Origin of the sequence: Citromicrobium sp. JLT1363 (assembly GCF_000186705.1) — a bacterium.
GTDB lineage: Bacteria > Pseudomonadota > Alphaproteobacteria > Sphingomonadales > Sphingomonadaceae > Alteriqipengyuania.
The window spans coordinates 279,459-337,129 of record NZ_AEUE01000001.1; the positions used below are offsets into that span (position 1 = coordinate 279,459).

40 protein-coding genes (2 of these 40 cut by a window edge) are annotated in these 57,671 nt (G+C 65.5%); 17 read left to right on the top strand and 23 right to left on the bottom strand.

Going from position 1 to position 57,671, the window contains the following annotated elements; all coding sequences use genetic code 11:
* A protein-coding gene (locus ADAD_RS0101370; protein ID WP_010408446.1) for an MmgE/PrpD family protein crosses the window boundary here: on the bottom strand, positions 1-125 show its beginning. It extends 1,369 nt beyond the left edge of the window; only the first 125 of its 1,494 coding nucleotides appear in the window; its start codon is at positions 123-125; its stop codon lies off the left edge, out of view.
* Between the two features lie 166 nt (positions 126-291).
* Between ADAD_RS0101370 and ADAD_RS0101375 the strand changes: the two genes are divergently transcribed.
* Positions 292-882, top strand: coding sequence for a TetR/AcrR family transcriptional regulator (locus tag ADAD_RS0101375; protein WP_010408448.1), 591 nt, complete (start codon positions 292-294; stop codon positions 880-882).
* On the opposite strand, the gene ADAD_RS0101380 is transcribed toward ADAD_RS0101375, so the two are convergent.
* Positions 879-1,730, bottom strand: coding sequence for a TetR/AcrR family transcriptional regulator (locus ADAD_RS0101380; protein WP_010408450.1), 852 nt, complete (start codon positions 1,728-1,730; stop codon positions 879-881). The genes ADAD_RS0101375 and ADAD_RS0101380 overlap by 4 nt on opposite strands.
* A 161-nt stretch (positions 1,731-1,891) precedes the next feature.
* Here ADAD_RS0101380 and ADAD_RS0101385 point away from each other — a divergent pair, with 161 nt between their 5' ends.
* The 3 genes from ADAD_RS0101385 to ADAD_RS0101395 all read left to right on the top strand — a co-directional run bounded on the left by ADAD_RS0101385 (position 1,892) and on the right by ADAD_RS0101395 (position 8,072).
* Positions 1,892-3,307 carry a carboxylesterase/lipase family protein gene (locus ADAD_RS0101385; protein WP_237700708.1) on the top strand — a complete coding sequence of 472 codons (1,416 nt, stop codon included), beginning with the start codon at positions 1,892-1,894 and terminating at the stop codon, positions 3,305-3,307.
* Positions 3,308-3,360: 53 nt separating this feature from the next.
* Positions 3,361-6,363: a TonB-dependent receptor domain-containing protein gene (locus ADAD_RS0101390; RefSeq protein WP_029139814.1), complete on the top strand. Its 3,003-nt coding sequence runs from the start codon at positions 3,361-3,363 to the stop codon at positions 6,361-6,363.
* Positions 6,364-6,455: 92 nt separating this feature from the next.
* Positions 6,456-8,072, top strand: a complete 1,617-nt coding sequence (locus tag ADAD_RS0101395) for a carboxylesterase/lipase family protein (protein ID WP_010408458.1) — start codon at positions 6,456-6,458, stop codon at positions 8,070-8,072.
* Positions 8,073-8,141: 69 nt separating this feature from the next.
* Here the strand turns inward: ADAD_RS0101395 and ADAD_RS0101400 are convergent, their stop codons facing one another.
* Both ADAD_RS0101400 and ADAD_RS0101405 read right to left on the bottom strand, forming a co-directional pair.
* Entirely contained in the window at positions 8,142-10,178 is a 2,037-nt protein-coding gene (locus ADAD_RS0101400) for a 3-hydroxyacyl-CoA dehydrogenase NAD-binding domain-containing protein (protein WP_010408462.1), read from the bottom strand.
* Positions 10,179-10,193: 15 nt separating this feature from the next.
* Positions 10,194-11,426, bottom strand: coding sequence for a serine hydrolase domain-containing protein (locus ADAD_RS0101405; protein WP_010408464.1), 1,233 nt, complete (start codon positions 11,424-11,426; stop codon positions 10,194-10,196).
* A gap of 201 nt (positions 11,427-11,627) precedes the next feature.
* Between ADAD_RS0101405 and ADAD_RS0101410 the strand changes: the two genes are divergently transcribed.
* The 3 genes from ADAD_RS0101410 (at position 11,628) to ADAD_RS0101420 (ending at position 15,854) form a co-directional block, all read left to right on the top strand.
* Positions 11,628-12,806 (top strand): acetyl-CoA C-acyltransferase, encoded by a 1,179-nt coding sequence (locus tag ADAD_RS0101410; protein ID WP_029139815.1) that lies wholly within the window; start codon positions 11,628-11,630, stop codon positions 12,804-12,806.
* Positions 12,806-14,557: a class I adenylate-forming enzyme family protein gene (locus ADAD_RS0101415; protein WP_010408469.1), complete on the top strand. Its 1,752-nt coding sequence runs from the start codon at positions 12,806-12,808 to the stop codon at positions 14,555-14,557. Before ADAD_RS0101410 ends, ADAD_RS0101415 begins: the two co-directional genes overlap by 1 nt.
* Positions 14,558-14,621: 64 nt before the next feature.
* On the top strand, positions 14,622-15,854 hold the full coding sequence (locus ADAD_RS0101420) for a TetR/AcrR family transcriptional regulator (RefSeq protein WP_029139817.1): 1,233 nt from the start codon (positions 14,622-14,624) through the stop codon (positions 15,852-15,854).
* An 18-nt stretch (positions 15,855-15,872) separates the two neighbouring features.
* Here ADAD_RS0101420 and ADAD_RS0101425 read toward each other — a convergent pair whose 3' ends face one another.
* The 12 genes from ADAD_RS0101425 to ADAD_RS0101480 all read right to left on the bottom strand — a co-directional run bounded on the left by ADAD_RS0101425 (position 15,873) and on the right by ADAD_RS0101480 (position 32,375).
* Positions 15,873-17,186: an MFS transporter gene (locus ADAD_RS0101425; RefSeq protein ID WP_010408473.1), complete on the bottom strand. Its 1,314-nt coding sequence runs from the start codon at positions 17,184-17,186 to the stop codon at positions 15,873-15,875.
* Between the two features lie 4 nt (positions 17,187-17,190).
* The gene (locus ADAD_RS0101430; protein WP_010408475.1) at positions 17,191-18,261 is read right to left on the bottom strand and encodes an acyl-CoA dehydrogenase family protein; all 1,071 of its coding nucleotides are present in this window, start codon (positions 18,259-18,261) and stop codon (positions 17,191-17,193) included.
* Positions 18,262-18,278: 17 nt separating this feature from the next.
* Positions 18,279-19,487 carry an acyl-CoA dehydrogenase family protein gene (locus tag ADAD_RS0101435; protein WP_010408477.1) on the bottom strand — a complete coding sequence of 403 codons (1,209 nt, stop codon included), beginning with the start codon at positions 19,485-19,487 and terminating at the stop codon, positions 18,279-18,281.
* A 45-nt stretch (positions 19,488-19,532) separates the two neighbouring features.
* Entirely contained in the window at positions 19,533-21,008 is a 1,476-nt protein-coding gene (locus ADAD_RS0101440) for an MFS transporter (RefSeq protein ID WP_010408479.1), read from the bottom strand.
* Positions 21,009-21,018: 10 nt separating this feature from the next.
* Positions 21,019-22,512, bottom strand: a complete 1,494-nt coding sequence (locus tag ADAD_RS0101445; RefSeq protein ID WP_010408482.1) for an MFS transporter — start codon at positions 22,510-22,512, stop codon at positions 21,019-21,021.
* Positions 22,513-22,516: 4 nt separating this feature from the next.
* Positions 22,517-23,824, bottom strand: a complete 1,308-nt coding sequence (locus ADAD_RS0101450) for an acyl-CoA dehydrogenase family protein (protein WP_010408486.1) — start codon at positions 23,822-23,824, stop codon at positions 22,517-22,519.
* A 161-nt stretch (positions 23,825-23,985) separates the two neighbouring features.
* Positions 23,986-24,798, bottom strand: coding sequence for an SDR family NAD(P)-dependent oxidoreductase (locus ADAD_RS0101455; RefSeq protein ID WP_010408489.1), 813 nt, complete (start codon positions 24,796-24,798; stop codon positions 23,986-23,988).
* Positions 24,795-26,291, bottom strand: coding sequence for a flavin-containing monooxygenase (locus tag ADAD_RS15340; RefSeq protein WP_010408491.1), 1,497 nt, complete (start codon positions 26,289-26,291; stop codon positions 24,795-24,797). Before ADAD_RS15340 ends, ADAD_RS0101455 begins: the two co-directional genes overlap by 4 nt.
* Positions 26,291-28,102 (bottom strand): carboxylesterase/lipase family protein, encoded by a 1,812-nt coding sequence (locus tag ADAD_RS0101465; protein ID WP_010408494.1) that lies wholly within the window; start codon positions 28,100-28,102, stop codon positions 26,291-26,293. Before ADAD_RS0101465 ends, ADAD_RS15340 begins: the two co-directional genes overlap by 1 nt.
* 71 nt (positions 28,103-28,173) lie before the next feature.
* A complete protein-coding gene (locus ADAD_RS16265) occupies positions 28,174-28,872 on the bottom strand; it encodes a TetR/AcrR family transcriptional regulator (RefSeq protein WP_050803656.1) in 699 nt (232 codons plus the stop codon).
* Positions 28,869-30,980, bottom strand: coding sequence for a beta-glucosidase family protein (locus ADAD_RS15350; protein WP_010408500.1), 2,112 nt, complete (start codon positions 30,978-30,980; stop codon positions 28,869-28,871). Before ADAD_RS15350 ends, ADAD_RS16265 begins: the two co-directional genes overlap by 4 nt.
* Before the next feature lie 6 nt (positions 30,981-30,986).
* Positions 30,987-32,375, bottom strand: a complete 1,389-nt coding sequence (locus ADAD_RS0101480; protein ID WP_010408504.1) for an MFS transporter — start codon at positions 32,373-32,375, stop codon at positions 30,987-30,989.
* A 237-nt stretch (positions 32,376-32,612) separates the two neighbouring features.
* Here ADAD_RS0101480 and ADAD_RS0101485 point away from each other — a divergent pair, with 237 nt between their 5' ends.
* From ADAD_RS0101485 to ADAD_RS15355, 3 genes are all read left to right on the top strand, one after another.
* Positions 32,613-35,762, top strand: a complete 3,150-nt coding sequence (locus ADAD_RS0101485) for a glycosyl hydrolase (RefSeq protein WP_139020292.1) — start codon at positions 32,613-32,615, stop codon at positions 35,760-35,762.
* A 77-nt stretch (positions 35,763-35,839) separates the two neighbouring features.
* Positions 35,840-38,482: a TonB-dependent receptor domain-containing protein gene (locus ADAD_RS0101490; protein WP_010408508.1), complete on the top strand. Its 2,643-nt coding sequence runs from the start codon at positions 35,840-35,842 to the stop codon at positions 38,480-38,482.
* Positions 38,483-38,514: 32 nt separating this feature from the next.
* Positions 38,515-39,417 (top strand): alpha/beta hydrolase, encoded by a 903-nt coding sequence (locus ADAD_RS15355; RefSeq protein WP_010408510.1) that lies wholly within the window; start codon positions 38,515-38,517, stop codon positions 39,415-39,417.
* 28 nt (positions 39,418-39,445) lie between these two features.
* Here ADAD_RS15355 and ADAD_RS0101500 read toward each other — a convergent pair whose 3' ends face one another.
* Positions 39,446-41,167, bottom strand: a complete 1,722-nt coding sequence (locus ADAD_RS0101500) for an ABC transporter ATP-binding protein (RefSeq protein ID WP_029139819.1) — start codon at positions 41,165-41,167, stop codon at positions 39,446-39,448.
* Between the two features lie 266 nt (positions 41,168-41,433).
* Here ADAD_RS0101500 and ADAD_RS0101505 point away from each other — a divergent pair, with 266 nt between their 5' ends.
* Genes ADAD_RS0101505 through ADAD_RS0101520 form a run of 4 tightly spaced genes read left to right on the top strand, consistent with a single transcriptional unit; the run spans position 41,434 to position 46,086 of the window.
* The gene (locus ADAD_RS0101505; RefSeq protein ID WP_033193123.1) at positions 41,434-42,879 is read left to right on the top strand and encodes an efflux transporter outer membrane subunit; all 1,446 of its coding nucleotides are present in this window, start codon (positions 41,434-41,436) and stop codon (positions 42,877-42,879) included.
* The gene (locus ADAD_RS0101510; RefSeq protein WP_010408515.1) at positions 42,876-44,168 is read left to right on the top strand and encodes an efflux RND transporter periplasmic adaptor subunit; all 1,293 of its coding nucleotides are present in this window, start codon (positions 42,876-42,878) and stop codon (positions 44,166-44,168) included. Before ADAD_RS0101505 ends, ADAD_RS0101510 begins: the two co-directional genes overlap by 4 nt.
* Positions 44,165-44,890, top strand: coding sequence for an ABC transporter ATP-binding protein (locus ADAD_RS0101515; protein WP_010408517.1), 726 nt, complete (start codon positions 44,165-44,167; stop codon positions 44,888-44,890). Before ADAD_RS0101510 ends, ADAD_RS0101515 begins: the two co-directional genes overlap by 4 nt.
* Positions 44,890-46,086, top strand: a complete 1,197-nt coding sequence (locus tag ADAD_RS0101520) for an ABC transporter permease (RefSeq protein ID WP_010408520.1) — start codon at positions 44,890-44,892, stop codon at positions 46,084-46,086. Before ADAD_RS0101515 ends, ADAD_RS0101520 begins: the two co-directional genes overlap by 1 nt.
* An 85-nt stretch (positions 46,087-46,171) precedes the next feature.
* Here ADAD_RS0101520 and ADAD_RS0101525 read toward each other — a convergent pair whose 3' ends face one another.
* The 6 genes from ADAD_RS0101525 to ADAD_RS0101550 form a co-directional block, all read right to left on the bottom strand.
* Positions 46,172-46,594: a hypothetical protein gene (locus tag ADAD_RS0101525; RefSeq protein ID WP_010408522.1), complete on the bottom strand. Its 423-nt coding sequence runs from the start codon at positions 46,592-46,594 to the stop codon at positions 46,172-46,174.
* Between the two features lie 111 nt (positions 46,595-46,705).
* A complete protein-coding gene (locus ADAD_RS0101530) occupies positions 46,706-50,248 on the bottom strand; it encodes an autotransporter domain-containing protein (RefSeq protein ID WP_050803663.1) in 3,543 nt (1,180 codons plus the stop codon).
* A gap of 297 nt (positions 50,249-50,545) precedes the next feature.
* A complete protein-coding gene (locus tag ADAD_RS0101535; protein ID WP_010408529.1) occupies positions 50,546-52,726 on the bottom strand; it encodes a bacteriophage N4 adsorption protein B in 2,181 nt (726 codons plus the stop codon).
* 315 nt (positions 52,727-53,041) lie between these two features.
* On the bottom strand, positions 53,042-53,881 hold the full coding sequence (gene fghA, locus ADAD_RS0101540; RefSeq protein ID WP_010408530.1) for an S-formylglutathione hydrolase: 840 nt from the start codon (positions 53,879-53,881) through the stop codon (positions 53,042-53,044).
* Between the two features lie 4 nt (positions 53,882-53,885).
* On the bottom strand, positions 53,886-54,266 hold the full coding sequence (locus ADAD_RS0101545) for a VOC family protein (RefSeq protein WP_010408532.1): 381 nt from the start codon (positions 54,264-54,266) through the stop codon (positions 53,886-53,888).
* 22 nt (positions 54,267-54,288) lie between these two features.
* Positions 54,289-55,395, bottom strand: a complete 1,107-nt coding sequence (locus ADAD_RS0101550) for an S-(hydroxymethyl)glutathione dehydrogenase/class III alcohol dehydrogenase (RefSeq protein ID WP_010408535.1) — start codon at positions 55,393-55,395, stop codon at positions 54,289-54,291.
* A 244-nt stretch (positions 55,396-55,639) separates the two neighbouring features.
* On the opposite strand from ADAD_RS0101550, the gene ADAD_RS15360 reads away from it, so the two are divergent.
* The 3 genes from ADAD_RS15360 to metF all read left to right on the top strand — a co-directional run.
* On the top strand, positions 55,640-56,248 hold the full coding sequence (locus ADAD_RS15360) for a flavin reductase family protein (protein WP_010408537.1): 609 nt from the start codon (positions 55,640-55,642) through the stop codon (positions 56,246-56,248).
* 90 nt (positions 56,249-56,338) lie between these two features.
* Positions 56,339-57,328: an ArsR/SmtB family transcription factor gene (locus ADAD_RS0101560; RefSeq protein ID WP_010408538.1), complete on the top strand. Its 990-nt coding sequence runs from the start codon at positions 56,339-56,341 to the stop codon at positions 57,326-57,328.
* Positions 57,325-57,671, top strand: the start of a protein-coding gene (gene metF / locus ADAD_RS0101565) for a methylenetetrahydrofolate reductase [NAD(P)H] (protein ID WP_010408541.1). 613 nt of this gene lie beyond the right edge of the window; only the first 347 of its 960 coding nucleotides appear in the window; it begins with the start codon at positions 57,325-57,327; its stop codon lies off the right edge, out of view. Before ADAD_RS0101560 ends, metF begins: the two co-directional genes overlap by 4 nt.

Below are 57,671 nucleotides of genomic sequence, written 5' to 3' on the forward strand. Positions count from 1 at the left end.
CGCCAGCCCGCTCCGTCTGCCGCAGATTCCGGACCCTGAGAAGCTTGTCTTGCAGCCAGCGCGGGGGCCGTGACCGCCAGCGCGCTCGCGACCGATCCCGCCTTGATAAGCCCGCGCCGTGTCATGCCTCCGCCAGAACTCCTGCCAATCCCATTGCTCACCCACACTCTCCTTCTTTTCGCGTGGAAAGGTGCCGGGCTGCCTCCTGACAGTCAAACCAATAGTTATAAAAGGGTGCGGACCCAGGCGTACCACCTTGCCAATGCACCGGGGTGGCTGCACAGCGGGAGGATGGAAGCCGTGGCGGCAGAAGGAGATCGCGAGCAGGAAGTGCTCGCAGCAGCGGAAGCGCTGATCCGGGAAGGCCGGACGCTGAATCTCTCGCTCGGAGATATTGCCGAGAGGGTCGGTGTCAGCCGAAGCCTCCTCTACGTCTATTTCGACGGCATCCCGGCGATGATCGATGCATTGTTCAACCGGCACCTGGACCGGATGGAACGGACCGTCCTTCCCGATCCGGCTGAGGGGTCATCAGACTTCCACGACCGCGCGCTGGAGGCGTTCGATGCCTATCTCGATTACCTGATCGACAATGGCCCGATCCTGCAGCTGATCCTGCGAGAGCGGCATCAGGACAGCCCGCTCGGTCCGGCAAGCCGCCAGCGGTTTCGCAGCCTGCTCCGGCGCATCGCGCGCGAAACCTGCCAGGCACTGGACCTCGCGCCGCGCGAGGCATTCGTCCTGCTGGAACTGATTGCGGGCATCCCCGAATCGCTCGCGCCCCTCGTGCGTCTCGATCAGATCGACCGGGCAACTGCCCACGCAACCTGCCGCCGCCTTGTCGCGGCCGCGCTGAATGCGTTCAAGGTGAGGGCTGGCTAGTCTGCGTTTCCTGCGGCGACGCTTTCGTCGCTGAACGCTCCGGCCATTACCACGCCAAGGCAGATTTCCTCGACCATCGGGAAGGGCGCGCGCCTGCTTGCCGCGATGCCCCCGGCCTTCAGCGCCACTGCCGTGAGCGCCGCGGTCGAGGCGCGCGCGCTCTGCAGATCCATCCTTCCCTGGTCGACCAGTCTCTGAAGGATCGGTTCGCGAGCAGCATCTCTCAACGCTGCAAGTTCGGGCTTCAGGGCATCGCGCACTTCGGGCGTACGGAGCAGCATCTGCAGCAGCGGGCCGCGCTGTGCTGCCTCGTGCAAATAGCCGATGGTCGAAAGCATCACGCGCGTCTGCCGATTGGTACCACGCGCGATCCGCCTGCGGCGCTGCGATTCCTGGGTCGCGATCTCGCGGCGGGCGAGGGCCAGCAGCAGTTCCGTGCGGCCGCCGAAGCAATTGTGGACCTGCGTTTCGCTGATGCCGGCCTGGCGCGCCACTTCGCGCATGGTCACGGCAGACAGGCCATCCGAAATCGCGATTGCGGTGGCGGTGTCCATCAGGTGCCGCCGCCTCTCCTCCGCCGACATGCGCGTGCGCGATCCGGGCGACTGGCGGGCCTGGCGCCGCCCCAGCGCGAAGGTTTCGCTCAGGCCAAGGGGGGCGGGCGGAAGCTCGGGCTGCGGTGTGCGGCTGGCCGGATTGCGCGTCCAGTGCGATCGGGACGGACGGGGAATCGCCAGCCGGTCGCAGATCTTGGCGAGGCCATTGCCCGTCAGGCCATACCGTGCCGCGACGGTGCCCATCGGTTCGGACCAGATATGGTCGAAGAGTTCTGCCCGGGTCAGCTGCATCGCGCCAAGCTATTCAAAAGCGCCCGTTCCTGTCCAGCACATTGCCAAGAGAGGCGCTGTAATTAATCCGTCTCGAAATCGTACCCGATATTCGAATGTCTATGTTGTTAGATCGTAAACGGTGCGCTATGACAGCAGGTCAGAGGGGTTGGGAGAGAGGAATGAGGCAGCTTATTCTGTCGTTGATGGCCGCATCGGCGGGTTTGATCGCCCAGCCTTGCATGGCGCAGATGCCCGATCCGATCGACGGGGTCGAGGTTCAGACGCAGGCCGGAACACTTCTGGGATCGCGTGAAGACGGCGTACTGGTTTTTCGAGGCGTTCCCTATGCCGCTCCGCCGGTGGGCGACAATCGCTGGCGCCCTCCGCAGCCGGTCGAACCGTGGAAAGGCGTCCGCGCCGCGACCGCGCACGAGGCCCCGTGCACGCAGCCGGTCGATACCGACACGATGGTGGCCAATTTCGGCGGCGTGAACGGCGCGCAATCGGAAGATTGCCTCTATCTCACGATCACCGCGCCCGATAATGCGCAGGGCGCGCCGGTGCTGGTCTGGTTTCATGGAGGCGCGTTCTTCCTGGGGGCGGGCAGCCTCGGCTCCTACGATGGCACCGCCAACGCGAAGCGGGGCGTCGTCACGGTCAGCGTCAATTACCGCCTCGGCGCATTGGCCAACTTCGTCCATCCCGCGCTCGATGCGCAAAACCCGCAGGAACCCAAGGGCAATTACGCGCTGCAGGACAGTGTCGCCGTGCTCGAATGGGTGCGCGACAATATCGCCGCCTTCGGGGGCGATCCCGAACAGGTGACCATTGCAGGACAATCGGCAGGCGGTGGCATCGTCACCAACCTGCTTGCGATCCCGTCCGCGAAGGGCCTGTTCGACAAGGCGATCGTCCAGTCCGGCAGCCTGCTGCTGCCCGATCGCCCCAGGGCACAGGCGCAGGGCATGGCGATAGAGGCGCTGGAGACCATCGGCATCGGGGCGGACGCGACGGCAGACGACCTGCGCGGCATCTCCGCGCAGACCTTCGCTGCGTCCGAGCCGCTGCGCGCCGGCTTCTTCTTCACGCCGGACGACAGCTTCAAGCCGACCTCCACGATTGCGGCACTGCGGGCAGGCGAAGAGATCGACGTGCCGCTGCTGGTCGGCTCCAATCAGGGCGAGGGCGGCTTTCGCGGCGCACGCACTTTCGCAAGTCTTGCCGGAGACGAGGGCGCCCCGGCGTTCCTCTACCGCTTCGATCACACGCCCGCCTTCCGGGAGGGCGAGTGGACCAAGGGGCCGATCCACTCGGCGGAACTGATGTTCACCTTCGATTCGATCGACCAATCGAGCTGGGGCGGCGAGCGTGCCGACGCGGCGGATCGCGCTCTGGCGAGCACGGTCAACGAATGCTGGGTCGCCTTCGTGAAGATGGCGCCCGGGGCCCGCAGTTTCGAATGCGGCGCAGGGTTCGAATGGCAGCCCTATCGAGAGGGCGGCGATGTCGCGCTGATCGAGACAGGCGGGCTGCGAATGGCACCGGCCGACGGATTGCCGGACGGCCCCGAACAGGAGGAGGCCGCAAGCCCCTAGATTTAGAGCAACGACCATAAAAAGCCGGAAAATCGGCGATGAGGGAGAGAGACATGATTGGTAAACCGCAACTGCTTGCAGGCGCTGCATGCGCCGCATTCCTTGCCCCGGCGGCGATGGCGCAAAGTGCGCCTGCCTCCGAAGAGCCGCGAGACCCCGTGCTCGCCGAGCAAATCGAGTCCGACCCGGATACGACCATCGTCGTCACCGGCTCCTACATTCGCGGCCAGCGTGAAGACGGGGCGCAGCCGGTCGATGTCTTCGGCCAGGCAGAGCTGGATGCGCGCGGCATCGACAGTCCGCTGGAATTCATCAAGAGCCTGCCGTCCGTCGGCCCTGTGCTCGGCGATTCCAACCAGTACGGCGCCGGCGGCAGCCAGGGCGTGGGTTCGATCAACCTGCGCAGCCTTGGCCGCGAGCGCACGCTGGTGCTGTTCAACGGCCGCCGTTTCGCGACCGAACCGGGCGACGGCGCGGCGGACACCAACCTGATCCCGCTTTTCGCGCTCGACCGGATCGAAGTGCTCAAGGACGGCGCGGCATCGACCTACGGGTCCGACGCCATCGCGGGGGTTGCCAACTTCGTGACGCGGCGCAATTTCGACGGGATCGAAGTGGCCGGCGACTGGGAATTCGTCGACGGGTCGGACGACAATTACCGCGTCAGCGCGCTCGCCGGGTTCGATATCGGTACCGCCAACCTCATGATCGGTGCAGGGTGGCAGCATCGTTCCGAACTGCCGACCACCGCGCGCGATTTCACGCAGGTCCCCTATGCCGAAAACCCGACCGGCTGGTCCTTCCTGTCGAACCCCGGCCTCTACGCGCCGCTCGCCGTCGTTCCGGGCGCTGGCGTCACGACTGTCGGCCTGGGCGTGGATGGCAACCAGGTTGGTGCCTGTACGGCACTGGGCGGCGTCAGCGGCGTGTTCCCGCGCCCCGGCGCCTCACCGCTGCCGGTTTGCCGCTACAGCTACATCCCCTTCGTGAACCTGATCGAGGAGGAAGATCGCTACCAGGTCTATGGCCAGTTCACCGCCGATCTTTCGGACAAGGTCAGCTTCATGGCGGAGGCGCTCTATTCCCATACGGAGCTGCTCGAACTTGGCTATTCGCCTAGCTATCCCATCACCCAGGGCCCCAACGGCCCGGGTAGCGCGAGCGCCTTCACCGTGCCGGCCAGCAACCCCGGCTACGCCGCTTACCTGCAGCAGACCTTCGCGCCGGGTACGCCGCCGCGCCTGTTTACCCCGGTGCTCTCGTCCATCGTGCTGTTCCGGCCCTTCGCGCTGGGCGGCAATCCGCTCGACCCGCGCGGGGCAGGCCAGGGGCAGGCGATCAACGATGCTTGGCGCGTTTCGGGCAGCTTCGACATCGAGCTGTCGGACGCCCTGACGCTGCAAACCTCGGGCACGTACATCAACAGTTCGCGCACGGCGTTCTCCAACGATATCGTCAGCGATCGCCTTCAGCGCGCGCTGAACGGCTTCGGTGGGGAGAACTGCACGGGCACCACCCCGGGGGCCAATGGCTGCCTGTATTTCAACCCGTTCATCAATTCCGCGCCCGGCAATCCGGCGCTGGGCCTGACGAACCCGGCCTATGTTCCGGGTAACGAGAACTCGCTGGAAGTCATCAACTACATCACCCGGCGCAGCGGGACCGAAGCGACCGAAGAACAGTACATCTTCGATGCGGTCTTCGCCGGCGAGGCAGGTCTGTTCGGGCGGACGCTGGGCTATGCCTTCGGTGCGCAATACCGCAAGACCGACTTCGCGACCGATCCGATCAACCGCTTCAGCGATCCGGCCGCGTACCCTTGCGCCATCGACGGCGACACGACGTGCCTCGACGATCCGAACGACACGAACTTCCCGGTGGGCGCGTTCACCTTCCTCGGCCAGTATCCGCGCGCGCGCCTGTCCCAGGATGTCTACGCCATCTTCGCCGAAGCCCAGATGCAAGTGTTCGACGGTTTCGAGCTGACCGGTGCGATCCGTTACGAGGATTACGGCGGGCTGGTCGGTTCCACCCTCAATCCGAAGCTGTCCGCGCGCTGGCAGGTGACCGATTTCCTCGCCCTGCGCGGTTCGGTGGGTGACACGTTCCGCGGTCCGCTGCCCGCCGACCTGGGCACTGCCGGTGTCAGCGCCGTGGCCGGGATCGACGTGCTGGGCGGCGCCTACAAGGCGACCGACACCGTCGGCAATCCGGCGTTGGCGCCCGAAACGGCCCTCACCTACAATATCGGGGCCATCGTCGAATTCGGGGGCTTCAACTTCAGCGTCGATTACTGGACCTATGAATTCGAAGGGCGCTTCACCGTGCTGCCGGTCCAGGCGATCGCGGAGAACGTGGCGCCGGGCGGGCTCGACGGCACGCAGCTGGTGGATTGCTCCAGCCCCTTCGTGGCGTATGTGGTGTTTGCGGGCGGTACCTGCACGCAGGGCACGACGATCGGCAACGATATCAGCCGTATTCGCACGCAGGCCGTCAACGGCCCGGATGTGACCACGAGCGGGCTCGACTTCAGCGTCAACTACCGCACCCATCTGGGTCCGGTGAGGGTCAGCGTGGGCGGCAACGCGACCTACACGCTGGAATACAAGTTCAGCGATTTCACCTTCAACGGCCTGCTCTTCAGCCCCGGCTACGATGCCGCCGGCTTTTCCAACTACGATCGCGCCCCAGGCACGGTTTCGGAGTGGCGGGCGAGCGGTTACGCCAACTTCCAGATCGATCCTGTCAGCCTGACCTGGTCGAGCAACTTCATCGGCGGCGTGGACGACAACCGTTGTATCGGTCAGCAGTTCTGCGCGACGACCCCGGAATTCGGCGGCACGAATTTCGGGCGCCAGGTGGACGACTTCTTCGTCCACGACATCTTCGCCACGATAGACCTGCGCCTCGCGGGCGTCACGGCGGAGCTGCAGGCGGGGGTCGAGAACGTGTTCGATACCGATCCGCCCGAGGCGCGGCTGGAATACAGCTACGATCCGTTCATCGGTACCGCCAAGGGACGCACCTTCAAGATCGGCACGAAGGTCCGCTTCTGAGCGGCTTCGGCTGAACTACCAGCGAGGGGGCGGGAGTCTGGCACGGGCTTCCGCCCCTTCGTGTCGCAGACACATCGAACGGAGAGACCTTCATGCAACGTCATTTATTCGCTCCCCTCGTCTCGCTTGCCGCGCTGGCCATCGGCGGCGCGGCGAGCGCGCAGGAGCCGACCCTTGCCGACGCTACCCCCGTCGTGGAAACCGAAGCGGGACCGGTCCAGGGGCTGGAGCAGGGGGGCATCGATGCCTTCCTCGGCGTGCGCTATGCCGCGCCGCCGCTGGGCGATCTTCGCTTCCAGCCACCCGCCAAGCCCGAAGCCTGGGAAGGGATTGCCGACGCCACCGGCTACGGCGCGCCGTGCATGCAGCTCTATTCGGCGAGCGGGCCCAACGAGTCCGAAATGACCCGCCGCATACAGGCGATCTTCCCGACCTCGACCGAGGCGAAGATGGACAATGAGGATTGCCTGTTCCTCAACGTGTGGACCCCGGAGGCGGGCGATGGTGGCAAGCGGCCGGTGATGGTCTGGTTCCACGGCGGTGGCTACGCCTACGGATCGGGCAACTGGCCTGCCTATAACGGGCGCAATCTGGCCGAAAAGGGCGATGTTGTCGTCGTCACCGTCAACCACCGGCTCAACGCCTTCGGCTATCTCAACCTGGCGGAAAAGTTCGGCGAGGATTTCGCCGCCTCGGGCAATGTCGGCAATCTGGACCTCGTCCGCTCGCTTGAATGGGTCCGCGACAATATCGCGGCCTTCGGCGGCGATCCGGAGAATGTCACGATCATGGGCGAATCCGGCGGCGGATCGAAGGTCAGCCACCTGATGGCGATGCCTGCGGCGGACGGGTTGTTCGACAAGGCGGTGATCCAGTCGGGTCCCGGCGTGTTCAGCGGCAAGCCTGCCGAGGCGGCGGACTATGCGGCGAAGATTCTGAAGGCGGCGGGCGTCGAAACGCTCGACGACCTGCGCAACGTGCGCAGCGACGAGATCGTCGAGGCGGTGCGCAAGGCCACGCCTTCGGGCGCGATGGGCAGCGGACCGCAGTTCGGCCCGATTGCCGATGGCACGATCATCCCGCGCGATCCCTTCCTGCCCGCAGCGCCCGAGCAGTCTAGCGATATCCCGGTGCTGATCGGCTACAACAAGGACGAGATGACTTTGTTCGTCGCTGCGCAGCCGTGGTTCGGTCGGCTGACCGAGGGCACGCTCAATGCGATGACCGGGGCGATGGGCGAACAGGCGGTTGCGGCCGTCGCGGCCTATCGCAAGCGCTACCCCGACTATTCGCCCACCCACCTTGCCGCCATCGCGATGGGCACCCGTTTCGTGCGCGGCACCTATCTGCTGGCGGACCAGCAGGCGAAGACCGCGAGCGCGCCGGTCTATGTCTATCGCCTGACCTGGGAGACGCCCATAGGCGGCGGAATGCTGCGCACGCCGCACACGCTCGACATCCCGCTGATGTTCGACAACGCCGTGGAAAGCGCGGCCCTCGTAGGCACGGGCGAGGACGCGCAGACAATGGCCGACATGATGAGCGATGCGTGGATCGCCTTTGCCAAGACCGGCACCCCGTCGAGCGAACTGCTGCCCGAGTGGAAGGCCTACACGCCCGCCAATCGCAACGTGATGGAACTGAACGTCGAGCCGCAGCTGGTCGACGATCCCGAGAAGGACATCCGCGAACTGCCAAGCGAACTCTGATCGTGAACACAAAAAAGGCCGGCGTCCCGCGTGGGGCGCCGGCCTTTTCGTGTCCGGGCGAGGGAGAGCCTAGTTGAAGCTCTCGCCCGCCTCGGCTTTCTTGCGCAGGTAATCGCTCACCGGCAGGCCGTGCTTTTCGAGGCCCGCAACCACGGTATCCAGGCCGATCGTGTCGGCCCAGAACATCGGGCCGCCGGTGTAGAGCGGCCAGCCGTAGCCGTTGATCCACACCACATCGATGTCGCTGGCGCGCTGCGCCATGCCTTCATCGAGGATCTTCGCGCCTTCGTTGACCATCGGGTAGAGCAGCCGTTCGCGGATCTCGTCCTTCGAGATGTCGCGCTGTTCGTTGCCTTCCTTCTCCGCGAAGTCGGCGATAATCTGCTTCACCTCGTCCGACGGGGTGCGCTGGCGCGCTTCGTCGTAGTCGTAGAAGCCCTTGCCCGCCTTCTGGCCGAAGCGGCCCACCGCGCACAGCGCCTCGCGAATGGTCGTCACCTTGCTCGGGTCGCGGTGCCAGCCGATGTCGATCCCGGCGAGGTCGCCCATCTGGAACGGCCCCATGGGGAAGCCGAAGTCGAGCAGCACATCGTCGACGTCCCAGTAGTTCGCGCCTTCGAGGATCAGCTGGTTCGCCTGTTCCTGCCGCTTGGAGAGCATGCGGTTGCCGATGAAGCCCGGGCACACGCCCGAAACCGCCGCGACCTTGCCGATCTTCTTCGACAGCTTCATCGCGGTCGCCAGCACATCGTCGCGCGTTTTCTCGCCGCGAACGACTTCGAGCAGCTTCATCACGTTGGCGGGGCTGAAGAAGTGCAGGCCCAGCACGTAGCCGGGGCGCTTGGTCGCGGTCGCGATCTCGTTGATGTCGAGATAGCTGGTGTTGGAGGCGAGGATCGCGCCGTCCTTCACCACCTCGTCGAGCTTGCCGAAGACGTCCTTCTTCACGTCCATGCTCTCGTACACCGCCTCGATCACGAGATCGCAATCGGCGAGGTCGCTGTATTCGAGCGTGGGGGTGAGAAGGCCCATTGCCTGTTCGACCTGCTCGGCGGTCATGCGGCCTTTCTTCGCGGTCGCTTCGTAGTTCTTGCGCATCGTGGCGGTGCCGCGGTCGAGCGCTTCCTGCTTCATCTCGAGGATGGTGACCGGGATGCCAGCGGACAGGAAGTTCATCGCGATCCCGCCGCCCATCGTGCCCGCGCCGATGATGCCGACTTTCTTGATATCGATCAGCGGGGTGTCGGCGGGAATGTCGTCGACCTTGTTCGCGGCGCGTTCGGCGAAGAAATAGTGCCGCATTGCCTTGGACTGGGTGCCGGTCATCAGCTTGCCGAACAGCTCGCGTTCCTTCTTCACGCCTTCGGCGTAAGACAGCTCGCCTGCGGCCTTCACCGCCTCGATGGCGGCGTTGGGCGCATCGAAACCGCGCATCTTGCGACCGTTTTTCGCGCGGAATTCGTCGAAGATATCGGGGTTCTTGATGCCGTCCTGGTTGGCGTCGCCCTCGCTGGAGCGCGGGACGGGCTGGCCGATCTTCGACTTGGCGAAGGCGATAGCATCGGCGGCAAGACTGTCCTCGCCCACCAGCTCATCCAGCAGGCCGATCTCCTTGGCCTTCTTGGCCGAAATCGGGTTGCCGATCGCGACGAGGGGCAGGGCGGCTTCGGCGCCGACCAGACGCGGCAGGCGCTGCGTGCCAGCGGCGCCGGGGATCAGGCCCAGCTTAACTTCGGGCAGGCCCATCTTCGCGCTCGGCACCGCGACGCGGTAGTGGCACGCCAGCGCGACTTCGCAGCCGCCGCCCAGCGCGGTGCCGTGGATCGCTGCCACCACCGGCTTGTCGCTCTCTTCCAGCTTGTCGAGCGCTTCGGGCAGGCTCGGCCCCTGCGGCGGCTTGCCGAACTCGGTGATGTCGGCGCCTGCAAAGAAGGTCCGCCCGTCGCAGCGGATCACCACCGCCTCGACGCTATCGTCGGACAGCGCTTCGCTGATGCCGTCGACCAGCCCGGCGCGGACCGCCTGGCCCAGTGCGTTGACGGGGGGATTGTCGGAAATGATCACCAGCACATTGTCGTGGCGTTCGGTTCTAATGGGTGAGGTCATCGGTTCGATACTCCTTCAGGCGTTCGAGTGGGTAAGGGCCGAATAGATCAGCGTCTTGAGCTGTCGGCGGATCGGGTAGGTGGAAGATGGGTAGAGCTGGGTCATGAAAACCATCGTGATCCGCTCCACCGGGTCGACGAAGAAGGCGGTCGAATAGGCGCCGCCCCAGTAATACTCGCCCCTGCTTGCGGGCATGAGCGTACGTGCCGGGTCGGTTACCACGGCGAAGCCGAGCCCGAAACCGGTGCCCGCATTGCTCGCCTCGCTGAACATGCTCTCGCTCATCTGCGTCAGGTCGGCCCCGCCCGGCAGGTGGTTGGCGGTCATCAGGTCGAGCGTCTTGGGGGCGACGATCTGCCCGCCCTCATAGGCCCCCCGGTTGACCAGCATGGTGCAGAAGCGGTCGTAATCCGCAAGGGTCGAGATCAGGCCGCCGCCGCCCGAATGGAAGGTCGCGGTCTCCATCAGGCGCGATTCGGCGGCCTTGTCGGTCAGCCGCGGGGGCTTGCCTGGCCGATAGAGATAGGCGTCGGCCAGCCGATCCTGCTTTGCCGGGTCGATATCGAACCCGGTGTCCTCCATTCCCAGCGGAGCGAAGATGTTCTCGCGGAAATAATCGCCCAGCGCCATGCCGCTGATCCGCTCCACGCACACGCCCAGCACATCGGTTGCGACCGAGTAGTTCCAGCGCGTGCCCGGCTCGAACTCGAGCGGGATCTTTGCAAGCGTGGCGACATATTCGTCCGAGGTGATCGCCGCGCGGGACAGGTCGAGCCGGGCCTTGCGGTAGGCGGCGTCGACGCTGGTGCGGCTCTGGAACCCATAGGTCAGGCCGGACATGTGGGTCATCAGGTCGACGAAGCGCATCGGGCGGCCCGGCCTGGTCGGCGCGAAGGGCAGATCGCCGCCGCCGCCCGCATAGGCGCCGAGCCCTTCGAACTCGGGCAAGACGCGCGCCACCGGATCGTCCAGCGCCACCTTGCACTGCTCCACCAGCTGCATGAACGCGATCGAGGTAATGGGCTTGGTCATGCTGGCGATGCGGAACAGCGCATCCTCGCGCATGGGCGTGCCGTCGTCGCGCAGCGTGCCGCCGTGCCAGTAATGCACCGGCTGCCCGTCGCGCGAGACTAGCAACTGCATGGTCTTGAGGCGCCCGGTGTCGAGGTAGGATTCTGTCAGGAAGCGGTCGATCCGCTGTAATCTCTCGCCGTCGAACCCCCGGTCTTCCGGGCTGGCCAGTTCCATTGCTCTCTCCATCGCTATGGGCGCTCTCTCGCAGCGTACCTTATCTTTATCCGTGCCGGGGTAACGGATTTTGCGCGGATGTGAAGGCTCATACCCCTCTTTCAGAAAAATTCACACGGCGCTTGCCTGTCGGCTCCCGCGAAGGCTAGATTGGTGGCCAAGCCGCACGAGTCGGCACGAGGGAAAGGAATGTCTGAAACCATGCGCGACGCAGTCATCGTGTCCACCGCCCGTACCCCGCTTGCGAAATCGATCCGCGGGGCGTTCAACGCAACCCATCCGGTGCAACTGGGAGCCTGGTCGGTCGAGGCTGCCGTCCAGCGCGCCGGGCTCGACGGGTCAGAGATAGAAGACGTCGTCTTCGGTGCCGCCAGCCAGGGCGGGGCGCAGGGGTTCAATATCGGCCGTCAGATCGCCTTGCGCGCAGGTCTCCCCGTGGATGTCGCAGGCATGACGATCGATCGCCAGTGCTCCAGCGGACTGATGGCCATCGCCACCGCGGCCAAGCAGATCATCGTCGACCGGATGGACATCTGCGTCGCGGGCGGGGTGGAATCGATCACCGCCATTCGCAACAATACGGGCAAGCCGCAGCGCGACGAAGAGCTGCTGAAGATGCATCCCGATATCTTCATGCCGATGATCGGCACGGCGGAGGTCGTCGCCAAGCGCTACGGCATCAGCCGGGAAGATCAGGACGCCTACTCGCTCCAGTCGCAGCAGCGCACCGCCGCCGCACAGGAGAGCGGCAAGCTGGCGGACGAGATCATCGAAGTCAGCACCGTGATGGATGTGAAGGACCGCGAGAGCGGTGAGGTCTCGAAGAAAGACGTCACCATCTCCATGGACGACTGCAACCGGCCGAACACCACGCTCGAAGGGCTGGCGAAGCTCGATCCCGTGATGGGCGAGGGTCACACGATCACCGCCGGCAATGCGAGCCAGCTGGCCGATGGGTCGGCGGCGAGCGTGCTGATGGAAGCCGAGGTCGCCAGGGCGCGCGGCCTCACGCCGATGGGCCGCTATGTCGGCATGGCAGTCGCAGGCACCAAGCCCGACGAGATGGGCATCGGGCCTGTGTTTGCGATTCCCAAGCTGCTCGAGCGGTTCGACCTCAAGATCGACGATATCGGGTTGTGGGAGCTGAACGAGGCGTTCGCGGTGCAGGTGCTCTACTGCCGCGACAGGCTGGGCATCCCGGATGACCGCCTCAACGTCAACGGCGGCTCGATTTCCATCGGGCACCCCTTCGGGATGACCGGCGCGCGCTGCGTCGGCCATGCGCTGATCGAAGGCAAGCGGCGCGGCGTCAAATATGTCGTCGTGACCATGTGCGTGGGCGGCGGCATGGGCGCCGCCGGCCTGTTCGAGGTGCTGTGATGGCGAGCACCGCGAAATCCAAAGACCTTGCCTCCGCGATCGGCTGGACCCCGCCGGAGAACTGGCCTGCGCGCAGCCGTGCCGAATGCAAGGCGATCCTGACCGCGCCGGGCATGCGGTTCGAAATGGAGGAAGTCGACATTCGCGGCGTAAAGACCCGCGTGTGGAAGAACGCGCCGCCCAACCTTCGCGCCATCGCGCTGCTCGGCCAGTCGCACGGGGATCGCGATTTCGTGATCTACCAGGGCGAGCGGATGACCTACGATGCGTGGTTCCGCGCGGTCGCGACGCTCGCGCACGAATTCCAGTCGCGCGGCATCGGCAAGGGCGACCGCGTGGCGCTCGCCATGCGCAACCTGCCCGAATGGCCGGTGGTGTTCTTCGCCACCGTCACCATCGGCGCGATCTGCGTCCCGCTCAATGCCTGGTGGACGGGGCCGGAGCTTGCCTATGGCCTCTCGGATTCGGGCACCAAGCTGGTGGTGTGCGACGAGGAGCGGTGGGAGCGCATCGCGGAGCATCGCGGCGAGATTCCCGAGCTCGAGCATGTGCTGGTGACGCGGCAGGAGGGCGAGCTGAAAGGCGCATCGCGCCTCGAAGACATTCTCGGCACGCCCGATACCTACAAGGACCTGCCTGCCCGCACGCTGCCCGAGGTGGACATCGCCCCGGAAGACGACGCGACGATCTTCTATACCAGCGGCACCACCGGCAAGCCCAAGGGCGCGCTGGGCACGCATCGCAACCTGTGCACCAACATCCTGTCGAGCGGTTTCGGCGCAGCCTGCGCGGTGCTTCGCCGGGGGGAGGAAATCCCCGCGCCGCAGCCCAAGACCACGCTCACCGTCATTCCGCTGTTCCATGTCACCGCCTGTTCGGCCGGGCTGATGGGGGCGATCGCGGCGGGCAACACGCTTGTTTTCATGTACAAGTGGGACCCGGTCGAGGCCTTCCAGATCATCGAGCGCGAGAAGGTGAATTCCACCGGCGGCGTGCCGACGATCGCCTGGCAATTGCTCGAACATCCCGAGCGCAAGAACTACGATCTCTCCAGCATAGAGGCGATTGCGTACGGAGGCGCGCCCGCCGCGCCCGAACTGGTACGCAAGATCCGCGAGGAGTTCGGCGCGCTGCCCGGCAATGGCTGGGGCATGACGGAGACGATGGCGACCGTCACCGGCCATTCGTCCGAGGATTATCTCAACCGGCCCGACAGCTGCGGTCCGCCCGTGGCGGTGGCCGACCTCAAGATCATGAGCGAGGATGGCACGCGCGAACTGCCGACCGGCGAGATCGGCGAATTGTGGGCGCGCGGCCCGATGGTGGTGAAGGGCTACTGGAACAATCCAGAAGCAACCGCCGAGACCTTCATCGACGGCTGGATCCGCACCGGCGACCTCGCCCGGCTGGACGAGGAAGGCTGGTGCTACATCGCCGACCGCGCGAAGGACATGATCATCCGCGGGGGCGAGAACATCTATTCGTCCGAGGTCGAGAACGTGCTCTACGACCATCCGGCAGTGACCGATGCGGCGCTGGTCGGCATCGGTCACCAGCAGCTGGGCGAAGAGCCTGCCGCGGTCGTCCACCTGGCGCCCGGCATGCATGCTACCGAGGCAGAGCTGCAGGAATGGGTTGCGGAGAGGCTGGCGAAGTTCAAGGTGCCTGTGAAGATTGCCTTTTCGAAGGAGACCTTGCCGCGCAATGCCAATGGCAAGATCCTGAAGAAGGAGCTTTCGAGCTTCTTCTGAAGCCTCTACCGCACGCCGGATCGATCGGGTGCGCGGATGGCGGATAACGATGCTGGGGGAGCGGATGGCGAAGAAGCCCGACGTCACGAAGAAGTTCGGCGAGAAGCGCAGCGCCATCGTCCACGCCGCGTCCGTGCTGATCAACGATACGGGCGTGCAGGCCACTACGCTAACCAAGGTCGCCCGCGCGATCGGGCTGAACGCGACCAGCGTCACCTATTACTTCCCCCGCAAGGACCAGCTGATCGTCTCGGTCTATGCCGAAACCATCGCGCTGCTGAAGTCGATGGCGCAGGAAGCGCTGGCGGAGGACACCCTCGAGAAGCGTATCGCCAAATACGTGCATCTGCATGTGACGCTGCGCGAACGCATCCGCCGGGGGGAGCGCGGGCTGATGACCGCGCTGTCCGAAATCCGCTCGCTCGACCAGGATCAGCAGGACGAACTGCTGTTTGCCTATCGCGAGATGGTGAACGAGGTGCGTGCCTTCTTCGGCGAACCCGCAGATGAAACGCAGCGCGCGCTTTTTTCCGCGCGCGCGCATATCCTGATCGAGGCGATGCTGTGGTGGCCGGTCTGGTCGCGGCGCTACTCGGTGCTCGATTTTGCCCGGGTCGAAACCAAGATCGTCGACATCCTGTGCTTCGGCATTCCCGTAACGCGCGGCGAATGGAAGCCCCTGCCGCTGGAAGATGGCGGCTGGCGCACGCACGAAGAGGTCCAGCCCCAGCAGAACGACGAGTTCCTGCGCGCGGCCACGGTCATGATCAACGAACGCGGCTATCGCGGTGCGTCGGTCAACCGGATTGCCGAAGCGCTCAATGTGACCAAGGGCAGCTTCTACCACCATCACGACGCCAAGGACGATCTGGTGCTGGAGTGCTTCCAGCGCAGTTATGATCGCCTGTCCAAGGTGCAGATGGCCGGGCGCGACGTAGAGGGATCGTACTGGACGCGCCTGTCGAGCATCCTCAACGAGCTGCTCGAGCTGCAGTTCTTCGATCCCATGCCACTGCTGCGCACCACCGCGCTGCAGGCGCTCGACAGCGAGCACAAGACGGACGTGGTCATGCGGTCCAACCGCCTTGCGCGGCGTTTCGCGGGTTTCCTCATCGACGGGTGGGGCGACGGATCGGTGCGCGCGGTCGATCCGCTGGTGGCCAGCCAGATCATCATGTCGACGCTGAACGGCGCGTACGAGGCGCGCCGCTGGGCCGCCCGGTTCGACGATCCGGAGCGGGCGGTAGAAACCTACCTGTCTGTTCTCAGCGAAGGAATGCTCGCCGAACGTAGCTGACTTGGGCTCGGCCCAGCGTCAGAACAGCGCGGCGCGGTGGCGCGGCTCGCGCACCTTCACGACCAGCAGCGCCAGCGCCGCAACCTGCGCGGCGAGCACGATGACGAACAGCGGTACGAACCCGCTGAACGCTACCAGCACGCCAGCCAGCACCGGGCCGCTCGCGGCGATGGCGCCTTCCAGCGTGGTGACGAAGGCGAGCCGCATTGGCGTATCCTGCGGCTCGCCGAATTCCAGCACCATCGTGGTCGAAGCGAGCATCCAGCCCGATCCGCCCACCCCGAGCAATACGAAAGCGGCGTAGATCGGCACCGCGGTGCTGCCGAGGATCAGCAGCGCGACGCCGCATACCGAACTGCACAGCGCAAGCACGTAGATGATCTTGAAGCCGAAGCGGTCGCCAAGGGGTCCCCACAGCACGTTGGACACCGTGTCCGAGCCGAGGAAGACGAAGCTGAGGCCTCCGATCAGCGCACCATCCAGCCCCAGCTGCGTGCCCGCGTAGATCGTCCAGAACGGCGCACCGACGCGGGCCATGGTCGAAAAGCACTGAACACCAAGGAACCACGCGAAGTCGCGGTCTTCCAGCAGCTCGGGAAACTGGCGGATGCGCTGCATGATCGGCATCTGCGGGCGGGAAATCGGCGCCGCAGGCTCCCGGATCATGGTCTTGAGCACCACCAGCCCGGCGCTGGTCAGCAGGAAGGCGAACAGGAAGGTGGTGGCGTATCCGTTGCCAAGCCACTCGTCCGCGATCAGGTAATTGCCCGCCACCCATGCAAGCACCGCGGCGATGAGCCCTCCGGCGAAATTCCGGTAGCCCTGCAGGCGGCCCCTTTTCCTGATGGGGATCAGCTTGCTCATCAGCATCTGGAACGCGACGCGCTGTGCGCCGGTGAAGAAGCCGAGCAGCAGGAAGCAGGCGAAGGTCGCGATCAGCAGGACGTTGCCGGTGAGGAAATAACCCGTCAGCGAAAGGCCGAGGATCATCAGCCGCATCAGCGATCCGACGCGGATGGCGTAGGGCAGGATATGGCTGCGATGCTCGATCCGCGATCCGCTGGCGATGGGGCTGATCGTCGCGCCCAGTTGCAGCAGCGCTGCGCCCAGCCCCACGGCGGCCGTGCTGCCGGTCAGCAGCAGCAGGTAGGCGGGGATGATGGTGGGCGCGTAGATCAGCCGGAAGCCGGTCATCCCCAGCACGCCATGGATGAAGTTGGCGGTGTAATTGCGCTTCAGGTTCGCATCGACGAAGCGCGCGTGTTCGGCCAGCGCGCGTCGCTGCGCGCCGGCCTTGTCGTCCAGTCCTTCGGGATCCTCCAGCGGATCCAAGGCCTCAATAGCCGCCCAGGGTTGCGAAGCGGTTCTTGAGGTAGCTTCTGGTGCCCCATGCGGCCTCCAGCACGCGCGCGCGCTTGAGATAGAGGCCGATGTCGTATTCGTCGGTCATCCCGATCCCGCCGTGCAGCTGGATGCCTTCGTTGCTCATGGTGTGGAGCACGCGATTGGCTTCCGCCTTGGCAACGATGGCTGCGCGCTCGGCCCCTGCGCCGCTGTCGATCGCCTGCAGGCCCGCCTCGACCGCAGAGCGCATCTGCGCGAGGTCGGCGAACAGGTCCGCCATGCGGTGCTGCAGTGCCTGGAAGGAACTGAGCACCTGATTGAACTGCACGCGTTGCTTGAGATAGGCGAGCGTCGTGTCGAACACGATCTGCGCCATGCCGAGCATCTCGGCCGCAGTCAGCACCCGCGCACGGTCCAGCACCTTGTCGAGCAGGTCGTCGCCGCCATTGGCCAGCTTGTCCGCCGCAGCGCCATCGAACGCGATGTCGGCATGGCTGCGCTGGTCGGTCAGGCGGCGGGTGGTCAGCGTGACGCCGTCCCCCTTCTCGACCAGATAGAGCCCGTCCTTCGCGGCAACCACGAACAGGTCCGCACCGTGCGCCTCGGCGACGAAGGCCTTGGTGCCGGTCAGCTTGCCGCCCGAGACGCTCGCCTCGATCGCTTGCGGATCGTGGTGCGGACCTTCGTCGATGGCGAGCGTGGCGATGGCTTCACCGCTCGCGAGCTTGGGCAGCCACTTGGCCTTCTGATCCTCGCTGCCGCCAAGGATGATCGCGCTCGCGGCGAGGGTGGTGGCGATCAGCGGGCTGGCGGTCAGCGTCTTGCCGAGTTCCTCGACCACGAGGCCGACCGACATGAAGCCGAAATCCGATCCGCCGTGGTCTTCGGGAATGATGATCCCGGCCCAGCCCATTTCCGCCATCGTGGCGTAGGCCGCCCGGTCGAACGCCTCGGGCTCGCCGCTCGCGCGGACCTTGCGGAACTCGGTCACCGGGCTTTCGTTGGTCGCCCATTCGCGCGCCATGTCGCGCAGCATTTCCTGCTCTTCGTTGAGAACTGCCATGTCGTAATTTCCGCTTCTTACTGGTGGTCGAGCATGCCGAGCACGCGCTTGGCGATGACGTTGTTCTGGATTTCGGTCGAGCCGCCGTAGATCGTGGTCGCCTTGCCGTAGAGCCAGGCGCGCACGCCCTGCAGTTCGACCGGGCTGAAGTTGTCGCCTTCCCAGCCGAGGCCCTGCAGCCCCATGATCTCGATGGTCAATTCGGCGCGTTCTTGGCCCAGCTTGGTGCCGAGCTTCTTGAGCGCGGAGCTGATTTCGGAGACGCCGCCCTGTGCCTTGCTTTCCTCCACCGCACGCCGCGCGGTGTGGAGGAAGCTGGTCCAGCGGATTTCGAAATCGGCGATCCGGTCGCGCAGGACGGGATCGGCCAGAGTGCCATCCTTGTTGGTCCGGCCGTACTTCTTCGCAATGTCCGCCAGGCTCGCGCCCGCGCGGCCGCCCGGCGCTGCACCCGAAAGATTGGTGCGCTCATGCTGCAGCAGGCGCTTGCCGATGGTCCAGCCCTGACCTTCCTCGCCCACGAGGTTTTCCTTGGGCACCTTCACATCGGTGAAGAAGGTTTCGCAGAACGGGCTGGTGCCGCTGATCATGGTGATCGGGCGCACTTCGACGCCCGGCGAATCCATGTCGATCAGCAGGAAGGAAATGCCCTTGTGCTTGTCGCTGCGGTCGGTGCGCACGATGGCGAAGCACTTGTCCGCCCACTGGCCGCCGCTGGTCCAGGTTTTCTGTCCGTTGACGAGGTAGTGGTCGCCCTTGTCCTCAGCCATGGTCTGCAGGTTGGCAAGGTCGGAGCCGGCATTGGGTTCGGAATAGCCCTGACACCAGCGGATTTCGCCGCGGCAGATCGGCGGGATATGCTCGTGCTTCTGCTCTTCGCTGCCATATTCGAGCAGGGTGGGGCCGAACATCATCACGCCCATCCCACCGATCGGGTTGTAGGCGCCCGCGCGTGACAGTTCTTCGTTCAGGATCGCCGCCTGCTTGCGGTTCAGGCCACCGCCGCCGTATTCCTTGGGCCATGTGGGCGTGCCCCAGCCGCGCTCGCCCATCGCTTCACGCCACGCTTTCTGTGCTTCGGTTTCCTTGATCGGACCTTCGGTCGCGCTGAGCGAGACGCTCTTGCCCTTGAGCTCTTCGGGAAACTTGTCGGCGATGAATTGCCGTACTTCCTCGCGGAAGACGTCGGCGCTGTCGCGCGCCTCGGGTTCTAGCTGGGTGGCCATGTCTTGCTCCTTGGTCGGTCTGTTTCTTCTGAAGGGTGGGCGCTGCTACTGCGCGGGATCGGGAATTTCGTCTGCGTTGACCGAACTCGCGCGGTCGCGCCGGGCGAGCTCTTCCACGTTCGCTTCGTGGCTGGTGCGGTCGATGCGATAGGCGAACAGGAAGCCTGCGCCGCCAATGTAGAGAACGATCAGCGTGGGCACGTAGACCAGCGCCAGCATGCGCGGGATTTCGGGGTCGATCGTGCGCGGGTCCGAACCGGGCACGATGCCGACGATCGCAACCAGCATCCCGGCGGCGAAGACGCCGAGGCCGGAGGTCGATTTCTGCATCAGCGTGTTCGCCGCGTAGAACAGCCCTTCGGACCGGCGACCGGTGCGCAGCTGGCTCTCCTCCACGATGTCGCCGATCATCGCGTGGGTCAGCACCGCCGAGGAGACACCGCACAGCTGGAACAGCATAGAGAATACGAACACGCTGGCGACAAGGCCCGGCTCGCCGTTCTCGGGCATCAGCCCGGCGAAGCGCAGAATGTAAGGCGCGCTTGCGAACATCACCGCGAAGATCGCGAGATAGAAGGCGGCATTACGCTTGCCCAGCCGCTTCGAGACGATCGGGGCGAGGAACAGCGCAAGGAACGCGCCCGCCAGCGAATCCACCGTCAAAATCGCGAGCTGCGCCGAATTGAAGCCCCAGAAATAGGTGCCGAAATAGATGTTCAGCGCCGAGGTCATCCCGACCGAGGTGTATTTGAGAACCCCGAAGGCGAGGATCGCGAGGAAGCCCTTGTTCGAGAATGTCTTGCCCATCTGGCCGAGCGTCTTGACCGGGCCGATCTTCTCACGCTCGGGCGGCATCTTGAAATACTTGACCCGGTGCAGCGTGCCGAAGCTCGACAGCAGGATCGCGCCGAACATGAGTGCGGCACCGACAATCGCGAAGGTCTCGTAACCCGCGGGGTTAAGCTGGCCGACGGGATATTCCTCGGTCGGGGCGAGGAACACGAGCAGGGTCAGGAAGGCCATGCCGACACCGCCGAGATAGGCGAAGAAATAGCGGTAGCTGGCGATCGAGGTCCGCTCGTCGTAGTCGCTCGTCATCTCGGGCGCGAGCGCGGAACTGGGAATCTCGTAGAAGGTGATGAAGGTGCGCACGCAGCAGCCGACCACCAGAATGTACCAGAAGGTCTGCGTGTCGCTCATGCCCCCGGGCGGGAAGAACAGCAGCAACAGGCTGGCGGAGGCGGGCAGGGCGGATGCGATCATCAGCGGATGGCGCCTTCCCAGGCGGGTGCGGATCGTGTCCGACCACTGGCCCACCAGCGGGTCCGATATGGCATCCGCCACCAGCGCCACCAGGATCGCGAAGGAAACCAGTTCCGCGCGCACGCCGACGACCTGGTTGTAGTAGAGCAGCAGGAAGGACCGGAAGGCGACGTCCTTGATGCCGTAGCCGATCGAGCCCGTGCCGTAGAGGAACTTGGTGAGCAGGCCGAGCTTCGGCGCGCTGGGATCCGTGACCATAGCTGGGAACCTATCTTGCCGGGGAGCCGAAGGCGCCGTCGCGGATCGTCTGTTCGCGCGCCTGTGCCTCGCGCGCCTTCAGCCGCTCCACGTTCTCGCGGTGCTGATCTTCGGTGATGGGATAGAAGAGGAGGAACAGCGCGCCGACGATCCACAGGCCGAGCGAGGCCGGAATGTAGTGCATGATGAGGCTGTCCTCCATTGCGGGAGTGATCTGCGAAACCTCTGCCTTGGTCGGGAAATCCGACAGTTCGAGCACGATGCCCGCCATCATGATCCCGAACCCGGCGGAGCATTGCTGCATGAAGCTGGAAGCCGAGAAGAAGACGCCTGCGGTGTGCTGGCCGGTGTTCACCGCGTGGTCTTCCACCACGTCCGCCAGCATGGAGGACGTGTTGATCAGCGAGATCGCGATCATCGCGCCGTAGATCGCGCCGATCACGAACAGGGTGGGCAGCAGCATGGGATCGCCCGGTTTGAAGAAGGCGTCGATCAGTGTGAGGAACAGCGGCGAGATGCCCAGCGTGATGCCGATGATCGCCATGAACATCGATGTGTTGCGCTTGCCCAGCCAGCGCGAGAAGCGCGGGGCGAGCGGCGCGGCAAGCGTGGCCGCGATCAGGCTGTCGAAGGTGAGCAGCGCCAGCTCGTCCGCGCCCAGCTTGAACACATAGGTACTGAAATAGACGGTGGTCGCCGCGTACAGGCCGATGGCGGTGTACTTGAAGACCCCGAAGCCGAAGATTGCCAGAAAGCCGCGATTGCGGAAGGCGGTGAACATCTCTTTCAGATGCGAGGCGGGGGTTGCGCCCTCGCCGGGTTCGTCGCGCTGGCGCAGGTGCGGCACGCGGCTCAGCGTGCCGAAGCCGCAGACAAGGATTGCAGCGAGGATCAGCGCACCGCCCAGCCACGCGAACTTGACGTAGCCTTCGGGGTTGAGCTGGCCGCGCTCGAATTCGGGCGTCGCGACGAAGAACACCGCGAGCGAGAAGGCGGTGAAGCCGAACGTGCCGAGATAGCCGAAGAAATAGCGCAGGCCGAACAGCCTGGTGCGCTCCGCATAATCGTCGGTCAGTTCGGGCGCCATCGCGCTGGTGGTGATCTCGAACGCGCTGATCGACATGCGGGTGAGCGAGGCGAGCGCGAAGATCCAGAACCCCATCTGCATGTCGCTGAGGCCAGCGGGTGGGAACCACGACAGGACGAAGAAGCCAGCCGTGGGCAGGGCCGAGCCGAAGATGAACGGATGGCGCCGCCCGATGCGCGAGCGCGTCACGTCGGACCAGCGGCCGATGAAAGGATCGGCGAAAGCGTCCACCAGCAAGGTCAGCGCAATCGCGCCCGAAACGATGGCGGCGGGCACGCCAAGGACCTGATTGTAGAACAGCAGCAGGTAGGTGGAGAACGCGGCGTTCTTGACGCCGTTGGCGATCGCACCGGACCCGTAGGTCAGGCGATGCATCCGCGTCATCGGCGGGGCGGGAGCGGGCGCGGTGGTGGCCATCGCGCTACTCCGCCGCCTCGACGATTTCCTCGACCGGATCGTACATCTCGTGCGCGCGGGCGCGCCGTTCGATCAGCGAATAGTCGGGGAACATCGGGTCCGCGACATCGCGGTAGGCGCGCAGGTGCTGCTTCGCCACGGTGACCTTGTGGACCTCGGTCGGCCCGTCGGCGATGCCCATCACCATCGACCCGATCAGGTTGCCGACGAAGGGCATCTCGTTCGACACGCCGAGCGATCCGTGGATGTGGATGCAGCGCTGCGCGATGTCGTGATAGACCTTCGGCATCAGCGCCTTGATCGCCGCAATGTCCTTGCGCACCTTGCGGTAATCCTGGTGCTTGTCGATCATCCAGGCGGTCTTCAGCACGAACAGCTTGAACTGCTCCAGCTCGATATAGCTGTCCGCGATCTGCATCTGGACGCTCTGGTAGTCGGCGATGGTGCCGGTGCGCGTCTTGCGGCTGACCGCGCGGCGGCTCATCGCATCGAGCAGCCGCTTGCAACTGCCCACGGTGCGCATCGCATGGTGGACGCGCCCGCCGCCCAGCCGGGTCTGCGAGATCGCGAAGGCTCCGCCGCGTTCGCCCAGCAGGTGATCGGCCGGCACCTGCACGTCGGTATAGCGGATGTAACTCTCGGAGCCGCTTTCCTGCCCGTAAACGCCCACATTGCGCACGATCTCCACCCCCGGCGTATCGACCGGCACGATGAACATGCTCATCCGCTGGTGGCGCGGTGCATCGGGATCGGTGACCGCCATCACGATCAGGAAGTCGGCCCACTTGCCGTTGGTGGAGAACCACTTCTCGCCATTGATCTTCCAGCCGCCATTCTCGCCATCGCCGTCGGGCTCGGCGCGGGTGATGAAACTGGTCGGGTCCGATCCGCCCTGCGGTTCGGTCATCGAAAAGGCCGAAACGATCTCGTTCTGCAACAGCGGTTCCAGATACCGCGTTTTCTGTTCCGGCGTGCCGTAATGGGCGATGATCTCTGCATTGCCGGTGTCGGGCGCCTGACAGCCGAACACGATCGGAGCGAAGCTGGCGCCTCCGAGAATCTCGTTCATCAGGCCCAGCTTGACCTGACCGTATCCCTGTCCGCCCAGCTCCGGCCCAAGGTGGCAGGCCCACAGGCCCTGGCGCTTCACCTCGTCCTGCAGCGGACGAACAAGCTCGTTTCTGCGTGGATTTTTGACATCGTAGGGATGGATGCCGAGCAGGCCGAGCGGTTCGACCTTTTCGCGCACGAAGCTTTCCATCCAGTCCAGCTTTTCCTGAAAGCCGGGCTCGGTCTCGAAATCCCAAGCCATCTCGAATCTCTCCCATGCGACGCACTTCGGTGCGTTCGCAGGAGAGCATACCTAGTTTTCGAAAAGGAACAAGGGATCGTCTGGCGCAGGCGCGAGGTTTCGTGCCGCGCCATGCGCAAGGCGTGGGCGGTGCGGTGTATCGGGGAGGCCGGGGCGGGCGCTCAGCTGCGGCCGATAATGCTCCAGTAGCGTGTCGGCAGCAGGCGCTGGATCTTTTCCGCCAGCCGCGCATCCTTGCCCACCAGCACTCTGGAATGGCGCCCGTCGATGGCCGCGACGATGCGCTCCGCCGCATCGCGCGGTTCCATGGTCAGCTTGCGCTCCATCGCCGCGACCTGCTGTTCGCGCGCCTCGGCATTTGCGCCTTCCGGCGCGCGGGCGTTGCGCGCGATCCCGGTCTTCACCCCGCCCGGGAATACCGTGGTGACGCCGATTGTCTCCCGCCCGGCAAGCTCGTGCGTCAGCGCCTCGCTGAAGCCGCGCAGCGCGAACTTGCTGGCCGAGTATGCGGTTTGCCGGGGCGGGGCGACGATGCCGAAAATGCTGGACACGTTCACGATCCACCCGCCCGCGCCTGACTCCAGCGCGGGAAGCAAGCCACGCACCAGCTGTACCGCTGCGCCGAAGTTGATCTGCATGCAGGAATCGAAGTCGGCCGCGTCCACCGCCTCGAACCCGCCGCCCAGCGCGATGCCGGCATTGTTGACCAGCAGCGCCAGATCATCGCCGTAGGCGGAGCACAGCGAGTCCGCCAAATCGCGGACCGCCTGCGGCAGTGCGAGATCGACCACGTATGTCGCGACCGCGGACCCGTATCGTTCGCGCAGCGCATCGGCGTGGGCGTTCAGCCCGGCTGCATCGATATCCACCAGCGCCAGGCGATAGCCGCGCGCGGCGAGGATCGAGGCAAGCTCGCGGCCGATTCCGCTGGCAGCACCGGTGACGACGGCGACCGTTCCGCAGCGGGCCGTCACCGCGAGGCCTCCACCTTGGCACCGGCGCAATCGCGGAACTCGACTTCGCTCTTCTCGATCGGGCTGAAGTGATAATCCATCGTGTCGCGCGCCACATTGGTGCGCACCTGCCAGCCGCCATGCGATCCCTGCATCGGCAGAATGTCCGCTGCGCGCTTCACATAGCCCGCGTCGAGCGCGATCATCGGCTTGCGGTGTCCGTGGGGTGCGCCCTGCGGGACGAGGAAAGCGGCGTCGTTCCGCCGCGCCGATTCATTCAGCAGGCGGCAGAAATTGCGCGCGGTCAGGTCGCACTTGAGGGTCCAAGAGGCATTCACGTAGCCGAAGGCCAGCGCCATGTTCGGCAGACCGGAGATCAGCATGCCGCGATAGAGAGTGCGCTGCGTCATATCGAATGGCCGCCCGTCGACCGTCAGCCGTGCGCCGCCGAACAGTTCCATCTTCAGGCCGGTCGCGGTCACGGCAATGTCGCATTCGATCAGACGGCCCGAGCGAAGGCGGATGCCGTTCGATTCGAACCTGTCGATCTTGCCGGTGACGACTTGCGCGCTCCCTCTCTCGATCGCGTCGAAAAGATCGCCGTCGGGGACCAGGCAGATACGCTGATCCCACGGGTCGTAATCGGGGGTGAAGTGCCGCTCCACCAAGCGCGCGTCGGATATGCGTTCGCCCACGCCTTTCAGGATGGCCTGCCTGACCTTCTCGGGCCGTTTGCGCGCGAGGCCGTAGGTCGCCATGCCGTAAGCGACGTTCTTCCACCGGACCAACCGGTCGGCCACCGGGCCGGGCAGTAAACGGTGGAGCCGGTTGGCGATCCTGTCCTTTGGATCGCGCGAGACGACATAGGTCGGGCTGCGCTGCAGCATGACCACCCTGGCACCGCGCGCGGCGAGCGCGGGCACCAGCGTGATCGCGGTCGCGCCGCTGCCGATCACGACGATGGTCTTCCCCTCGACCTGCTGGTCCTCCGGCCAGAACTGCGGATGAATGATCTGCCCGGCAAAGTCCTCCACGCCCGCCAGCTGCGGCGCGTGCGCTTCGCTGTAGCTGTAGTAGCCGCTCCCCCAATAGAGATAGCGCGCGCGAATCGTACTCTCTTCGCCCGCCGCGTCGACCGTCACGATCCAGCGGCATGCCGCGCCGTCCCAGTCGGCGGAGACGACGCGCAGGCCGAAACGGATATGCCTGTCGATCCCGAATTCGCGTGCGGTGTCTTCCAGATAATCGCGGATCGCCGGGCCATCCACGATCGCGTTCTCGCCCCGCCATGGCCGGAACGGCAGGCCGAGCGTGTGCATGTCGCTGTCCGAGCGGATGCCGGGATAGCGGAACAGGTCCCACGTACCACCGATCCGCTCGCGCGCTTCCGCGATGATGAAGCTGCGGTCGGGGCACCGCTTCTTGAGATGATAGGCGACGTCGATGCCGGAAATGCCGGCGCCGACCACCAGCACGTCGACTTCCTGATCGTCCGAGGGCGTAGTGCTGCGCATCAGGAAGGCTCCTGCGATTTCTGGCAATATCTGTTTGCGAGGGCCCGCCACGGGCCGGGGCTGACCCCGGTGGAAATGGCGGTATCTGCGGCGAGTTCGGCAGACTTGCAGCGGTCGACATCGTTGCGGAAGCGGTCGTCGGCGGCGAACCTTTCGACGAGCGCCTCCATCGATCCGGTGTAGCGCATCATGCGCGTGCCGCTGGTCTCGTCGGTGTCGAACACCATCGTCCGGCGCTTTTCTGCGGTCCACGGTCGCCAGGCAAGCGAGGTTCTGGCGGGGCCTTTGGAAGGGTTGCCCGTGTGGGCGAAGTTGCCCCAGTAGGCCATCATCCGTTCGGACAGCTTGAGGCGCTGCTCTTCGTTCTTATCGGTGAAGAAGAAACCGAAGGGGTCGGTGTAAGGGCTTTCGAAGTCGCCCAGTACGAAGCCGATTTCCATCGCGTGCGAAGCGCCGATCAGCGTGGCGAGATCGCTGACGATGGCATCGCCTTCCTCGTCCCAGTCGAAGCGGTAGGCGAAGACCGGGGCCGATCCGGCTTTCGCGCGCAGGGTGGCAGGGCCTGCCACCGCGCGTTCGAACCAAGTCGCGCTGGGGTATTCGCCCTGTGCCAGATAGGCGTCTGTATCCTTGGCGAAGAACGCCACCCCGCCGATGGAGCGGGTGAAGTGATCGTCGAACATGCCCGCCGCGCGCGTCTCGTCCCGGTTGGTCCCGAAGATCACCGGAACATCGTGCAGCCCGGCCCTGCTGACGAGCAAGGCGGGCAGACCTTCCTCGGGCAGAACGATCCCGTCGGCGGTAATGTCGATGGGGTCGATACTGTCGCCTAGCCCGCCTTCGTCGGGGCGCAGATCCTGATACGCCTGGAACAGGTCCTGTGCGGGGATGGCGCGCATTGTTGCAGGCGTTTGCTCGGCGTCCGAAATGCCCAGCTGGACCAGCGCTTCACGCGAGGCGACCCCGCGTCTGGCGCCTTCTGTATCGGGCCCGAACTCCGCCTCCTGCATCGTGTGCGTGGCGAAGCCGCCGCTCTGCATGATCGCACCATCGAAGAGGTCTTCGCTCAATGGCGATGCCAGCAAGGCGCCCACGTTGAACGCGCCCGCCGATTCGCCGAAGATCGTCACCCGGTCGGGATCGCCGCCGAACGCCGCGATGTTGTCCTGCGTCCAGCGCAGTGCCGCGATCAGATCGAGCAGACCGAAATTGGCCGAGCCATCTTCGGGCTTCTCAGCGCTGTCGCGCAGCGCCGAATGCGCGAACCAGCCCATCGGGCCGAGCCGGTAATTGGGCGCCACCACGATCACGTTCTGCGACAGCGCCAGCCGCGAAGGGTCGAGCTGCCCTCCGAAACCCCAGACATTCGCGCCGCCATGAATCCAGACCATCACCGGCAGATCGTCGACAGGCCCGGGCGGTGCCCACACGTTGAGGAACAGGCAGTCTTCCGATCCCGCCAGTTCGCCCCCTTCGAAACCCGGCTCGATCTCGGATGCGTATTGCAGGCAGCGCCGCGTGCCATCCAGCGCCTCGTAACGGTCGCTCCAGCGTGCAGGTTCGCGCGGTGCCCGCCAGCGCAGGTCGCCGATCGGTGCGTCCGCGTAGGGAATGCCCAGCCAGGCGTGCGCGCCTTGCGGCGTCGTGCTGCCGATCAGCTCGCCCTGTGAAATCTCTCTGACCGTGGCCCCATCGGCCACGGGCTGGACGGGTCCTTCCTCTTTCGAACAGGCAGGCAGCGCCAGCCCGAGGGCGAGGATCAGCGCGCCCCCGGAGGTGCGAAACAGAGCGGTTCTCATGCTGTCGATCATAAAATCATCCACATGGATTGTTTTTGACAGGACGCAGGAATTTGCCGCAGCAGGATGTCGCACCGCTGCGATCAGTTTTCGGGTACGAAGATCTTCAGGACCGCGTCGATATGCTCGTCGATCACGGCCTCGTCGGTCATGTCGACGCCGTAGAGCACCTTCATCTGCTGCGAGAGCACGAAGGGCATCTGACAGACCGATACGATGATGTAGAGCAGCGCGACCGGGGAAATGTCCGGCAGCAGCCCGGCTTCCATATATTTCCTGAGATGTGCCAGCGCCATTTCATGCCGCGGACGGATGAAGGTCTCGCTCATCCATTCCAGCCGCTCGCCGCCGGTGACCGATTCCGAAATCGTGATCAGGGCGTGGTTGACGTTGGCGGCGCTGTAGCGGGCGTAGCTGCGCAGATAGCGGCGCAGAAGTTCGGTCGGAGACTTGCCGTCCGTATCCTCGACAAGCGTCAGCTCCGCCTCTTCCGCGACCTCGTCGTACATCCGGCGAACGACTTCGCGCCACAGCTCTTCCTTGGTGCCGAAGTGGTAGCGGATGGCCGCGTGCGTGGTGTCCGCCGTCGCCGCGATGGCACGCGTATTGGCGCCTTCGAAGCCCTGCTTGGCGAACGCCTCGTAGGCTGCGTCGAGGATGCGCTCGCGCGTTTCCTCGGCCCGCGTCTGGACCAGTTCGCGCTTGCCCGCCGGTTTCTTCGCACCAGGTTTCGGCAATTCTTCATCCTCATGGATGGTCGCAGGATCGATTTCGGCCATCATGCTGGAAACGACAGGTCCGGCCAGTGCGCCGGGGTGTCAAGAAAGGCTGCCCTGTCCTCGTCGGTCCGGCTGCTCCCGGCGACATAAAAGGCGTGCCGGATGTTTTCAATCCGCCAGCTTTTCGATGCCACGTCGTAGTAGGCGAAGTCACGCGGGGTCAGCGTGAACGACACTGTCGCGCTGGCGCCGGGATCGAGCGTGATCCTCTCGAACCCGCGCAGCAGCTTGACCGGGCGACCGACTTCGGAGCCGGGAAAGCCGACATAGCATTGCGCGATCTCGTCCGCGCGAAGCGATCCGGTGTTGGTGACCTGAGCGCGCACGATAATCTCGTCGTCTGCCAGTTCGGCCTCGGCCGCGCCGTATTCGAACTGCGTGTAGCTGAGCCCGAAACCGAACGGGTAGGCCGCCTCGATCCCCTCGGCATCCAGCTTGGTATAGCCATGCAGGGGGCCATACTCGATCGCCAGCGCAGCCGGATCGAAGAAGGGCAGGTGATCCGCATCCCTGGGGACGGTGAAGGGCAGTTTGCCGCTGGGCACGCGTTCGCCGAAAAGCACGCGGGCGATGGCAGTGCCGCCTTCCATGCCCGAATACCAGGTCATCGCGATGGCGCCGACTTCCATGTGCCAGGCGTTCTTCATGATTGCGCTGCCGCCGACGAGCGCGACCGCAACCTTCGGATGCCGCGCGCCGATCCTGGCGATCAGCGTTTCGTCCTGGGGCTTGAGGCGCAGGTGATGGCGGTCGCCGCCGCTGGTCGAGAGCGCGTTGGGATCGTCATCCTCAAGCGCCTCGTCGCCGGGGATGAACTCCCCTTCCTCTCGCCAGGTGAAACCTTTTACGCACAACACCGCATCGGCATTTTCGGCGACTGCCACGGCGCGGTCGTGGTCCGACCCATCGTCGAACAGGATGTCGACATGCTCGCCCACCAGCCTGCGCAGACCTTCGAGGATCGTCACCGAATAGGGCGGCGTCACCCGGCTCGATCCCTTGTCGCCCAGGTTTTCGACATCGGCGAGCTGGCCGATGACCGCGAGCGATGAAAGGCTCTCCCTATCGAAAGGCAGGACGCCTTCGTTCTTGAGCAGGACGATGCTCTTCTCCGCCGCTTCGAGCGCGAGCGCGACGTGCTCTTCGCAGGCCAGGTGGTCGACCGAGTATTCCTGCGGATCGGGCTCGCGGGCGAAGCGCAACTGCGTGCGCAGGATGCGGCGCACTGAGTCGTCCACGCTCGCTTCGGACACTTCGCCCTCGTTGACCGCCGCGACCAGCCGCTTGCCGAACTTCACGCCCTCCGGGTTCTCGATATCGAGCCCGGCTTCGACCGCGTCGGGCCCGTGCACGCCCAGGACCCAGTCCGAATGGACGAAGCCCTTGAAGCCCCAGTCGTTCTTCAGAATGTCGGTCAGCAATTGCCGGTTATGCGCGCAGTAGTCGCCGTTGACCTTGTTGTACGCGCTCATCACCGAACCGCAGCCGGCATCCAGCGTGCGCTTGAAATGGGGGAGGTAGACTTCGCGCAGGGTCCGCTCGTCGATTGACACGTCGATCTTGAAGCGCGTGTTCTCCACGCTGTTGACCGCGAAGTGCTTCACCGTGGCGATTACGTTGTGGGTCTGGACGCCGCGGCACAGGGCCGCGCCGAATTCGCCCAGCTGGAACGGGTCCTCGCCATAGGTTTCCTGCGCGCGGCCCCAGCCGGGATGGCGCAGCAGGTTGATGCAGATATTGCCCGAGAGCGTGACGCCCAGCGCACGTGCCTCCACGCCCATCGCCCGGCCGATCCGTTCTTCCAGATCGAGGTCGAAGGTCGCCGCGCGGGCCATCGGCACGGGGAAGCAGGTGGTCGCTTCCTTGTGGCGCACGCCGCGCGGCCCGTCCGAGAAATAGAGCGGCTCGATCTCCAGCCGCTCGCACCCGCTGCCCGCCGCATAGGCACGCTGGCCGAACTGCCGGTTGTCGACCTGCGTGAAGTAGTAATGAAATCCGTGGCCGGACATCATGCGGACCTTCTCTTCGAGGGTCAGCTCCTCCAGCAGGCCGTCGATCTCGGCCTCGATCGCCGGATCGGGCTGCGCGGTATTGAAGTCTTCGAAAGGCATTCGGTATCAGGTCCCTTGATTGCGTGGCTGGCGGTCCGCGATGTCGCGCACGATCTGGCCGTGCAGGACGCGATCCAGCGGGAATTTGATGACGAGGGGCAGGCAGATCAGCCCGGTGGCGAGCGGCACGAGCGAGACGAGCGCCTTGATCCCGAACAGCGCAGTGGCCGTCTGCGGCTGGTTGGCAATGTAACCGAAGGCGTCGAGCAGCAGACCCGCCATCAGCGTTGCGAAGCCGAGCGACAGCTTTTGCGCGAAGGACACAGCGCCGAAGATGATCGCGTCTATCCTGACGCCGGTTTTCCATTCGCCGAATTCGACCGTGTCGGGGATGATCGCCCAGATGCTGAAATAGTGGGCCGCCCCGCCGATCGCGCCAAGCACGAAGAGCGGCGTCACCACCCCGACCTGCTGCACCGGATTGATGAACAGCAGGAATGTGCTGCAGATCGAGATGACGGTGCCGGCCAGCCAGACCCGGCGCTTGCCGAACCTCTGCGCAAGCACACCCCAAAGCGGCACGAAGATCATCAGCGAGACCGCCACGCTGACCAGCACCAGACCGGTCATATCCTCCGCATCGAGGTTGTACTTGAGGTAATAGAGGACACCCTTGTTGGCGACCGTCATGCCCGACATGCCGACGACGATGATCGCAAAGGCATAGAGGAAAGCAGAATTGCCGCGCAGGCCCGCAAACGTCTGCTTCAGCGAGGGGTGGCGGGGCGCCTCGAGCGGTCGGGCGGGTTCTCGGACCACCGTGCCGCACAGCAGGATCGCCACCAGCCCGAGCCCGGCGTAGATCATCGCGATCCGCTCGAACCCGAGCGCGAGATCGCCTGCCCCCAGCGCATCGGCACCGGCCCGGGTGAGTCCGGCAACCACCACGCCCGCGGCGGTGGCGAAGACCATCCGGTGCACCGCCAGCCTGCTGCGTTCGTCCGCATCGCTGGTCATGCTGGCGGAGAGCGAGCTGTAGGGAACGCTAACCACGGTGTAGCAGGTGCGAAACAGCAGCTGCGATCCGAAGGCGTAAGCCACCATCGCGCCCACGCCCGCTTCCGGAATGCTGAACATCAGCCAGAAGGAAATGCCCAGCGGCAGCGCGCCGAGCAGCAGGTAGGGCCGGAATTTCCCGAGCCTGCTGTTGGTCCGGCCGATCAGATACCCCGCCACCGGATCGGTCACCGCATCCCACAGCATCGCGCCGAAGATGATCGTGCCGGAAGCGATATTCGATAGCCCGATAACATCGGTATAAAAGAACATGGCGAACAGGTTCGTCGTGTTCCAGAATATATTGATCCCGAAATCGCCGACGCCAAATCCCAGTCGCCTGAAAAATCCGAGCCGTGAAGACGCCTCGTCCCTGGCGGCATATAATGCCTGATCCATATCTCTCCCTTCGGGCGTCTCCAGACTCCATTTAAGAGCCCGGCGCTCCGACAATTCATGGGAAGAGGGCCGCAACGCCGTCTCCCTGAAAATTTTTTCACATGACGACTGGCGCGCCAAGGTGGCCGGAGCTATAGGTTCAAAACCATCCAGTTGGAAGGAAAAAATTCAAGGGCTCGCAAGCCGACTGATTTCATTACGAAAATCAGCGACTTGCAGGGAGAGGTGACGGAAGCGATGGCTGTTGCAAGCCAATCTGAAGACGAGTCGCATGACGCAGCGCGCGCACCGCGCTGGCGCGTCTGGGCAATTCGCATCGTCCTTGCACTGCTCGTCCTTGCTGCGCTTTTGGCGGTCCTCGGCTTCGTCTGGCTGCGCTCCGACCTCCTCGACCGAATGGACCCGCCAGCGGCTTCCGCCCGACCGCCGCTTGCATCATATGCAGAGAATGCGCCCCGTACCGGCACGCCGCCGGACCTGTCGCGCACGCTGGGCACACTCGACGCCGCGACGCTCCTGAAGCCGCCTGCCCGCGTACGCCCGTGGACGCGCTGGTGGTGGCCGGGGGCGGATGTGAACCCGCAAGCCGCCTGCAAGCAGTTGCGCGCCCTGAAGGCGCAGGGCTTTGCCGGGGTGGAGATACAGCCCTTCACCGCCGACCTCGCGACGGTCGAAGACCCCGCCTGGCGCAACCGCATACGCGACACCGGATCGGCCGAATATCACCGCACGCTGCGCAAGGTTCTCGATTGCGCCGGGGATGCCGGCATGCAGGTCGATCTCACGCATTTGAGCGGATGGCCGGCGGGTGGACCGCAGGTCTCTGCGAGCGAGGGATTGAAGGAACTCGCCTTCTCGGAAGTGCAGGTGGATGGCGGAGACGACCTCGACATCGCAGTCCCTCTGCCATCGCCCGGCTTCAACGATTACCTGCTGGCCTTTGCGGAGCGCGATTTCGGCGAAGACCTGAGCAATTTTCTGCCACAGCTCGCGCAGCTGAAGGCGGTGGTCGCTGCGCCCGTGGTGGAGGGCGAGCGCGCCTTCAACGTGCTCGACGTCACCGATACGATCACGCTCGACGCCGAAAAGGTCATCGACCTGTCAGACAAGGTCGAGGACGGTCGGCTTGTCTGGACCGCGCCGGATGGCCGCTGGCAGATCGTGTTCGTCTACGTCATGCCCTCGGGCGAGGCACCGACCCTCACGGCGACACGCACCCCCGGTTTCGTGATCGACCATGCGGACGCCCCGGTGCTGCGCGCGCATTACGATTACGCCTTCGGATCGCGCACAGGGCTCTCACCCTATTATGGCGAGGCGCTGCGCGGCATTTTCAACGACAGCCTCGAGTTCAAGGTCGACCGGCTGGCTGCGAGCGATATCCTGCCCGAGTTCGCCAAGCGGCGCGGCTATTCGCTGACGCCCTACCTGCCCGCCGTATTTCAGGATTTTCAGGACAACTACTTCGTTCGCGAAGTGGGGCGGCGCTCGGCTGCTCCCGCATTCCGACTGACCGAAAACGACGAGCGCCTCCGTTACGATTATGCGCTGACCATGTCGGACCTGATGCGCGAGCGGTTCGTCGAGACCAGCGCACAGTGGGCCAATGCACGCGGGATGCTCTCACGCGGGCAGAGCTATGGCACCGATGTCGATACGATCCGGGCGCTGGGCGCGAACGATATTCCCGAGACGGAGCAGCTTTATGGCGGAGGCAGCCCGCTGTTCCTCAAGCTCGCGGGCGCGGCGGGGCTCCTGTACGACCGGCCCGTCGTCTCGGCGGAATCCTTCGTCTGGGCCAAAAGGGCCAACGCGATCACCCCGGCGCAGATCAAGGCGGCGGCGGACAAGGCATATCTCGCCGGCGTCAACGCGCTCGTGTGGCACGGCATTCCCTATGAATACACGCAAGGGCGCAATGGCGAGGCGCTTTCGCGCGAGTTTGGCCCGGCAGGCTGGTACCCGTTCACCGACGCGGCGGGCGGCTTCATCTTCTCCGGCAATTACGGGCGTGGAAGTTCTATCTGGTCTGCCCAGCCCGATCTGACCGGCTACATGGCGCGGGTCCAGAACCTGCTGCAGGCGGGCGAGGCGCAGGCCGATGTGCTGGTCTACTACCCCTTCCTCGGCTTCCCGCTGGAGATCGAGGATTCGGCGGCAGCGCGCGAGGACTTCCTGTTTGCAGGTGCGATGAGCGCCGAAGACCTGTTCGATCCGTCCGAACCGCTCTCGCTGCCCTTCGCCAGCTTCCCGGAAAAGCAAACCGACCCGCGGCTCGCCTGGATCGAGCGCGTGCTTCCCGCGCTGCGCGCGCTGGACAGGGCGGGCATCACCTGGACCTGGGCCAATGATCACGCGCTGCAATCTGCCGATCCGAGGGGCGGCGATGCGGCGGTGCTGGTCGCAGACGCACCACACATGCAGCCACAGACCGCCCGGGCCCTGCGCGCGGCAGCGCAGGATGGGCGCAAGGTCATCGTCTATGGCGATCCGCCCACGCGTCAGCCGGGGTTCAAGGATTTTGCGCGCAATGATCGCATCGTGGCGGGCGCCATGCGCGCAGTAGCGCAAGGGCATGCCGCCGCAACGCCCAAGGACCTGCTAAAGCAGATCGCACCGTCCGTCAGCATCGTATCGCAGGGCGATGTGCGCCGGATTACGCGCGATCTGGGGCGGGGCCGAATCGCGCACTTCCTCGCCAACCAGTCCACCACGCCGCAAGTTGCCAAGCTGCGCATGCGTGGCGCGGCGGGTGAAACCGTGACGCTGTTCGATCCGCTCGGCGGGAAAATCTGGTCGGCTATCGCCAACGAGCAGGGCGTCGTTGCGCTCAAACTTGGGCGGCTGGAATCGGTCTTCGTGATCCGTGGCGCGGATCCCATCGCCCAAACGTCCCAATGTGTTCCGGGCAACCAGCAATGGACCGCCCGCAAGCCGGAGCAATGGCGGGTCGCGGCAGGCGGCAGCTCGATGAAGGTCGCAGGGCCGCTGAAAGACCTGCGCCAGAGCAGGGCCTTCGCCGATGCCGCCGGGCCGGTGCGCTATCGCACCACGATCACGCTTGCCGCTGCGTCCGCGGGCCGTTGCGCCATGCTCGACCTCCAGCGCATCGAAGGAGCCGCGCGGGTAAGCGTCAACGGAAAGCCCGTGCCGCACTTCGTGCTGCCGCCCTTCCGCGTCGACCTCACCGGCAGGCTGCGGCGCGGCGCGAACACCATCGAGATCGAACTGGTCCCGCCGCTGCGCAACGCAATGGCTGCGAAGCAGGAGGGCGACGGGCTGATCGATGACGCCGCCGCGCTCTTCGTTCCGGTCGGCATCATCGGGGAACCGCGCCTGCTGATCGGCGCGCGGGATGGCCCTGGCAGGCGACGTTCGAGGGATTGAACTGCGGGCTGCGCCGCGGCGCCTTGCCCGGAGACAAAATAACACCGGCTGACAAAAGCCGGATTTGGGAGAGTGAAATGAAAGTCCAAGCAGCATTCTACGTGTCGTCGGCGGCCATCGCCCTGATCGCGCAACCTGCCTTCGCGCAGACCGAGCCGCTCGATGAAGAGGTCGTGGAAGACACCACGATTATCGTCACCGGCACCTCGATCAGGGGTGTGGCGCCCGTGGGCACCAATGTGCTGACCGTGGACGAGGAGAGCATCGCCGCCAGCGGCGCGACCGACACCAACGACATCCTCGCCTCGGTTCCGCAGGTGGCCTCGGCGTTCAACACCGTTCCCACCGTCCCTTCGCTGGGCGCGGCCATCACCTCGGTCACGCCCGCGCTGCGCAAGATCGGCGGCAGCAGTTCGGGGGGCACGACGCTCGTACTGCTCAATGGCCACCGTGGCCCCGGCGTAGGCGTGCTGGGCACGCCGTTCGATCCCGGCACCATTCCCGTCGCCGCGGTGGAGCGGGTCGAGGTGGTGCTCGACGGCGGGTCCTCGGTCTATGGGTCCGATGCCGTGGGCGGCGTGATCAATTTCATCACCCGCAGCAGCTTCGACGGGGTGCAGGTGTCGGGCGGGTACGGTTTCGCCGACGATTACCAGCAATATGATGCCAACCTGATCGCCGGGAAGACCTGGGAGGGCGGATCAGCCTACATCGCCTATTCGCATTCGTGGAACGACGCGCTGTTCGGTCGCGACCGCGACTATGTGCAGCAGATCAGCGCCAATACCGGCGGCTGTGCGCCGGGGACCGTCTCGATCGATCGCGGCGGCGTGGTGACCACCTACGCGCTGCCAGACCGCACGCCGGGCACGATCTCGCAGTGCGACAACACGGACAATGGGGCCTTCCTGCCCGAAGAGACGCTGCATTCGGTGTTGGGCAATGTCGATGTCGATCTGGGCCCGGGCGTCGCCTTCGACCTGGAGGTGCTCTATTCCAGTCGCACGACGCGCCAGACCTACGATCTGAACGGCGCAGGCGGATCGGCCAACTTCGCACAGTCGGGCATCATCACCGCAGCGAATCCCTACTACCAGCCGATCGCGCCCGATCCGCTGTTCCAGACCGTGAACTTCTCCTACGCGGGCGTCTTCAACGACAAGGGGCAGGTGGATCTGGACCTGTTCAATATCGCGCCCACCTTCACATTCGATCTGGGGGGCGGCTTCGAAGCGCGCGCGCTGCTGAGCTATGGCGAGACGCGGACCGAGTCCAACTCGCCATCGATCAACGCCGTCGCGCAGGAAGCCGCGCTGGCGGGCACCACCTTCGATACAGCACTCAATCCCTACGATCCGGGATCGAGCGACCCGGCGGTTCTCGCCGGCATCTACCAGAATTTCTACGGGCTGGCGGACCGCAGGCAGGCGATTGGCCGGCTGATCGTGGACGGCCCGCTGTTCGCGCTGCCGGGCGGAGACCTGCGCGTGGCGGCCGGGCTCGAAGGCATGCAGCAGCACATTGATGCGCGGTTCGGCAACGTGGCCGTCGGGGCGGAGAATACCGCCCCGCGCGCCGCGGGAGAGCGCGATGTCGTCTCGGCATTCGGCGAATTCGTCGCGCCGCTGTTCGGAGGTGCCAACGCCATGCCGGGGCTGCGGGAGCTGACCCTTTCCGCCTCCGTCCGCCACGACGATTACAGCGATTTCGGCAGCACCACGAACCCGAAGGTCGGCTTTGCGTACAGCCCGTTCGATGGGCTCAAGTTCCGGGGCAGCTACGGCACGTCGTTCAATGCGCCCAGCCTTGGCGACACGACCGGCGCGCCCGATTCGCGTGCGCAGATCATCCAGTTCAGCCCGTTCCGCGATCCCGCCGACCCGGAGATTCCCAACCTCCTGCGGCCCACCGTGATCCTGGCCGGGGGCAATCCCGACCTCGGTCCGCAGAAGGCTGAAACCTGGTCGCTCGGCGCCGAGGTGGAGCTGGGGGCGCTGCGCGCCTCGGGGACCTACTACAACATCGATTTCGAGGATCAGATCGCGATCGTTCCGTTCACGACGCCGGCGGTCTTCACCGGCCTGTATTCCTCTTTCGTGACGCGCAATCCCACGCTCGCGCAGCTGACCGCCGCGGTCGGTGATCTGCCGCTGGACGGCGCCTCATCGCTTGCCGCGCTCTATGCCGGGCCCTTTGGCGGCCCCTACGTTCTGTTCGATGCGCGCCGCCAGAACCTGGGGCGGGTCAAGGTCGACGGCATCGATTTCGCCGCCAATTTCGAGCAATCGCTGGGCAATGTCGGTGTCGACCTGGGTGTGACCGGCACCTATCTGCTCAATCGCAAGGTCGCCGCGCTCGCCGGACAGGCGCTGGTCGATGCGGTGGATCAGGAGAGCCGTCTGAACCTGCTCGCCTATGTCGGGCTGGGAACGCGAACGCTGCAGGGCCGGGTGGAGCTCAACCACAAGAGCGGGATCGAACTGGCCCTTCCGCTCACCGCCAATGGCGTGACGCAGACCGAGGTGGACGGCTTCACCACCGTCGATCTGTTTGCCGCGTACACTCTCGGGTCGTTTGCGGGCGGGCGCGATGCGCGCCTGACGCTCAATATCGACAACGTCTTCGATGCCGAACCGCCGTTCTACAACGCGGACCCGGGCTACACCAATGGCTCCACCCGGGGTCGGCTGGTGCAGATCGGGCTGAGCTTCGGCTTCTGAACCGGGAGGGCACTCTTGCAGGGCAGGTCGTCATGAAAATCGCGAACCACAAGTGGAAGTTGACCGTGGCTGGGTTGACCGCCCTTGTCCTGGCGGCCTGCTCTGCTCCCATTCCGGGCTTCGAGCGGATGGAGCGCCCGGAATTCGCCGCCGCCATCCCCCTGCCGTCGGGGGAAGACGCCGGGGAAGACGAGCAATGGTATCGGACCAAGGACAATCTGGTCGTCCGCAACGTCCGCCAGCCGGAACTGATCGCCTTCCTGCCCGAGCCCGAAAAGGCAACGGGCGCGGCGGTGCTCGTCCTGCCCGGCGGGGCGTTCCAGATTCTGTCCATGTCCACCGAGGGGACCGAGGTGGCCGAGCTTCTGGCCGATCGGGGAATCGCGGCCTTCGTGCTCAAGTACCGGCTGAACGAGACGCCGGGCAACGATCTGCTGTTCGCGGCGAAGATGGCGGGAATGCTGTCCAGCATTGGCGATGGCGCACCGATAGAAGTGAGCGAGCCCAGGGCCACCGCCGATGCGCTGGCGGCGTTGCGGTTGCTCGACGAAGACGCCGAGAGGTGGTCTCTGGACCGCGCGCGGATCGGCATGATCGGTTTTTCGGCGGGCGCGATGACTGCGCTGAATGTGGTGGAGGAAGGCAAGCCATGGGGGCCGGACTTCCTCGGTTACATCTATGGTCCGATGGATGCCGCGGTGACCGCGGATACCCTGCCTCCGATGCTGGCCGCCATCGCGCGCGACGACGAGCTGATCCACGATCGCACCTTCTCTCTCCCGCAGAGCTGGCGTGAGAAGGGCGGCGAGGCGGAACTGCTTGTCTACGAGGACGGCGGCCACGGCTTCGGGCTGGGGAAGACGGGCACCGACAGCGCGCGCTTCGAGGAAGACCTGCTGCAATGGCTGTCCCTGCAGGTCGCCCCTGCCGAATAGCGAGGCCGGGAAGGGCCGCGTGCGGGGTTCAGCGCGGGCGGTGCGCGGCCAGATCCATCGTCCGGTCGAAGATCGCGGGATCGGGTGGCCGATGGGTGACGGCGATGATGGTCATCGCCCGGGTCATGCTTTTAAGGTTGGCAAGGATGCGCGCTTCGGTGCGGTAATCGACCGCGCTGGTCGCTTCGTCGAGGATCAGCAGGCCGGGGCGGCGCAGGATCATCGCGGCAAGGAACAGCCGCTGGCGTTCACCGCCCGATAGCTGCATCCCCATCTCGCCCACGCGCGTATCCAGCCCCTGCGGGAGGCTTTCGACGAAGTCCCTCGCCGCAGTGATATCGAGCGCGTTCAGGATATCCTCGTCGCTCGCCTCGCTGCCGCTCCAGAGAAGGTTTTCGCGGATGCTGGTATCGAACAGCACCGGGTCCTGCGTGGCGTAGGAAAGCGCGGCGCGCAGGCCATCGCGGCCCAGTTCCTCCCCCCCGGCGCGCCATGCCCGCACCGTGCCGGTATCGGGCCGCACGATCCCGGTGACCAGATCGAGCACGGTGGTCTTGCCCACGCCCGTCGGGCCGAGCAGCGCCACCATCGTGCCGGGTGCGATCTTCATGGAAAGGTCCTGGAGCACCGGGGCGCCCGACGAACGATAGGCAAACGAGACGGAGCGCAACTCCACGCCGATGCCCCCCTCCCGCGCAGAGGACCGAGTCGGTTCAGCCTGTTGGGCGGAGTGATCGCGGATCGAAGCGCTCAGCGAGGCATCGACCGCGATCACATTCTCGAACGCGGGCAGGGTGTTCGCCATGGCCTGGACGCTGCCCACAAGGGCGAAGACCGGCGGGGTGATCCGCAGGATGATGGCGAGGAAAACGATCAGGATTGCAGGGGCGGTGCCGAACACCAGCAGCCCCAGCGCCAGCAGCACGAAGAGAAGGGCCGCCGATCCCAGCTGCAGCGCCAGCTGCACGTTCGCCTGGTTCCTGGAGAAAGCGAGCATATTGTCCGATATCGCCTCGGCGATCTGCTTCATCCGGCGCCCGAAATCCCGGTGGGGATGGATTTTCGTCGTCTTCAGTCCGGCAAGGTAATCGTTGAGATCGCTGTATTGCCGCCTCGCATTCTCCACCTGGACTGCGCCGCGTTTTCTTGACGTGGTCAGCAGCGCTTTGCGGAGAGGCAGCAGGGCGGCGATCGCTATCGCCAGAAACACTGTCGCCAGAGCGGGAGCGATAGCGAACGCCACGCATATCTGGGCAAGGATCAGCGCCACTCCGGTCGAACTGCGGATCGTGCTTTCGGCGCCATAGGCGATGCGGCCCACATCCTCTGTGAGAACATGCTGTATCTCGTACTGCTTGTGATCGAGCGCGTTCTGCCAGTCGGCCTGGTCGAGCGCGGCGAACAGGCGAATTCGCCAGTGCCTCACGAAGCCTTGCGATACCCGCGCAAGCTGCATCGTGCGGAACCATGCGATCGTGCTCCGTGCGAGGACGAGTACGGAGAAGAGCGCGCCCGCAAAGACAAGCAGCACGCTTTCGTCCCCGAAGCCGGAGCGGCGGAGCAGGTCCGCGACACGATCGCCCGTTCCGCTGCCCGAGATGCCGAGGAAGACCTCAAGCACCGGTACCAGCGACAGCGCAAGCAGCCCTTCGACCAGTGCGCCCGCAAGGGTCAGCGCCGTAGCGACGAGAACGCCCTTGCGGTCGATCGCGAAGAAGGACCGCAGGTAGAGAAGGAAGGTTCCGAACATCGCCGGCACCGGTGCCACAGATCGGCAGGCAGGTGAAACGCTGCGGGCGTTTGCCCGGATGGCAATACCCGGCTTTCAAGACCTCGTGGCCCCGCAGCGGTACGCAAGGGGCCGCGAACCATGTCTTCTCGGATAAGGGGCATTCCGGGTGCGGGATTGCTCGACCAAGCAGGGCCGATTTTCGACAAACCGTAAATGCCCGGCTTGATTGCCTGCGAGAGCCTGCCATTGTCCCGATCGTCAGGGGGGCAGTGGGAATGGATTACATGAACGCGACGAGGATCGGGGGGCGCCGTGCGGCTCCGCTCGTGGCCGTGGCGATTCTCCTTGCCCTTGGCGGATGCGCCACCCTGTCCGAAGCGCCGCCCCCGCTCGAGCAAGTCCAGCCCGTTCCCGGAAGCTGGGCGATAGCCGACGCCACGGGGCCGGAGATCGAGCTGCAGGCCTACTGGCAATTGCTGGACGATCCGCTGATCGACGACTTCGTGGCGCGTGCCCGGTCCGACAATCTGGACCTCGCGCAGGCCGTCACTCGCCTGCGTGCGGCCCGTGCCCGCCTGCGCGAATCGCGTTCGGGCCGTCTCCCCTCGGTCAGCGCCAACGCGGGCGTAGGCCGCGATGTGGGCGACCTGGCGCAGGACGATCTGCAACTGGTGCTCGGCGCCGATATTGCATGGGAGGCGGACCTCTTCGGTCGCATTTCGAACTCGGTCGAAGCATCGCAGGCGGATCTGCGCGCCGCCGGATATTCGCTTGCCGATCTGGAGCGCGTGATCGTGGCCTCGGTCGCGACGCAGACGATCACCGCCCGCTCGCTCGCCCGGCAGCTGGAGATTTCGCGCGACACGCTCGCCAATCAGGACGACAATCTGCAGATCGCGCGCTGGCGCAACCAGGCGGGGCTGGTCTCCAGCCTCGACGTGGAGCAGGCACGCACGCAGCGCGCGCAGACCCTGGCGACCATCCCGCAGCTCGAAAGCAATCTGGTCGCCACCGCGAACGCGATCTCGACGCTGATCGGAGAGCCGCCGGGGGCGGTCTACGAACAGCTGATTGCCGAGCCGCGCGAGGTGCCCGTGCCCCCGCTTCAGGTCGGCCTGTCAGCGCCTGCGGACATGCTGCGCCGCCGGCCGGACGTGAGCGCGGCCGAAGCCCAGCTGGCGGGCGATCTGGCACGCACCGGAATTGCGCGGGCGCAGCTTTACCCCGCGCTGCGCCTGACCGGATCGGTCGGCAGCACCGCGCTGGGGATCGACAATCTGCTCGATGTCATCACCGGCAACGTGTTTGCAGGGCTCACCCAGCTGCTGTTCGACGGCGGGCGCACGCGTGCGCAGATCGCCGCGGCGGAGGCCATCGCGGACGGATCGCTCGCCGCGTGGCGGCAGAGCATCCTCGTCGCGCTGGAAGATGTCGAGACCGCAGCCGTCGACCTGGACGCCAGCGATCAGCGCGTTGCCGCCTTCGTGGAGGCGAGCGATGGCGCCCGCAACGCCGCCATCCTCGCCCGCAGCCAGTACGAGGCCGGGCTGATCGACTTTCAGCGTTTGCTCACCGTCGAGAGCTCTCTTCTTGGCGCGCGCACCGCCGAAGTTTCCGCAGAAGCATCCCGCGCGATCGCCTTCGTCAGCCTTGCGCGCGCGCTGGGCGGCGGCTGGCGCTCGCCCCAGACCATCCAGGCGGATATCGCCACAGGACCGCAAGAGCCATGACCGATCCCGACACCGCCTCGCCCGAAAAGGTCGACGAATTTCTCGGCGAAAAGCCCCGCCCGCGCTGGCGTCGGTGGATGAAATACTGGGTGCCCGCGCTGATCGTGATCGCGCTGTTGCTGTTGGTATCGACCTGTTCCGGCGGCAGCGAGGGCCCGACCTACATCACCGAGGAAGTCGAACGGGAATCGCTGGATCTGACGGTCACGGCGACGGGCAACCTGCGGCCGACCAACCAGGTCACGGTCGGCTCTGAAGTGAACGGCCCGGTCGAGCGCGTGCTGGTCGACGTCAACGACCGGGTCACGCGCGGGCAGGTCATCGCGGTCATCAATACCGAAATCATCGACCAGCAGATCGCGCAGTCGCGCGCCAACCTCAACGCGGCGCGCGCCAGCCTGGCGCAGGCGCGTGCCACTCTGGATGTGGACACCGCGCAGCTGCAACGTCTGGAGGAGGTCCGGCGGCTGTCGGACGGGCGCGTGCCTTCGCAGGTGGAACTGGAGCAGGCGCAGGCCGCCGTCTCGCGCGACCGGGCGGCGGTCGCCTCCGCGCGGGCCAATATCGAGGCCGCGCAGGCCAGCCTGCAGGCCAACCTCACCACCCGTAGCCGCGCGGTGATCCGCGCGCCCGTGACCGGCGTGGTTCTCGCCCGCCAGATCGAGCCGGGGCAGACCGTGGTCGCCAGCTTCAACACGGTGACGCTGTTCGTCATCGCCGAGGATCTTTCCGCGATGCAGCTGCGCGTGGGTATCGACGAGGCGGATGTCGGCCAGGTCGAGGCCGGGCAGCGCGCAAGCTTCACCGTCGATGCCTATCCGGGGCGCCGCTTCCCGGCGCGGGTGGAGCGCGTCGATCTTGCGTCGGGCAACACCGTGGAAGGCGCGGCCGCAGGCGGCAATTCGGTCGTCAGTTACGAGGCGCGGCTGGCGGTGGACAATCCTGAAGGCCTGCTGCGGCCCGGGATGACCGCCACGGCCACCATCGCCACCCAGTCCACCGGCCAGGCGCTACTGGTGCCCAACGCCGCGCTGCGCTTCCGGCCGGACGAGCAGCAGGCGAGCGGTGGCGGCGTCTTCAATCCGCAGATCGGGCTGGAAGAGCAGGAACAGCAGTCCGGCATCGGTGCGGGCAGTCGCCAGCAGGTGCATGTGATCGAGGAAGACGGCACGCTGCGGGCGATCGAGGTCGTTACCGGGCAGAGCGACGGCCGCCGCACGGTGGTGCGCTCCGCCGATCTCAAGCCGGGCATGGAAGTCGTCACCGGGGTGCGGGCCCAGGGCGAATGAACGCGCCATCGCCCCCGGAGCCGCTGATAGAGCTGGAAGGCATCACCAAGGTCTTCGGCACGGGCAGCGCGGCGTTCCAGGCCCTCAAGGGTGTGGACCTGAAAATCGATCGCGGGCAGTTCGTGGCGATCATGGGTCCCTCGGGCTCCGGCAAATCGACCACGATGAACATTCTGGGCTGCCTCGACGTGCCGACCGACGGTATCTTCCGCTTCAAGGGCGTCGAGGTGCAGAAGCTCGACCGCGACCAGCGCAGCCTGTTGCGGCGCAAGTATCTGGGCTTCGTGTTCCAGGGCTTCAATCTGCTGGCGCGGACCACCGCGCTCGAGAACGTGGAACTGCCCCTGCTCTATCGCGGGGAGAAGAAGTCCGTCCGGCAGGAGGCCGCGATGCGCAGCCTCGATGCGGTGGGGCTTGGCCCGTGGGCCAGCCACACCCCGGCGGAACTTTCGGGCGGCCAGCAGCAGCGCGTGGCCATCGCCCGCGCGCTCGTCACCGATCCGGACGTTCTGCTCGCGGACGAGCCGACCGGCAATCTCGATAGCGAACGCTCGGTCGAGATCATGGAGCTGCTGCGCAGGCTGAATGCCGAGGGCATTACCGTGCTGATGGTGACGCACGAGGAAGAAATGGCGGCCTTCGCGAAGACCATCGTGCATTTCCGCGACGGGCTGGTCGAGAGGATCGAACGCGGTGCGCGCAGCATGGAGGTGCCTGCCTGATGCTGGGCGCAACCTTCCTGCTCGCCCTGCGTGAGATACGGCGCCACATCCTGCGCTCTATCCTGACGACGCTGGGCATCATTATCGGCGTCGCCGCCGTGGTGACCATGGTGACGCTGGGCAATGGCGTGACCGCGAGCGTGCAGGACGAGATTTCTTCGCTGGGGGCGAGCAACTTCATCGTCTTCCCCGTGCGGACCGATCGCGGCACGCTGCGCCCGTTCGATCAGGACGATGTCGACGCGGTGCAGCGCCAGATCGCCGGGGTGACGGTGGCGGCGGGCAACGTGACCGCCAATGTCACCGCCTTTCACAACGGGCAGGACTGGGACACGAGCGTAACCGGCGCGAACAGGGCTTTTCTGGAGGCGCAGACGGTTGAGGTGACGGAGGGCCGGGCCTTCACGCGCGACGAGGAGACTGCGGGCAAGAACGTGTGCCTGCTGGGTGTGAAGGTGCGCGAGGAAATCTTCCTGCCCGATGTCTCTCCACTGGGCGAACAGATGCGACTGAACGATGTCTCCTGCACCGTGGTCGGCGTGCTGGAAGAGCGCGGGCAGGGTGCCAGTGGCGCGGACGACAACGACACGGTGTTCATGCCGCTCAAGACGGTTCAGCGGCGGTTTCGGGGCAATGACGATCTCGATTTCTTCGTCCTCAAGTACGACGCGGCCTATGCCTCTTCCGCGATCCAGGATTCGCTGGTCGACCTGCTGCGCGAACGGCGCCTGCTGCGCGATGCGGAAGCCAACGACTTCAACGTCATCGACACCGCTCAGGTGAACGATGCGCTCGGCTCCGTTACCGGGGCCCTCACCGCGATGGTGGCGGTGATCGCCTCGATCAGCCTGCTGGTGGGCGGGATCGGGATCATGAACATCATGCTCGTTTCCGTGACCGAGCGGACCCGGGAAATCGGCATTCGGCTGGCGATCGGAGCGCTGGCGCGCGAGGTGCGGCTGCAATTCCTCACCGAGGCCGTGGTGCTGTGCGCGCTGGGCGGGCTGGTCGGCCTGCTCCTCGCCTTTCTTGCCTCGATCTCGCTCGCCTCGGCAATCGAGGTGCCCTTCGTCTTCGATCCGACGATCAATATCCTCGCGCTCGCCTTCTGCGCCTTCATGGGGATCGTCTTCGGCTATTACCCGGCGCGCCGCGCCTCCCAGCTGGACCCGATCGAGGCGCTGAGACACGAGTGATGGGCCGCCGCCGGTGCGATGTCGCAGCGGCAAAGAGCGTGATTGTCGACGATTCTGATCAGCTTGTCGCCCAGAGCTCGGGCGCCTAGCGCGGCGTATCTTCGGCGAATTCGGGGCCGGGGCGCAACTTCCTCTCCCGAGCCAGGCGTACCATGTTGCGATAGGCGTCCCGCAGGCGTTCGTGGGATCGGACCAGCGCCTCTTCCCGCGCAGCCAGCGCGTCGAGATCGGCACCGGGTTCGCGCAGATCGCTCCGGTAGCGGTGCAGCGCCGCGATGTGCCGGTTGAAGGCGCTGTCGGGCTCCAGCTGCGGGAGCGGCCGACTGAATTGGGCGCTCATCTCTTCGAATGACGCCATCCACTCTTCGCTTTCCGCGATCATATCGGTGCCCTGCTCCATCAGCGATTGCCGTTCCTGCTGCGTAGCATGCGTAGCCGAAGCGCAACCCGGCAGCGCGAAGGCGGGCACGCTTGCGGCAAGGGCGAAAAGGAAGAATGGTTTCATCATCGGGCACCCGTGTTGTGCTGCAAGGATAACATGAGCAGGCTCCGATCCGGAGACAAAAAAAGGGCGGCCTTCCCGAAGGAGGGCCGCCCCGTTTGTTTCCGGCCGGTCCGCTTAGAAGCGGAACGTCGCGGTCGCCTGGTAGCTCTGGTACGAGACGTCTTCACGCTCCAGCGTGGTCTCTGCCGATACCGACAGGCCGATATTGCCGGCCTGGTATCCGATACCGCCGCTCAGTTCGACCCAGTCGTTGTCCGTACCCGGCAGGGCGAAGCCCGCCGCCGGGGCCAGGCCGCCGACGAAGTTCACGCCGACCAGAGCGGGCCGATCCTCGAACTCGTGCACGTATTCGGCATTCAGGAAGGGACGGAACGCCGCCTTGCCGACCAGGTTGAGCCCGGCCCGCGCCTGGATGCTGTCATAGGTGCCCAGGTCGTAGGTCAGGGCAGGGCCACCGCCCGTTTCTGCGACGTTGGAGAAGTCGATCACGGCAGCCCGGCCGGCCACCCGCGGGGTGAGATCGAACGAGCCGAGATCGATCACCTTGCCCAGCCCGATTTCGGACGAGAAGGTGAAGGCCGTTTCCTCGCCCTCGATCGCGAAGGAGCTGGTGCCGAAGGAGACATTGCGCAGCGTGCTCATGTCGTAGGCACCGGCGCTGACCTGGGCGTCCAGCCGCAGGCCGGAGAAGTCCTTCACGCCGTACAGCGTGCCCTGATACAGCTGGCCTTCGGCCGAACGGTTGGCGCCAAGATTGTCGCTGTCCAGATCGGTGTAGGTGAAGGCGAAGCCGAGCGCACCGGTATCGAAGACCTTTTCCAGACCGCCACTGATGAAGAAGCCGTCGAACTTGTCTTCGAAATTGCCGGAGGCGGGCAGGCCCGTGCTTTCCCCGTCGATATAGCCGCCTGCGATGAAGCCGGACAGCGTATCGGGCAGCGCGCCTTCGCGTACGTAGTCCGTACCGTCGGCACCCATCGCCGCCTGTGCGGCAACGCCCGAGCTCGCCATTGCGAGGCTGGCAACGCCGGTCGGCTGGCCCATCACGGCAAGCGAGCCGCCCTCATTCCGGTCCCGGCCGAGCCGCGCCAGGCGGTTGCTCACCAGGCGGCTGTTGTTGTTGAGCGCTGCAATACCGAGCGATCCGCCGGCCACAACGTCGCTGGGTGCGAAGCTTTCCAGCGCGCTGCGGATCGACGCCGCATCGAGCCGGTCCAGCGGGCCGTAAAGATCGGCCAGGTTGTCGTAGAACGCGCGGTTCCGGTCGAGCAGACCCGCGAATGCCACCTGCGTGGTCGAAGCCGGATCGATCACGTCGAGGTAGGAACCGGCCTCGACCGTCAGCTGGACCGACTGGGGACCATAGGTGAATTCCGAGGTCAGAATGGCGCTGAGGTCCGGCGATTCGAACGTGCCTTCCACACCGCCTTCGGCCGTGAGGATGGTGAAGGTGTCGCCGTCGCGCACGGCGTAACCATCGACCGCGTTGAGGATCACGGTGCCGCCGATGCTGGCGATGCCGTCGAGCGGAACTTCTTCCTCGAAGCCTTCCGGCGTCACCTGCGTTTCGAACTCCGTCGCGTTGACGCGGATCAGGTCGGATGCACCGTTCGGCCCGAGGTCGATGCCGTAGACACTGCCCGAGGTGAGGATGATGTTCCCGTTGAAATCGAGCGTTCCGACCGACCCCATCGTACCCGGCGCGACAATGCCCATCATGTTGGTGAAGTAAGGCGTCACGATGGTACCGGAGCCGCTAAGCGCACCGGTGAACAGCAGGTAGTCGCCCGGCGTGGTCAGGGTGCCGTCGACATTCATCGTACCGGCCATCTGCGTGATGTCGATCAGGCTGGTGAGCGATCCGGAGCTCTGGATGTCGAGAGCGGAATCGGCACCGGCGATGGTCAGCTTGTCGATTTCCACGGTGCTGCCGAGCGTGGTGGTGCCCGCAGCCGCGAGCGTCACGTCGTAGTAGCGCGCATCGACGCGCGGCAGGCCGTTGAAGCCGTTGTTGAAGTCCTGGTTGTTCGGCACGAAGCCGGTGGCGCCAGGCAAGCCGTTCTCGACGGTCGGCGCGATCGCCATCGCTTCGTCCAGCTCGCTCGGGTCGATGCCCTGGGCGGCCGTATAGTCGGCGAGCAGCTTGAGCGCCTCGACCGTGCCCAGATTGTTCTGGTCGGTGGCACCTTCCTCTTCGGTGATCGGCGTGCCGGGCTCGAGGATGTTGCCGTCATAGTCGACGATGTCGCGCGTGGCGAGGTCGAGACAGAAGGCGCCGTTGCAGACCTGGCCGAACTTGCCGCTGGTCGCCCCGCGGCCCTCACCGGCGGTTTCGGGCACGCCGTTCACGGCGTTTCCGTTCTCGTCGATGATGTAGAAGTTGGGATCGAGCGCGGTCTGCCAGTGCGTCGGGTCCATCCAGTCGCCGTCGCCGGCCACCGTCTGGGTGTAGCGATAGGGGCTGTTCTCGGCGATCCAGTCCCAGAAGGCGTAGAGCGGCTGATAGAGGCTCGACGTGCCGTAGGACGAGCTGGGCTGCGCCTGGAAGAAGCGCGAACCGCCGGACAGGACGCCGATGATCAGCTCACGCGCGAACGTGTCGGTCAGGATCAGCGGGCCACCGGAGTCGCCGCCCGCGGTGCTGCCTTCGGGATCGCGCGCGTCGTCACGGAAAAGGTTGAAGTCGAACGGATTCTCGCGGCTCGGATCGTCGAAATCGGTCTGGTAGAGGTTCTGCGGCAGGCCATAATCGCCCGGGCCGAACAGGAACTCGTTGCGATCGTTCAGCGAACCGAGGATGCCGACGACGTTTTCCGCCGCACGGCGCCGGAAATCGATGCCGTTGGTATCGCCGGTGTCGCCCACGCCGGAGCGGCCGTAGCCGGTCACGCGGACATTGTAGCCCGTGCCACCTTCGGTCGTGATGCTGTCGGGCACCGGAAGCGGCGAGAACAGCATCGCCCAGGTCGGTACGTTGACTGCCGGAGTATCGAGCGCGGCCAGCGCGATGTCGGCTTCGAGGAAGCCCTGGGCCTGCGGATTTGCGAGAGACTCTTCATTGTAGAGAATCTGCGCGATGTTGTAGACGAACAGGTCTTCGTTGGTCTGGTAGTCGTTGAGGACCCAGCTCAGGAGCCCCGGGAAGGCGTCCGCCTCGAACGCGAAAGCCGCGGGAATGGCGCCACCTTCCGCGCCGTAGCTGTCGGGCGTGTAGTCGTTCACGCAGTGCGCCGCGAACAGAACGGTGCGCGGGTTGATGAGCGTGCCGGTGCAAACGCCGCCGGTGAAGTCGTTGTAGAACTGGCCCACGCCGGTCACGTTCACGGCATCGTCGTACAGCGAACCTTCGTCGCCCGGGTTCGGCGAATAGCCTTCGCCCGGACCGGGCACCACGATCCGCGGGTCGTCGATCGCGGTTTCGGGTGCCGCGCCGGTTGCGGTGACGTAGTTCACCCGCATGTCCTGTGCGGTATCTTCTGCGATTTCGGGTGCGCCGAAAGCGACCCCGCTCGCCTGCTGGCCATGGGCCGAGTCGATTGCGAACTCGGGCCCGACCGGATCGGCCACCTGGGCATGTGCCACGCCGCTGCCTGCCACACAGGCAATGGCCGTCGTTACGAGCAGGCCTGCCCGACGCTGAGTATTGAAGCCACGCATATTCAAAATCTCCCCACGGAATAATTCACCTCGTTTTCCTGCGGCAGAAGGGGGGAAATGAGAAGGGCTGGCGCGCCGATTTTTCAAGCTGCCCGCAGACTGTAGCACTTTGGCAACATTCGCAGAATTGCACAGGGGGGCGTCTCGCGCAGCCCGATCGAGTGCAGCCGATCGGTGCCCGGCAGGCCGGTCCCTGTCGTCTGCGGCGGCCACGGATTGCCCAGCATCAAATCGCGCCCCTCACGCCCTCACCGGGCGCTGACCGTCCAGTCCGGACAGGCGCGCTGTCTGCCGCAATCACGCGGCGAGACGGGGATCGACCGGCACGCGCCTGCGGGCATCGCAACGCGCGATCGGAGCAGGCGCGGTCGGCAGCGCGATGGCGGGGCGCCACTCGTTGAATTCGCGCACCGTCTGCGCGAGCGTGAAGGGCGGTATGCGCCGGTCCCTGCAGACGGCCTCCTCCAGCCCCGGCCCCCCGATCCCGATCCGCCGCCGCACCATCCGCATCCGCCGCGGAGCGATCAGCCCGCGCTCCACCAGCAGATCTTCCAGCCTGCGATAGGGGCTGCGCAACTGGCGGCGAATGGCGCGATCCGTGCCTTCGATGATCGGGCCGTCCATCAGGCTGACCGCAATCGCCTGCTCGATTGCCATTTCCTGCGCGGTTCCGGCAAAGCGGATCGCGTAGGCAATCTCTCCCAGCGGGGCGATCCTGAAGCACGGCCGGGAAACTCCGGCGCGCCGCAGGGCAGCTCTGAGCGCGCGCCATTCGCGCGGGGCGTAGTCTTCGCCGACGTACACCTGCACGCTGCCATCTTCCGCCCGCTGCGCGAAGGCGGAGAAGCGTTCCGCCTCGTGCCGCGAGAGAAAGACCGAGTTATGGCTGTCCAGCGGGCCGTCGAGATGCGCGAATTCCAGCCCCAGCTTTTCGCCCAGCGCCTTGGCGATGGTCGCCGGGTCGGCCAGCCGCAGGTCCTGCAGGGCGAGCGAAAGCCGCCGCCCCGTGCGGCTGGCGTAGGCATGTGCGGCCTTCGCGTCCTCCGGTGTCAGGGCGCCCGAGTGGACGAGGATATCGGTAATCCTGGTCTTGCCCAGCGTAAGGGCGGAGCCGGGCCGCGAAGGCTTGGCGCCGCCTTTTTCCGGGTCGCAATTCTCAGTCCGCTTCCCGTTGCCCGTGCGCGAGGCGCGCAGCACGGCGTGGGTGGTCACGAGCGCGGCAACTGCAAGGCTCACGGGCAGTATGGCTGCGGCGACGAGCCCGCGCGTCTTCGCGGTCAGGATGACCCGTTCGACCAGAGCCGCCACTGCTAGCGCAGCGTTCGTCGCCAGCAGGGCGAAGACCCACGGTGCCTCGATGAGGGCAGGCATGCTTTCGAACCCGGGAGTCGCCTGCCCGGCAAGCAGGAGGGCGCCCGCCGCCAATGCCGTAAGTGCCACGAGGCCGAGGGTGGCTGCCACCGGCACGATCCGCCGGTCGCGATAGCTGAAATACTGCGCCCAGAGGCCGGCCTGATTGCCGGGCAGCGGCTGCCAGCCGGACAGTGCGCGGGATGAGAGTCGCGCGGCTTTGGCGCCGACCGCTTCGCCATAGGTACGCGGCGCCAGGGCCTCTGCGGCAATTACCCTCCCTCCCCGGTCGTGCTGCCAGACGAAGGTGGAAAGGTGCCCGCGTTCGTTCAGCCGTCGCACGGCGTCGAACACCGGGCTTTCGCTGCGCGTGTCGAACATCTCGCCATGATGGCCCAGCGTCCAGAGCGCATCGCGCCGCAGCGCCAGGCCCATAGTGCCGACCGGCAGGTGGTGCACAACGCGCGAACGCAGCTGCAGCTCGCGCGCGCGCTGCTCGCCCAGATCGTCGATGCCGCCTCCGAGGATCGTCGGCAGGCTGACGCGCGGGGCGGTGAGCAGGGGCAGCTGGACCACGCTGGCGAGTTCGCAGTGCCAGTTGACCAGCTTGAGCGTGAGGGGGTGGATCGTGGTTTCGGCGCCCTGCAGGAAATAGGTCCGAAAGTCGGCGTCATGCGCATGTTCGAACTGCCGCGCGGCGGCGAACATCGCGTTGAGAACACGCCCTTCCGACACAGTATCGCGCGCCTCCAGCAGGCATAGTTTCACCTTGCTGTCCCGACGCGCTGCACGCTGGACGACGGCGAGGGTCTGTTCGTCATGCGTACGCACGCCGACGAAGATCACGTAATTCTCGTAATCGAGCGTTCGCCCGATCCTCGCCAGCATGGCTCCGGCAAGCGGGGCGGGGGCGGTGATCGGGATCAGGATCGCGGCGCAATCCTCCCTCTTGCGCTCGATCATCTCGATCGTCGGTTCGCTGCGGCGATGGCGCCAGCGCTGGAAATCCGCCGCCAGCTTTATGGCGATGCTCTCACAGCCGAGCGCGAAGACGATGATCGCCAGGAAAGCGACGACGCGCCCCAGGATCGTCCAGCTGTCCCATAGAAACAGAACCGCGTTTTCCATTGTCCGTGTACCTTTTGCCAATCTTCCTTGGCGGTGGTGCAGGGCGGTTTCTGTCTGCCAGATTAAGGCGTAAATGTGTCAAGGTTCGGTGAGGCGTTGCGCTTCATCGATGAATCGACGCGGTTCCGGCGAGTCGTTGGCGGAAATAAGGCAAGAAAAGGGCGCGCCCGGAGCGACGCAATTCTTCGAAGTCAAGCGTGCAGTTGTCTTGCGCGGGCGGCCCAAATCGAATTCTCGGGCGGCGAATCGGCATGATACCCCTTCCCGATTCGCTGTGCGGGACGGGGCCGGTCGGTCCGGCAGACGCGTGGCGTCTCAGGCCTTCAGCCGCTCGGCGTGCCAGGCCACATGGTCGGCCATGAAGCTGGAGATGAAATAGTAGCTGTGATCGTATCCCGCTCGCAGGTTCAGCGTCAGCGGGATATCCGCCTTGCTGCACGCCGCTTCCAGCAGTTCGGGCTTCAGCTGTTCTTCCAGGAACTGGTCTGCCGTGCCCTGATCCACCAGCAGCCCCGGGGCGCGGGCGCCATCCTCGATCAGCGCGCATGCGTCGTAGTCGCGCCACGCGGCGCGATCATCGCCGAGATAGCCGGAGAGCGCCTTCTCCCCCCACGGGCAGTTCAGCGGGCTGGCGATGGGCGCAAAGGCGCTGATGCTGCGGTAGGTGCCCGAATTGCGCAGCCCGATCGTGAGCGCACCGTGCCCGCCCATCGAGTGCCCGGTGATGCCCTGCCGTGCCATGTCGACCGGGAATTGCCCGGCAATCAGAGCGGGCAGCTCCTCCTCGATATAGCTGCGCATCATGAAGTGCGGGGTCCACGGCTCTTGCGTCGCATCGACGTAGAAGCCCGCACCCTGGCCCATGTCGTAGCTGTCCTCGTCCGCCACGCCTTCTCCGCGCGGGCTGGTGTCGGGCGCGACGAAAACGATGCCGTGCTGCGCACAGGCAGCGCGGTACTCGCCCTTTTCGGTGACGTTCGCGTGGGTGCAGGTCAGGCCGGAGAGATACCAGAGCACCGGGCAGGGACCGTGCTCCGCCTGTGGCGGCACGAACACCGAAAAGGTCATGTCGGTGCCCGTCGCGCGCGATGCATGGCGATAGACGCCCTGCGTGCCGCCGAAGGCCTTGTTCTCGGAAAGGGTCTCTGTCGTCACGCCGTTACCCCGGACGATACATCGCGCAGACCTTGTTGCCGGCCGGATCGCGCAGGTAGGCGAGGTAGAGCTTCATGCCCGCGCCTTCGCGCATGCCGGGCGGGTCTTCGATCGGCGTGCCGCCATTGGCCGCGCCCGCTTCGTGCCAGGCATCCGCCATTTCCTCGCTGGAGGCGGCGAAGCCGATGGTGGAGCCATTGCCGCAGCTCGCGGGCTGGCCGTCGATCGGCTTGGTGAGCAGGAAAACCCCGCCATTGTGCATGTAAATCACACGCCCCTTGGGATCGACCGAGCCTTCGCGCCCGCCGAGCGCCTTGAAGCAGGCGTCGTAGAACTTCTTCGAAGCGTCGATATCGTCGGCGCCGAGCATCACGTGGCTGAACATTTTTCTCTCTCCCTATGTGTTCTTAGTAGACGACGACGCTGCGGATGCTCTCGCCCGCATGCATCAGGTCGAAGCCCTTGTTGATCTCTTCCAGCTTCAGCACGTGGGTAATCATCGGGTCGATCTGGATCTTGCCGTCCATGTACCAGTCGACGATCTTGGGCACGTCGGTCCGGCCCTTTGCGCCGCCGAACGCGGTGCCGCGCCAGTTGCGGCCCGTCACCAGCTGGAAGGGACGCGTCTCGATCGTCTTGCCCGCTTCGGCCACGCCGATGATGATGCTGGTGCCCCAGCCCTTGTGACAGCATTCGAGCGCCTGGCGCATCACATCGGTATTGCCGGTGCAATCGAAGGAGTAGTCCGCCCCGCCATCGAGCATCTGGACCAGATGGGCGACCACGTCGTCGACGTCCTTCGGGTTGACGAAGTCGGTCATCCCGAAATGTTCGGCGTAGGACTTCTTCTCGGGATTGATGTCGACGCCCACGATCCGGTCCGCACCCGCCATGCGCGCGCCCTGGATGACGTTGAGGCCGATCCCGCCGAGGCCGAACACCACCACATTGTCGCCCGGGCGCACATCCGCGGTGTTGACCACCGCGCCGACGCCCGTCGTCACGCCGCAGCCGATATAGCAGCTGGTGTGGAACGGCGCGTCCTCGCGGATCTTGGCGACCGCGATTTCGGGCAGGACGGTGAAGTTCGAGAAAGTGGAGCAGCCCATGTAGTGGTAGATCGGCTTGCCCTGGTAGGAGAACCGCGTCGTGCCGTCGGGCATCAGGCCCTTGCCCTGCGTCTCGCGGATCGCGCTGCACAGGTTGGTCTTGCCGCTGAGGCACATTTTGCACTGGCGGCATTCGGGCGTGTAGAGCGGGATCACGTGATCGCCTTCCTTCACGCTGGTAACGCCTGCGCCGACCTCGCGCACGATTCCCGCACCTTCATGGCCGAGCACGCTGGGAAACAGGCCTTCGCTATCCAGCCCGTCGAGCGTGTAGGCGTCGGTATGGCAGATGCCGGTCGCCTTGATCTCGATCAGCACCTCGCCCGCCTTGGGGCCTTCGAGATCCAGCTCCACGATCTCGAGCGGCTTCTTGGCTTCGAAAGCGACGGCGGCGCGGGTTTTCATAGGGCGGTCTTGTCCTTGTTTCTGGATCGGCACGCGTTGCCAGAGGATACGCGAGTTTCTTTCGCGGACCGCTTTAGCCACCGTGCGGCCGCAGTCAAAGTGCGCGGGCGGCGAACCGAGGCAGGTGGGCGAGAATCGGTGGACAGGTGGGCCGGGCGCGTGCCCGCTGATCGCGCGGTCTTCTGTCGGAGCCGCTCATCGAGTGGCTTGCGCTTGTTCGCCAGCCTGCCTACTCGCTCCATCCGTGATCGATCAATCCGCCTTCCGCGATGCGCTCGGCACCTTCGTGACCGGCGTCACCATCGTGACCGCCTATGATGCCGAGGGCGAGCCGACCGGGCTGACCGCCAACAGCTTCAATTCCGTCTCGCTCGACCCGCCGATGGTCTTGTGGAGCCTCTCGCTCGGCAGCCGCAACCTGCCGGTGTTCCGCACCGCCAGGGCCTGGGCGGTGCATATCCTGGCGGCCGACCAGCAGGACCTTTCCAACCGCTTCGCCAGCCGGGGCGCGGACAAGTTCGGCGGCCTCGATTGCGGCGACGGGCCCGAAGGCGCGCCCCGCCTCGAAGGCTGTGCCGCGCGCTTCGGGTGTACGGCGCGTTTCGAATACGAAGGCGGAGACCACGCGATTTTCCTGGGCGAAGTCGTCGATTTCGAACGCACCCCGGCGGAGCCGCTGATCTATCACGGCGGCCGCTACGGACGCGTGATGCCCGAAGGGGACAACGCCAGCGACGCGCAAAAGGCGCAACTGGTGGCCGACGGGCTGGTCCTGCACGACGGGGAGAGCTGGCGGCTGAGCAAGGCGGGCCATTCCCAGCTCCGGCTGCTGCGGCAGATCGAGGGCGGCTGAACGGGGCCGCAGTCTCGCTTCATCGTCCGTCTGCGCCCACGGGGCCCGCAAGACTTGTAGATATAAAAATATCTTTATATGTCCCGGTTCATGCGGACCGAAGCCATCCTTCGCGCGCTCGGCGACAACACACGGCTGCGGATCATGCGTCTGCTGGGCACCATGGAGCTCGCCGTGGGCGAGCTTTCGCAGGTGCTGCAGCAAAGCCAGCCGCGCGTTTCGCGCCATGCGTCTATCCTGTGCGATGCCGGGCTGGCGCTGCGCCGGCGGGAGGGCAGCTGGATCTATCTGCGCGCCGCGCCTTCGGGGGCCGGCGCCTCTCCGCTGACGGGGGCGGTCGCCCGGTTCCTTGCCATCGCCGAGCAGGAAGACGCCGAGTTCGCGGAACAGTGCGAAGAGGACCGGCGCCAGCTTTCGGCGATTCGCACCGCGCGCGAAGACAAGGCCGCAGACTGGTTCGAGAGCCATGCGGGCGAATGGGACGACCTGCGCCGCCGCCACAGCCCCGACGAGCAGGTGGAGGCCGCGCTCGGAAGCGCTCTCGACCACGAGCCGCTGGGCGAAATGCTCGATATCGGAACCGGTACGGGCCGGATGGCCGAACTGTTCGGGGCCGATGCCGAACGTGTCGTCGCGCTCGACAAGAGCCTCGAAATGCTCCGGGTTGCGCGGGCCAAGCTGCAGAACCTGCCGGCCGACCGCATCGAACTGGTCCAGGGCGATTTCCACGCCCTGCCGTTCGACGCCGGTTCCTTCGACACCGTGCTGTTCCACCAGGTGCTGCACTACGCGGTCGATCTGCTGGTGCCCCTGCGCGAAGCGGCGCGCGTGCTGCGCCCGGGTGGGCGCCTGGCGATCGTCGATTTCGCCGCGCACGGGCACGAGGAGCTGCGCGAGCGCTATCAGCATGCGCGGCTGGGCTTCGAGGACGACCACATTGCCAGTGCGCTGGAACAGATCGGTTTCATGCCCGAGCCTCCGCGCGCGCTCGAGGGCGAAACCCTTACCGTAAAAATCTGGGTGGCACGGCGCGTCGATGCGCTCGGCACCCGCGACACCAAGCGAAAGGCGGCACGATGACGGCCCAACCCACTCCCGCGCTCGATCCCGCTCGTGAAGAGACCCGCGCCAAGGACGATCCGCTGTTCAGCGGCCTGCCGGGCGATATCGACGCCAGTTTCGAATTCTTCCCGCCCAAGAACGAGAAGATGGAGGAATCGCTGTGGAACGCGGTGCAGGAATTGAAGCCGCTCGATCCCCATTTCGTCTCGGTCACCTATGGCGCGGGCGGCTCCACGCGCGAGCGCACGCACAAGACGGTGGAGCGGATCATCGCCGAGGCGGGTCTGCCCGCCGCCGCGCACCTCACCTGCGTCAACGCCTCGAAGAAGGAAACGCAGCGCATTGCCGAAAAGTACTGGGA

Excerpts from the sequence above, each read along its gene's own strand:
- ADAD_RS0101375 (WP_010408448.1), top strand. The coding sequence starts at position 292 with ATGGAAGCCGTGGCGGCAGAAGGAGATCGCGAGCAGGAAGTGCTCGCA.
- ADAD_RS0101380 (WP_010408450.1), bottom strand. The coding sequence starts at position 1,730 with ATGCAGCTGACCCGGGCAGAACTCTTCGACCATATCTGGTCCGAACCG.
- ADAD_RS0101385 (WP_237700708.1), top strand. The coding sequence starts at position 1,892 with ATGAGGCAGCTTATTCTGTCGTTGATGGCCGCATCGGCGGGTTTGATC.
- ADAD_RS0101390 (WP_029139814.1), top strand. The coding sequence starts at position 3,361 with ATGATTGGTAAACCGCAACTGCTTGCAGGCGCTGCATGCGCCGCATTC.
- ADAD_RS0101395 (WP_010408458.1), top strand. The coding sequence starts at position 6,456 with ATGCAACGTCATTTATTCGCTCCCCTCGTCTCGCTTGCCGCGCTGGCC.
- ADAD_RS0101400 (WP_010408462.1), bottom strand. The coding sequence starts at position 10,178 with ATGACCTCACCCATTAGAACCGAACGCCACGACAATGTGCTGGTGATC.
- ADAD_RS0101405 (WP_010408464.1), bottom strand. The coding sequence starts at position 11,426 with ATGGAACTGGCCAGCCCGGAAGACCGGGGGTTCGACGGCGAGAGATTA.
- ADAD_RS0101410 (WP_029139815.1), top strand. The coding sequence starts at position 11,628 with ATGCGCGACGCAGTCATCGTGTCCACCGCCCGTACCCCGCTTGCGAAA.
- ADAD_RS0101415 (WP_010408469.1), top strand. The coding sequence starts at position 12,806 with ATGGCGAGCACCGCGAAATCCAAAGACCTTGCCTCCGCGATCGGCTGG.
- ADAD_RS0101420 (WP_029139817.1), top strand. The coding sequence starts at position 14,622 with ATGGCGAAGAAGCCCGACGTCACGAAGAAGTTCGGCGAGAAGCGCAGC.
- ADAD_RS0101430 (WP_010408475.1), bottom strand. The coding sequence starts at position 18,261 with ATGGCAGTTCTCAACGAAGAGCAGGAAATGCTGCGCGACATGGCGCGC.
- ADAD_RS0101435 (WP_010408477.1), bottom strand. The coding sequence starts at position 19,487 with ATGGCCACCCAGCTAGAACCCGAGGCGCGCGACAGCGCCGACGTCTTC.
- ADAD_RS0101440 (WP_010408479.1), bottom strand. The coding sequence starts at position 21,008 with ATGGTCACGGATCCCAGCGCGCCGAAGCTCGGCCTGCTCACCAAGTTC.
- ADAD_RS0101445 (WP_010408482.1), bottom strand. The coding sequence starts at position 22,512 with ATGGCCACCACCGCGCCCGCTCCCGCCCCGCCGATGACGCGGATGCAT.
- ADAD_RS0101450 (WP_010408486.1), bottom strand. The coding sequence starts at position 23,824 with ATGGCTTGGGATTTCGAGACCGAGCCCGGCTTTCAGGAAAAGCTGGAC.
- ADAD_RS15340 (WP_010408491.1), bottom strand. The coding sequence starts at position 26,291 with ATGCGCAGCACTACGCCCTCGGACGATCAGGAAGTCGACGTGCTGGTG.
- ADAD_RS0101465 (WP_010408494.1), bottom strand. The coding sequence starts at position 28,102 with ATGATCGACAGCATGAGAACCGCTCTGTTTCGCACCTCCGGGGGCGCG.
- ADAD_RS16265 (WP_050803656.1), bottom strand. The coding sequence starts at position 28,872 with ATGATGGCCGAAATCGATCCTGCGACCATCCATGAGGATGAAGAATTG.
- ADAD_RS15350 (WP_010408500.1), bottom strand. The coding sequence starts at position 30,980 with ATGCCTTTCGAAGACTTCAATACCGCGCAGCCCGATCCGGCGATCGAG.
- ADAD_RS0101480 (WP_010408504.1), bottom strand. The coding sequence starts at position 32,375 with ATGGATCAGGCATTATATGCCGCCAGGGACGAGGCGTCTTCACGGCTC.
- ADAD_RS0101485 (WP_139020292.1), top strand. The coding sequence starts at position 32,613 with ATGGCTGTTGCAAGCCAATCTGAAGACGAGTCGCATGACGCAGCGCGC.
- ADAD_RS0101490 (WP_010408508.1), top strand. The coding sequence starts at position 35,840 with ATGAAAGTCCAAGCAGCATTCTACGTGTCGTCGGCGGCCATCGCCCTG.
- ADAD_RS15355 (WP_010408510.1), top strand. The coding sequence starts at position 38,515 with ATGAAAATCGCGAACCACAAGTGGAAGTTGACCGTGGCTGGGTTGACC.
- ADAD_RS0101500 (WP_029139819.1), bottom strand. The coding sequence starts at position 41,167 with ATGTTCGGAACCTTCCTTCTCTACCTGCGGTCCTTCTTCGCGATCGAC.
- ADAD_RS0101505 (WP_033193123.1), top strand. The coding sequence starts at position 41,434 with ATGAACGCGACGAGGATCGGGGGGCGCCGTGCGGCTCCGCTCGTGGCC.
- ADAD_RS0101510 (WP_010408515.1), top strand. The coding sequence starts at position 42,876 with ATGACCGATCCCGACACCGCCTCGCCCGAAAAGGTCGACGAATTTCTC.
- ADAD_RS0101515 (WP_010408517.1), top strand. The coding sequence starts at position 44,165 with ATGAACGCGCCATCGCCCCCGGAGCCGCTGATAGAGCTGGAAGGCATC.
- ADAD_RS0101520 (WP_010408520.1), top strand. The coding sequence starts at position 44,890 with ATGCTGGGCGCAACCTTCCTGCTCGCCCTGCGTGAGATACGGCGCCAC.
- ADAD_RS0101525 (WP_010408522.1), bottom strand. The coding sequence starts at position 46,594 with ATGATGAAACCATTCTTCCTTTTCGCCCTTGCCGCAAGCGTGCCCGCC.
- ADAD_RS0101530 (WP_050803663.1), bottom strand. The coding sequence starts at position 50,248 with ATGCGTGGCTTCAATACTCAGCGTCGGGCAGGCCTGCTCGTAACGACG.
- ADAD_RS0101535 (WP_010408529.1), bottom strand. The coding sequence starts at position 52,726 with ATGGAAAACGCGGTTCTGTTTCTATGGGACAGCTGGACGATCCTGGGG.
- ADAD_RS0101545 (WP_010408532.1), bottom strand. The coding sequence starts at position 54,266 with ATGTTCAGCCACGTGATGCTCGGCGCCGACGATATCGACGCTTCGAAG.
- ADAD_RS0101550 (WP_010408535.1), bottom strand. The coding sequence starts at position 55,395 with ATGAAAACCCGCGCCGCCGTCGCTTTCGAAGCCAAGAAGCCGCTCGAG.
- ADAD_RS0101560 (WP_010408538.1), top strand. The coding sequence starts at position 56,339 with ATGCGGACCGAAGCCATCCTTCGCGCGCTCGGCGACAACACACGGCTG.